This is a genomic window from Bacillus sp. 05T22 (genome assembly GCF_056396765.1).
Genome location: NZ_JBFTMC010000041.1, coordinates 1 through 54,565 on the forward strand (window position 1 = coordinate 1; position 54,565 = coordinate 54,565).

General features: G+C 35.3%; 53 protein-coding genes and 6 pseudogenes. 11 read left to right on the plus strand and 48 right to left on the minus strand.

Annotated features, from left to right (window positions below; genetic code table 11):
• Window positions 1-75 precede the first annotated feature (75 nt).
• The 5 genes from AC1DIT_RS13890 to AC1DIT_RS13910 all read right to left on the minus strand — a co-directional run bounded on the left by AC1DIT_RS13890 (window position 76) and on the right by AC1DIT_RS13910 (window position 5,277).
• On the minus strand, window positions 76-936 hold the full coding sequence (locus AC1DIT_RS13890) for a branched-chain amino acid ABC transporter permease (protein ID WP_476998239.1): 861 nt from the start codon (window positions 934-936) through the stop codon (window positions 76-78).
• Window positions 937-961: 25 nt separating this feature from the next.
• Complete coding sequence (locus tag AC1DIT_RS13895) at window positions 962-1,666, minus strand: branched-chain amino acid ABC transporter ATP-binding protein (RefSeq protein WP_476998240.1); 705 nt, start codon at window positions 1,664-1,666, stop codon at window positions 962-964.
• Window positions 1,644-2,417, minus strand: coding sequence for an ABC transporter ATP-binding protein (locus AC1DIT_RS13900; RefSeq protein WP_016114501.1), 774 nt, complete (start codon window positions 2,415-2,417; stop codon window positions 1,644-1,646). Before AC1DIT_RS13900 ends, AC1DIT_RS13895 begins: the two co-directional genes overlap by 23 nt.
• A gap of 106 nt (window positions 2,418-2,523) precedes the next feature.
• Entirely contained in the window at window positions 2,524-3,741 is a 1,218-nt protein-coding gene (locus AC1DIT_RS13905) for a substrate-binding domain-containing protein (protein ID WP_016114500.1), read from the minus strand.
• A 312-nt stretch (window positions 3,742-4,053) separates the two neighbouring features.
• Window positions 4,054-5,277, minus strand: coding sequence for a serine hydrolase domain-containing protein (locus AC1DIT_RS13910; protein WP_016114499.1), 1,224 nt, complete (start codon window positions 5,275-5,277; stop codon window positions 4,054-4,056).
• 219 nt (window positions 5,278-5,496) lie between these two features.
• Between AC1DIT_RS13910 and AC1DIT_RS13915 the strand changes: the two genes are divergently transcribed.
• Entirely contained in the window at window positions 5,497-5,739 is a 243-nt protein-coding gene (locus tag AC1DIT_RS13915) for a hypothetical protein (protein ID WP_476998241.1), read from the plus strand.
• 88 nt (window positions 5,740-5,827) lie between these two features.
• Here the strand turns inward: AC1DIT_RS13915 and AC1DIT_RS13920 are convergent, their stop codons facing one another.
• Entirely contained in the window at window positions 5,828-6,754 is a 927-nt protein-coding gene (locus tag AC1DIT_RS13920; protein ID WP_016114497.1) for a CobW family GTP-binding protein, read from the minus strand.
• A 411-nt stretch (window positions 6,755-7,165) separates the two neighbouring features.
• Between AC1DIT_RS13920 and AC1DIT_RS13925 the strand changes: the two genes are divergently transcribed.
• The gene (locus AC1DIT_RS13925; protein ID WP_016131323.1) at window positions 7,166-8,110 is read left to right on the plus strand and encodes an L-lactate dehydrogenase; all 945 of its coding nucleotides are present in this window, start codon (window positions 7,166-7,168) and stop codon (window positions 8,108-8,110) included.
• A gap of 74 nt (window positions 8,111-8,184) precedes the next feature.
• On the opposite strand, the gene AC1DIT_RS13930 is transcribed toward AC1DIT_RS13925, so the two are convergent.
• From AC1DIT_RS13930 to AC1DIT_RS13955, 6 genes are all read right to left on the minus strand, one after another.
• The gene (locus AC1DIT_RS13930; RefSeq protein ID WP_016114495.1) at window positions 8,185-9,219 is read right to left on the minus strand and encodes an AI-2E family transporter; all 1,035 of its coding nucleotides are present in this window, start codon (window positions 9,217-9,219) and stop codon (window positions 8,185-8,187) included.
• Window positions 9,220-9,626: 407 nt separating this feature from the next.
• Complete coding sequence (locus AC1DIT_RS13935) at window positions 9,627-9,755, minus strand: hypothetical protein (RefSeq protein WP_016114494.1); 129 nt, start codon at window positions 9,753-9,755, stop codon at window positions 9,627-9,629.
• 171 nt (window positions 9,756-9,926) lie between these two features.
• Window positions 9,927-10,529 (minus strand): nitroreductase family protein, encoded by a 603-nt coding sequence (locus AC1DIT_RS13940; RefSeq protein WP_016114493.1) that lies wholly within the window; start codon window positions 10,527-10,529, stop codon window positions 9,927-9,929.
• A gap of 75 nt (window positions 10,530-10,604) precedes the next feature.
• The gene (locus tag AC1DIT_RS13945; protein WP_016114492.1) at window positions 10,605-11,255 is read right to left on the minus strand and encodes a DsbA family oxidoreductase; all 651 of its coding nucleotides are present in this window, start codon (window positions 11,253-11,255) and stop codon (window positions 10,605-10,607) included.
• Window positions 11,256-11,357: 102 nt separating this feature from the next.
• Window positions 11,358-11,789 carry an Rrf2 family transcriptional regulator gene (locus tag AC1DIT_RS13950; RefSeq protein ID WP_016114491.1) on the minus strand — a complete coding sequence of 144 codons (432 nt, stop codon included), beginning with the start codon at window positions 11,787-11,789 and terminating at the stop codon, window positions 11,358-11,360.
• A gap of 134 nt (window positions 11,790-11,923) precedes the next feature.
• Window positions 11,924-12,793, minus strand: coding sequence for a LysR family transcriptional regulator (locus AC1DIT_RS13955; RefSeq protein ID WP_016114490.1), 870 nt, complete (start codon window positions 12,791-12,793; stop codon window positions 11,924-11,926).
• A gap of 97 nt (window positions 12,794-12,890) precedes the next feature.
• Here AC1DIT_RS13955 and AC1DIT_RS13960 point away from each other — a divergent pair, with 97 nt between their 5' ends.
• Window positions 12,891-13,793 (plus strand): DMT family transporter, encoded by a 903-nt coding sequence (locus tag AC1DIT_RS13960; RefSeq protein WP_016114489.1) that lies wholly within the window; start codon window positions 12,891-12,893, stop codon window positions 13,791-13,793.
• Window positions 13,794-14,052: 259 nt separating this feature from the next.
• Here the strand turns inward: AC1DIT_RS13960 and AC1DIT_RS13965 are convergent, their stop codons facing one another.
• Window positions 14,053-14,403, minus strand: a complete 351-nt coding sequence (locus tag AC1DIT_RS13965) for a DUF4064 domain-containing protein (RefSeq protein WP_016114488.1) — start codon at window positions 14,401-14,403, stop codon at window positions 14,053-14,055.
• Window positions 14,404-14,483: 80 nt separating this feature from the next.
• Window positions 14,484-14,819, minus strand: a complete 336-nt coding sequence (locus AC1DIT_RS13970) for a DUF4064 domain-containing protein (RefSeq protein ID WP_016114487.1) — start codon at window positions 14,817-14,819, stop codon at window positions 14,484-14,486.
• Window positions 14,820-15,137: 318 nt separating this feature from the next.
• Here AC1DIT_RS13970 and AC1DIT_RS13975 point away from each other — a divergent pair, with 318 nt between their 5' ends.
• The gene (locus AC1DIT_RS13975) at window positions 15,138-15,404 is read left to right on the plus strand and encodes a hypothetical protein (RefSeq protein WP_016114486.1); all 267 of its coding nucleotides are present in this window, start codon (window positions 15,138-15,140) and stop codon (window positions 15,402-15,404) included.
• A gap of 135 nt (window positions 15,405-15,539) precedes the next feature.
• On the opposite strand, the pseudogene AC1DIT_RS13980 reads toward AC1DIT_RS13975, so the two are convergent.
• From AC1DIT_RS13980 to AC1DIT_RS14010, 7 genes and pseudogenes are all read right to left on the minus strand, one after another.
• Window positions 15,540-15,959, minus strand: a pseudogene (locus AC1DIT_RS13980) (VOC family protein).
• 186 nt (window positions 15,960-16,145) lie between these two features.
• Window positions 16,146-17,498, minus strand: coding sequence for a branched-chain amino acid transport system II carrier protein (gene brnQ / locus AC1DIT_RS13985; RefSeq protein WP_016114484.1), 1,353 nt, complete (start codon window positions 17,496-17,498; stop codon window positions 16,146-16,148).
• 348 nt (window positions 17,499-17,846) lie between these two features.
• Window positions 17,847-18,206 (minus strand): zinc ribbon domain-containing protein YjdM, encoded by a 360-nt coding sequence (locus AC1DIT_RS13990; protein WP_016114482.1) that lies wholly within the window; start codon window positions 18,204-18,206, stop codon window positions 17,847-17,849.
• A 127-nt stretch (window positions 18,207-18,333) separates the two neighbouring features.
• Window positions 18,334-18,573: a D-alanine--poly(phosphoribitol) ligase subunit DltC gene (gene dltC, locus AC1DIT_RS13995; protein ID WP_016114481.1), complete on the minus strand. Its 240-nt coding sequence runs from the start codon at window positions 18,571-18,573 to the stop codon at window positions 18,334-18,336.
• A 43-nt stretch (window positions 18,574-18,616) separates the two neighbouring features.
• On the minus strand, window positions 18,617-20,380 hold the full coding sequence (locus AC1DIT_RS14000; RefSeq protein ID WP_016114480.1) for a SulP family inorganic anion transporter: 1,764 nt from the start codon (window positions 20,378-20,380) through the stop codon (window positions 18,617-18,619).
• A 142-nt stretch (window positions 20,381-20,522) separates the two neighbouring features.
• Window positions 20,523-20,963: a hypothetical protein gene (locus tag AC1DIT_RS14005; protein ID WP_003196901.1), complete on the minus strand. Its 441-nt coding sequence runs from the start codon at window positions 20,961-20,963 to the stop codon at window positions 20,523-20,525.
• A gap of 1 nt (window position 20,964) precedes the next feature.
• Window positions 20,965-21,318: an ArsR/SmtB family transcription factor gene (locus tag AC1DIT_RS14010; RefSeq protein ID WP_003196899.1), complete on the minus strand. Its 354-nt coding sequence runs from the start codon at window positions 21,316-21,318 to the stop codon at window positions 20,965-20,967.
• Between the two features lie 365 nt (window positions 21,319-21,683).
• On the opposite strand from AC1DIT_RS14010, the pseudogene AC1DIT_RS14015 reads away from it, so the two are divergent.
• Window positions 21,684-22,043, plus strand: a pseudogene (locus AC1DIT_RS14015) (helix-turn-helix domain-containing protein); the annotation flags it as partial.
• A gap of 410 nt (window positions 22,044-22,453) precedes the next feature.
• Here AC1DIT_RS14015 and AC1DIT_RS14020 read toward each other — a convergent pair.
• Window positions 22,454-24,316, minus strand: coding sequence for a type IA DNA topoisomerase (locus AC1DIT_RS14020; protein WP_476998242.1), 1,863 nt, complete (start codon window positions 24,314-24,316; stop codon window positions 22,454-22,456).
• Window positions 24,317-24,410: 94 nt separating this feature from the next.
• On the minus strand, window positions 24,411-24,782 hold the full coding sequence (locus AC1DIT_RS14025) for a hypothetical protein (RefSeq protein WP_016114466.1): 372 nt from the start codon (window positions 24,780-24,782) through the stop codon (window positions 24,411-24,413).
• Between the two features lie 3 nt (window positions 24,783-24,785).
• Here AC1DIT_RS14025 and AC1DIT_RS14030 point away from each other — a divergent pair.
• Window positions 24,786-24,989 (plus strand): annotated as a pseudogene (locus AC1DIT_RS14030) (transposase); the annotation flags it as partial.
• A pseudogene (locus tag AC1DIT_RS14035) lies at window positions 24,972-25,145 on the plus strand (IS3 family transposase); the annotation flags it as partial. The pseudogenes AC1DIT_RS14030 and AC1DIT_RS14035, both read left to right, overlap by 18 nt.
• A 223-nt stretch (window positions 25,146-25,368) precedes the next feature.
• Here AC1DIT_RS14035 and AC1DIT_RS14040 read toward each other — a convergent pair.
• The 10 genes and pseudogenes from AC1DIT_RS14040 to AC1DIT_RS14085 all read right to left on the minus strand — a co-directional run.
• Window positions 25,369-25,605, minus strand: a pseudogene (locus AC1DIT_RS14040) (protein-tyrosine phosphatase family protein); the annotation flags it as partial.
• Between the two features lie 51 nt (window positions 25,606-25,656).
• Window positions 25,657-26,841, minus strand: coding sequence for an inositol-3-phosphate synthase (locus AC1DIT_RS14045; RefSeq protein WP_016132734.1), 1,185 nt, complete (start codon window positions 26,839-26,841; stop codon window positions 25,657-25,659).
• A 4-nt stretch (window positions 26,842-26,845) separates the two neighbouring features.
• Window positions 26,846-28,168: an alkaline phosphatase family protein gene (locus AC1DIT_RS14050; RefSeq protein ID WP_016114462.1), complete on the minus strand. Its 1,323-nt coding sequence runs from the start codon at window positions 28,166-28,168 to the stop codon at window positions 26,846-26,848.
• Window positions 28,169-28,200: 32 nt separating this feature from the next.
• Entirely contained in the window at window positions 28,201-29,079 is an 879-nt protein-coding gene (eboC, locus tag AC1DIT_RS14055) for a UbiA-like protein EboC (RefSeq protein WP_016114461.1), read from the minus strand.
• Window positions 29,076-29,906, minus strand: a complete 831-nt coding sequence (locus AC1DIT_RS14060; protein ID WP_016114460.1) for a sugar phosphate isomerase/epimerase family protein — start codon at window positions 29,904-29,906, stop codon at window positions 29,076-29,078. The genes eboC and AC1DIT_RS14060 overlap by 4 nt, the downstream gene beginning before the upstream one ends.
• 13 nt (window positions 29,907-29,919) lie before the next feature.
• Entirely contained in the window at window positions 29,920-30,717 is a 798-nt protein-coding gene (locus AC1DIT_RS14065) for a TatD family hydrolase (protein WP_016132733.1), read from the minus strand.
• Window positions 30,718-30,729: 12 nt separating this feature from the next.
• Window positions 30,730-31,581, minus strand: coding sequence for a sugar phosphate isomerase/epimerase family protein (locus tag AC1DIT_RS14070; RefSeq protein WP_016114458.1), 852 nt, complete (start codon window positions 31,579-31,581; stop codon window positions 30,730-30,732).
• A gap of 73 nt (window positions 31,582-31,654) precedes the next feature.
• Window positions 31,655-32,227, minus strand: a complete 573-nt coding sequence (locus AC1DIT_RS14075) for a YybS family protein (protein ID WP_476998244.1) — start codon at window positions 32,225-32,227, stop codon at window positions 31,655-31,657.
• A 291-nt stretch (window positions 32,228-32,518) separates the two neighbouring features.
• A complete protein-coding gene (locus tag AC1DIT_RS14080; protein ID WP_016114456.1) occupies window positions 32,519-33,949 on the minus strand; it encodes a PQQ-dependent sugar dehydrogenase in 1,431 nt (476 codons plus the stop codon).
• Window positions 33,950-34,629: 680 nt separating this feature from the next.
• The gene (locus AC1DIT_RS14085; protein WP_016114455.1) at window positions 34,630-36,393 is read right to left on the minus strand and encodes an alpha-keto acid decarboxylase family protein; all 1,764 of its coding nucleotides are present in this window, start codon (window positions 36,391-36,393) and stop codon (window positions 34,630-34,632) included.
• Between the two features lie 846 nt (window positions 36,394-37,239).
• Here AC1DIT_RS14085 and AC1DIT_RS14090 point away from each other — a divergent pair.
• The gene (locus AC1DIT_RS14090) at window positions 37,240-38,817 is read left to right on the plus strand and encodes an FAD-dependent oxidoreductase (RefSeq protein WP_016114454.1); all 1,578 of its coding nucleotides are present in this window, start codon (window positions 37,240-37,242) and stop codon (window positions 38,815-38,817) included.
• 358 nt (window positions 38,818-39,175) lie between these two features.
• On the opposite strand, the gene AC1DIT_RS14095 is transcribed toward AC1DIT_RS14090, so the two are convergent.
• Both AC1DIT_RS14095 and AC1DIT_RS14100 read right to left on the minus strand, forming a co-directional pair.
• Window positions 39,176-39,427 carry an IS66 family transposase gene (locus AC1DIT_RS14095; protein ID WP_229161597.1) on the minus strand — a complete coding sequence of 84 codons (252 nt, stop codon included), beginning with the start codon at window positions 39,425-39,427 and terminating at the stop codon, window positions 39,176-39,178.
• Window positions 39,425-39,566: pseudogene (locus tag AC1DIT_RS14100) on the minus strand (ABC transporter ATP-binding protein); the annotation flags it as partial. The gene AC1DIT_RS14095 and the pseudogene AC1DIT_RS14100, both read right to left, overlap by 3 nt.
• A 175-nt stretch (window positions 39,567-39,741) precedes the next feature.
• Between AC1DIT_RS14100 and AC1DIT_RS14105 the strand changes: the two are divergent.
• Window positions 39,742-40,149 (plus strand): hypothetical protein, encoded by a 408-nt coding sequence (locus tag AC1DIT_RS14105; RefSeq protein WP_229161595.1) that lies wholly within the window; start codon window positions 39,742-39,744, stop codon window positions 40,147-40,149.
• A 99-nt stretch (window positions 40,150-40,248) separates the two neighbouring features.
• Here AC1DIT_RS14105 and AC1DIT_RS14110 read toward each other — a convergent pair whose 3' ends face one another.
• The 3 genes from AC1DIT_RS14110 to AC1DIT_RS14120 form a co-directional block, all read right to left on the minus strand.
• Window positions 40,249-41,226, minus strand: a complete 978-nt coding sequence (locus AC1DIT_RS14110; protein WP_016114452.1) for an HD domain-containing protein — start codon at window positions 41,224-41,226, stop codon at window positions 40,249-40,251.
• 123 nt (window positions 41,227-41,349) lie between these two features.
• The gene (locus AC1DIT_RS14115) at window positions 41,350-41,490 is read right to left on the minus strand and encodes a hypothetical protein (protein ID WP_154214516.1); all 141 of its coding nucleotides are present in this window, start codon (window positions 41,488-41,490) and stop codon (window positions 41,350-41,352) included.
• A gap of 281 nt (window positions 41,491-41,771) precedes the next feature.
• Window positions 41,772-42,812, minus strand: coding sequence for a YheC/YheD family endospore coat-associated protein (locus tag AC1DIT_RS14120; RefSeq protein WP_016132732.1), 1,041 nt, complete (start codon window positions 42,810-42,812; stop codon window positions 41,772-41,774).
• Between the two features lie 197 nt (window positions 42,813-43,009).
• Here AC1DIT_RS14120 and AC1DIT_RS14125 point away from each other — a divergent pair, with 197 nt between their 5' ends.
• Window positions 43,010-44,242: an ATP-grasp domain-containing protein gene (locus tag AC1DIT_RS14125; RefSeq protein WP_016132731.1), complete on the plus strand. Its 1,233-nt coding sequence runs from the start codon at window positions 43,010-43,012 to the stop codon at window positions 44,240-44,242.
• Window positions 44,243-44,416: 174 nt separating this feature from the next.
• Here AC1DIT_RS14125 and AC1DIT_RS14130 read toward each other — a convergent pair whose 3' ends face one another.
• Both AC1DIT_RS14130 and AC1DIT_RS14135 read right to left on the minus strand, forming a co-directional pair.
• Window positions 44,417-45,265, minus strand: a complete 849-nt coding sequence (locus tag AC1DIT_RS14130) for a YitT family protein (protein WP_016114448.1) — start codon at window positions 45,263-45,265, stop codon at window positions 44,417-44,419.
• A gap of 59 nt (window positions 45,266-45,324) precedes the next feature.
• Window positions 45,325-46,221, minus strand: coding sequence for a LysR family transcriptional regulator (locus AC1DIT_RS14135; protein ID WP_016114447.1), 897 nt, complete (start codon window positions 46,219-46,221; stop codon window positions 45,325-45,327).
• 502 nt (window positions 46,222-46,723) lie between these two features.
• On the opposite strand from AC1DIT_RS14135, the gene AC1DIT_RS14140 reads away from it, so the two are divergent.
• Window positions 46,724-46,954, plus strand: coding sequence for a DUF896 domain-containing protein (locus AC1DIT_RS14140; RefSeq protein ID WP_016114446.1), 231 nt, complete (start codon window positions 46,724-46,726; stop codon window positions 46,952-46,954).
• A gap of 141 nt (window positions 46,955-47,095) precedes the next feature.
• Here the strand turns inward: AC1DIT_RS14140 and AC1DIT_RS14145 are convergent, their stop codons facing one another.
• From AC1DIT_RS14145 to AC1DIT_RS14180, 8 genes are all read right to left on the minus strand, one after another.
• Window positions 47,096-47,698, minus strand: a complete 603-nt coding sequence (locus tag AC1DIT_RS14145; RefSeq protein WP_077295458.1) for a nucleotidyltransferase family protein — start codon at window positions 47,696-47,698, stop codon at window positions 47,096-47,098.
• A gap of 1 nt (window position 47,699) precedes the next feature.
• Window positions 47,700-48,650 carry an XdhC family protein gene (locus tag AC1DIT_RS14150; protein ID WP_476998243.1) on the minus strand — a complete coding sequence of 317 codons (951 nt, stop codon included), beginning with the start codon at window positions 48,648-48,650 and terminating at the stop codon, window positions 47,700-47,702.
• Window positions 48,650-49,117, minus strand: a complete 468-nt coding sequence (locus tag AC1DIT_RS14155) for a (2Fe-2S)-binding protein (RefSeq protein ID WP_016114443.1) — start codon at window positions 49,115-49,117, stop codon at window positions 48,650-48,652. Before AC1DIT_RS14155 ends, AC1DIT_RS14150 begins: the two co-directional genes overlap by 1 nt.
• Window positions 49,117-49,956 carry an FAD binding domain-containing protein gene (locus AC1DIT_RS14160; RefSeq protein WP_016114442.1) on the minus strand — a complete coding sequence of 280 codons (840 nt, stop codon included), beginning with the start codon at window positions 49,954-49,956 and terminating at the stop codon, window positions 49,117-49,119. Before AC1DIT_RS14160 ends, AC1DIT_RS14155 begins: the two co-directional genes overlap by 1 nt.
• Window positions 49,943-52,294: a xanthine dehydrogenase family protein molybdopterin-binding subunit gene (locus AC1DIT_RS14165; protein WP_016114441.1), complete on the minus strand. Its 2,352-nt coding sequence runs from the start codon at window positions 52,292-52,294 to the stop codon at window positions 49,943-49,945. The genes AC1DIT_RS14160 and AC1DIT_RS14165 overlap by 14 nt, the downstream gene beginning before the upstream one ends.
• A gap of 324 nt (window positions 52,295-52,618) precedes the next feature.
• The gene (locus tag AC1DIT_RS14170) at window positions 52,619-53,014 is read right to left on the minus strand and encodes a cytidine deaminase (protein WP_016114440.1); all 396 of its coding nucleotides are present in this window, start codon (window positions 53,012-53,014) and stop codon (window positions 52,619-52,621) included.
• 39 nt (window positions 53,015-53,053) lie between these two features.
• On the minus strand, window positions 53,054-54,355 hold the full coding sequence (locus AC1DIT_RS14175) for a pyrimidine-nucleoside phosphorylase (protein ID WP_016114439.1): 1,302 nt from the start codon (window positions 54,353-54,355) through the stop codon (window positions 53,054-53,056).
• A gap of 48 nt (window positions 54,356-54,403) precedes the next feature.
• The coding region (locus AC1DIT_RS14180; RefSeq protein ID WP_476998245.1) for a nucleoside transporter C-terminal domain-containing protein at window positions 54,404-54,565 on the minus strand (162 nt) is incomplete at its 5' end.

Below are 54,565 nucleotides of genomic sequence, written 5' to 3' on the forward strand. Positions count from 1 at the left end.
GGGAATACACTTAAACAAATCAATACAACTAGTCCAAAATATATCCCGGCCCGATTAAATGTATTATTCACCTTTTCACCCCTTTTCACCAACGAGCCCCGTTGGCTTGACTACCAAGAAAAACAACAACATTAACATATTTATTGCGAGTGATAAATCAGGTAAATAATAAGCCGTAAACGCTCCAGCCAATCCAACAATTAAAGACGCAATCGCTGAACCTTGCACGCTTCCCAATCCTCCGATAATGACAACAATAAAAGCTAAAATTGCATACTGCATACCCATTTCAGCGAAAATAACTCCTGAATATGGGGCAAGGAGAAATCCCCCTAACGCGGCCATTCCAGCCCCTAATAAAAAGACAAATGAAAATATCGCCTTTATGTTAATACCAAGAGCTTGAACCATCTCCTTATCTATTACACCCGCACGAATCATAAGACCAATTTTTGTTTTACGTAGTAACAACATCAGGCCAATATAAATAAGTACCCCAACAATAATAACAAACRATCGATACTTTATTAATATAATTCCATCGAATGTCAAGCTTCCTTGTAACCATGTTGGTAATTTAGCACTAATTGGATTCGGTCCCCAAAATACTTTTATACATTCACTAAGTACAAGCATTCCACCAAGTGTAACGAGAAGCTGACGAACATGATTTCCATAAACAGGACGAATAAGGAATCTTTCTAAAACGAAACCAAGAAACATTCCTATCAAAATCGCACCTATTAATGCAAGTACATAGCTACCCGTCATATTGAATAACCAAACCCCTGTAAAAGCTCCCCATGCAAACAATCCACCATGGGCAAAATTGAGCACACTCATTAAACCAAAAATAAGTGAAAGTCCCGATGCTAATAAGAAAATAAGCATACCTGTTGAGACGCCATTTACAAATAAGTTAACTAACACATCCACGTTCCATACCTCCTCCGTATCAATGTTAAGAAATCCCTAGATACTTATGACATGTTTCCTTATCTTCTTTCAGTTCATTCATTGGACCGTTATGCACGATTTTTCCATTGTCMATAATGTAAAAATAATTACCTATCTGGCTTGCCATCATAAAGTTTTGTTCTACAAGCAAAACAGTCGTTTTCTCTTTCATTTTCAAAATAGCCGACATTAACTTTTCAATCATAATCGGCGCTAATCCTTTACTTGGCTCATCAATTAATAGCAATCCATCACTATTAATGAACGCTCTTGAAATCGCCAGCATTTGCTTTTGTCCTCCGCTCAACAGCCCACTTTTTTTATTCCAATATTGTTTTAAATCTGGAAATAAATCGAGCATCCATTCTACCTTTTCTGCATATTCTATCCCTTTCTTTACTCCAGCGAGAGCAAATGTTTCTTCTACCGTTAAATTATGAAAGATCCCTTGATTTTCTGGCACATAGCCCATTCCTTTTCGCGAAATCAGATGAGTAGATAGACCATTTACTTTCTCATCACAATAATAAATTTCTCCATTAGAAATCCGATTAAACCCCATAATTGAACGTAAAGTCGTTGTTTTTCCAGCCCCATTTCTTCCGAACAATACGGTGATTGTTCCTTTCTCAACCATAAAAGAAACACCTTGCAAAATATGAAACTGATCCAAATACGTTTCTATATTATCCACTTTTAATAGTGTCACCGTATAATCCCCCTAAGTATGCCGTTTGTACACGTTCATCCTTCATAATCTCTTCTGGTAACCCTTCGGCCAATAACTCGCCATGAAATAGTACAATTAAATGATCTGATAAATGTAGAACCATATCCATTTTGTGTTCAATAAGTACAATTGTATTCTCACGATTTTTCTTTATATTCTCTATCACTTGAAGAATAGCTGGGACTTCCTCAACAGAGATACCCGCTGTTGGTTCATCAAGTAGCAATACATCTGTTCTGAGCGCTAGCAGCATGGCCAGTTCTAATTTTCTCTTTTCCCCATGTGCTAAATCTTTCGCTAGCACTTCTTCTTTTTCGTGAAGCAATACTGTCTTCAAAAGACGTCTCGCCTCCCCCATCTGCTGCTTGAATCGTGAGAAGTTTGGAAAAAAACTATAATAATCTTGAACAAACGACTGTACACTTAAGCGTACATTTTCAATCACTGTTAATTCCGGAAAAATATTTGTAAGCTGGAAAGAGCGCCCCATACCAAGGCGGGTTCGCACTGGAATCGATAACTTTGTAATGTCACGTTCTTTAAAATAAATCTCACCTTTTGTTGGAGAAATCTGTCCACTTAACAAGTTAAATAGAGTTGTCTTCCCTGCTCCGTTGGGTCCAATAATAGAAATAAGTTTTCCTTTTGGTATCATCAAATTTACGTCTTTAATGACATGATGTTCTCCAAATGAGACACAAAGATTTCTAGTCTCTAACAAGTTCCTCACTCTATACCCTCCTCAAAAAATTCATATTTTCAGGGTGAAAAAGAGAAGTTGATGTAAAGAGAGATAACCTCCTCTCTTTACATCTTTTAATTCCGGGATATTCAATCTATTTATTTTGAATTGGTGGCTCTGTTTCTTTCATTGTTAATTCTCGCTCTAGAACAGGTACTGGATAATCAACACCCTCTTGTTTTTGTAACATTATAGAATAAAGCGCTTGCAAAGCTTGATGGTCTTTCTCTCTAAATTTCATTTTTCCTTTTGGTGTCTCAAATTCCATTCCTTCCATTTTCTTAATAAGCACATCAACATCTGTATCGCCTTTTGTTTTCTTTAACCCTTCAACGATGGAAATTGCCGCTGACATTCCTCCAGCTGTAAACAAATCTGGAACTGTTCCATTGAAACGTTTCTTATGTTCTCCCACTAGCCAATCGTTCACTTTATTTTTCGGAAGTGTATGATAATACACTGAAAATCCTTGCATGCCTACTAATGCATCCATCGTCTTTAATGCTGGTATATCCGGTGCCCCCGTTGAAATCTTAATCCCTTGCGCTTCTACATTCATATCTTTTAATTGCTTCCATGGTGAATTCGCACCAGCCCAAACAACAAATAAATAATCTGGTTTTGAACTAATGATGTTTTGAATATTTGCAGTAAAATCAGTAGAATTCGTATCAGCATATTGTTCATTTACAATATTTGCCCCTAGCTTCTTCGCTCCCGCTTTAAATGCAGCAATTCCTTCACGACCAAAGGCGTTATCTGGAGCAAATGTTGCAATCTTTACATCTTTCTTAGCGATGGATGCAGCACCAGCAATTGCATCTTGAGATGAATTTCTGCCTGTTCTAAAAATATATTTATTCCAGTTCTTCCCCGTAATACTATCTGCAACCGCAGGTTCAACAATCATTATTTTTTCATATTCTTCCGCTAGTGGTAACACTGCTAATGTATCACTTGAACTCGAAGATCCAACAAGAAAATCAACCTTGTCTTCCTCTAATAGTTTCGTAGCTTTTTTAACTGCTACATCCGCTTTTGTTTCCGTATCTTCTACAACAAACTTAATCTTCTTCCCTTCTACTTTCCCTGTTCCGCCTGTTGCGTAATCTAGCCCTAGTTCAAATCCGTTTACCGTTTGTTTCCCATATGATTCAAGCGGTCCTGTTAACGAAGCAAGAACACCTACCTTAATGGTCTTCTCATCATCTGTACTTGCTTTCTCCCCTGAACATCCTGCTGTTACTAACAATGAACCAAGAATACATCCCGTAAACACCATTTTTAGCCACTTACGTTTTTTTGCTGACATTGTGATCCTCCCCATACTTTACTTTCTGATAGAATCAAATACACCAAAGTAACCATCCGTAATCATGACTTTTTGTTTTTAACAATGTGAACTATGTTGTCAATAGAAATTTCTCGAAGTACCTCTACATTCGCCAGACATTTCCAAATCCCTTCCAATACATTTGTAAATATTCATACGATTATATGAATTATACATATCATTCCTTGAGCAAATACATTTAAATAACTGTGCTCTTCCTCTAATATATTAGCCCACAAAAAAAGACTAACTTCCAAAATGAATTAGTCTTTTCCACCAAGCACACTACTCTTAAGACTCTTTACGTAAAAAGTCTACTATTGCACGATAAACAGCATACATTTCGTAGTGATGTTTTTCAAAACTAGGATCAGCACTTGTTCTCACAATAACAAGGTTTTCTGGTTGGTTTATATAAATATTCTGACCCCAAATTCCTATAGCAAGAAATTCTCCGACTATATAATCTGGTCCAGGAGTCCACCATTGATACTGATAATTATCAGTGAAATGAGATTGATTATCTTTCAGTAGATTATACCTTTCAGGTATTGTTGATTCTCGAATCCACTCTTGAGAAATAATCTGTTTCCCCTTCCAATTTCCATTCTGTAAGTAGAGTAATCCAAATCTAGCAAAATCTCTCAACGTAGCATTCAAGAAAGAATAAGGTATCATGCTCCCATCACTACCTATATTCCAAAATGCATGGGACTCCATTCCAAGCGGTCCCCATATTTTCTCTTGTAAATATTGTGCTAAGTTCCGTCCAGTTGCTTTTGCAATCAGCATGCCTAACACTTGCGCATCTATACTTTTATAAGAAAATTCCCTAGAAAATTCTTTATACTTAAATTGATTTATATACTCATTCACACTCTTACTTGCAGTCAATGACGCTTGCATCAGCATATAAAAATCTGATGACAAATTATGATAATCTTCATTAAAATAAATACCAGAACACATCTGTAGACATTCCTTAATAGAAACATTCTTATATCCCGAGTTCTTTAACTCTGGCAAATAAGCAATGATTGGATCCTTTACTGATTTAATATCCCCTTCATCAATTGCTATACCTACTAAAGCAGATAAAAAAGATTTTGCTACAGACCATGAAGTATTAAGAGATTTACACGTATTTCCATGAAAGTATCGCTCATTTACAACTTTATGATCTTTCATAATGAAAAGGCCTGTCGCCATCGTGTTTTTAAGAAACTCATCAAGAGTTGATTGTTTTCCATTATAGCTGTACGTAACATTCATATCCTTCAAATCATAATCAAATCGAGAAATATGTCCTTTACGTTTCACCTTTTGGGCTGGGTATACTTTAGAAAGATTACGGAAGTTTTCAATTGTTTTTTTCTTATCAAATAGTATATGAAAATCCACAAAACGCTTCTTATTTGTAGTATTCTTATTCCTTAAATTTAGTAAATCGTTTAAACCAACGGCTATTGAAGCTGGAATCATAATAGTTCTTTTAAAACTATACTTCTTATTCATCTTATTCTCCTTGGATCAAAACATATTACTTTCAACCTTCTTAACCTATACTTAAAAAAACTCATATTCACCCTAATAATGTCAATTATGAACAACACAGAAAGATTACTCCCTAGCTAATTCTAATATAATTATAATCCACTTCAAAAACCCAAAGTATGCAGTGCGATTTATAGTTCATGTATGAATCTATTCATAAAGCTCTTAGCTGCTTTAGAATTGGCTCGGTACGGTATTGGCGTGGTTGCAGTAGCACTTCGAGCGTCATTATCGATACACCCATTATTCAATGGCTATAACGATTCATGGTTAATTGATATAATAAAAGCAACAGTAATAGGAAATAAATTAACTCAACCTGAGCAGATCGTAGATAYTGTTTATCTTATTTCATGGGAAGTAGTAAATGTAATTAATGATAGAGTTGTTATGGTGGATGAAGGTTACGCTTCCTTTAAATAATATTAACTTTCCAATCACTATCATTTTTATACATGCAAAAGCAGCGTAGAATCTATAATTCTACGCTGTTTTTCTACATCAACACAAATTATGAAATCGAGTTACTCTCTAAACCACCTAATCCTTCTGCCAATTGTTTCTTATCTAAATTCTCACCAATCATCACAAGATTTGTGGGAAATCCGAAGTCCTGCTCCAGTAAAGTTGGTACACCAAATGAATATTGTAATAAGTGTGGATATTTATCCCCATGAAATTTCACAAATCCTTTTACACGATAAATCTCCTGTGGTAAATTTGAAAGCCATTCGTATAATTGATCTTGATCGATTGATTTTGTAAATTGATATGTCATCGTTTGTATATGTAAATGCTGCTTCATATGTAATGTTTCATGTTCTTCATTTTCTGTAAGTTCCACATCTTCTATATCCTCTAAAGATATATTACAATACTGTGTTTCATACAATTTCGCATGTTTATTAATTGCTGCTACTTCTTCTAAAACTTTTTTCTTCTCCTCATCTTTTAATAAATCTGATTTATTAATGAGGATATGACTTCCGTATTTGATTTGTTCATTTAAAAGTTGTTGAATATTTTTACTTAGTGTATCACGATTTAACCATCTCATCGCATCTAATACAACAACGATGGATTTCACGTCAAGATAAGGAGCTAAAATAGGTGACAGGCATGCATCTAATACTTCAATTGGGTGAGCAACTCCTGTTGTTTCTATATAAATTACATCTGGTCTCTCTTGTTGATATAAAGAATGTAACTGAATCTCAAGTTCATCTTTTAACGTGCAACAAATACAACCTTTTAAAAGTTCTCTTAAAATATTCTCTTTCCCTATAATATCTGTATCTACCGAGTATTCTCCTATTTCATTCATTAAAACAGCAACTTTTCGAGTTTTCTTCTTTTCTGCTAGTAGTAAATTTTGTAGCAATGTGGATTTCCCACTTCCTAAAAAACCACCTAGTATATGAATTTCTACTTTACTCATATGACCGACCATCCATTTCTATGCTTTTAATATACTTTAAAGCGTAATTATTACGATTTATATTTATTATTTTATTAAAATAAATGCAATTTGTAAACAAAACACTCCGATTGTTTTGTATTCCTATATATATTTCGGATCTTCTGTCTTCATAAGCCCATTATGAATAATATAAATTATCTGTTCCATTGTTAATGGATTCGGCATCCGAAGTTTCTTCTTTTAATAAGGATTACATTCAAGAAAAGATGCCCCTGTTTCATTCCCTATGATTCACAACTATATAAACGGATTTATTTTCAAATACTTGAATATCTTTTGTGAAATGGAATAAACTAGGTTAGAATCTGTAGAAGTAAGACCTGTTTTTTCTTACATATCAAAATTACTGAAATAGTGAGGAATTGTCATATGAAAAAAGGTATTAACCGTGTTGTATTAGTAGGAACCGGCGCAGTAGGATGCAGCTATGCCTACTGCATGATTAACCAAGGTGTTGCAGAAGAATTTGTYCTCGTTGATGTAAACGAAGCAAAAGCAGAAGGAGAAGCTATGGACTTGAGTCATGCAGTTCCCTTTGCTCCAGCACCAACAAGAGTTTGGAAAGGTAGCTATGAAGATTGTAAAGATGCGGATCTTGTTGTAATTACTGCTGGTTTACCACAAAAACCAGGTGAAACACGCTTAGACTTAGTTGAAAAAAACACTAAAATCTTTAAACAAATTGTTCGTAGCATTATGGATAGCGGATTTGATGGCATCTTCTTAATCGCTACAAACCCTGTAGATATTTTAACTTACGTAACTTGGAAAGAATCTGGATTACCAAAAGAACGTGTAATTGGCTCTGGTACAACTCTAGATTCTGCTCGTTTCCGCTATATGCTAGGAGAATATTTCAATATTGACTCTCACAATATTCATGCTTACATCATCGGTGAACATGGTGATACAGAACTTCCAGTTTGGAGCCACGTATCAATCGGAATTCAAAAACTACAAACGATTCTTGAAAAAGATAATGACCTTAATCAAAAAGGTTTAGATGAAATCTTTATAAATGTTCGCGATGCTGCTTATCACATCATTGAACGAAAAGGTGCAACATACTACGGAATCGGTATGTCCCTTTTACGTGTAACAAAAGCAATCCTAAATGATGAAAATAGCGTATTAACTGTATCTGCATATCTTGAAGGTCAATATGGACAAAAAGATGTTTATATCGGTGTTCCCGCAGTCTTGAATCGTCAAGGTGTTCGTGAAATTTTAGAAGTTGAATTAAGTGAAGATGAAGAATTAAAGTTCGATCACTCTGTTCAAGTACTAAAAGAAACAATGGCTCCTATACTGTAAAATACATGCTACTTATGCCCTTACAAAAAAAGCAATCCAAAATACTTGGATTGCTTTTTGCATAGCTTAAAAATTCATTCCGTATTTAGATCCGATTTCTCTCCATCGTGCACTTCAAGCACATCAAGTAAAAAGATAAAGATTGGAATTCCAATAATGAGYCCCCATATTCCTAAAAAATGCTCTGAAAAGATAAGAACCATAAACGTATAAAAAATGGGTAAATTCGTTTTTGCGGACATAAGTTTCGGATTTAAGAAGTAACTTTCAATTGCATGAATAACTGCAATAAAAATTAATATGTATACGACATATGCAATTCCACCAATATTATACGCAATGATACAAAGTGGAAATAGTGAAATAATAACACCTGCAACAGGAATTAAACCAAGCAAGAATATCATAACCGCTAATACAAGTAGCTGCGGGAAACCTAAAAATACTAGTGCAATGACAGAAAGAATACAGTTTACAACGGCAATTAAAAACTGTGCCTCAATGACTTTTCCAAATGAACGCGCAAATTTCTGACCAAAATATGCAATTTCCTTATAAAAAATACTAAGTTTACTATCCTCAAATTTTGAAGTAAAAACAATGATACGCTCTTTTTCTAATAAGAAAAATAAACTTAAAATAAGGGAAAGTAAAATTTGCAAACTTAACTTTCCAATATTCGCCAAAGATTGATAAATAACATCCACACCTTGTTCAATATATTTTGATACTTCCATCTGATTAATTACAGAAAACACATATCTTATCATTTCGTTATCAGGGGGATTTTTAAAAAACAATTTGAACTGGTAAATCAATTGTGAAATTTGTATCGTTAATACAGGTAAATATTTATATAACGTAGTAACAATAAACGTAACTACAACAATGTATAAAAAGGCGATAATCACTTTCCTATTTATCCGTACAAAACGACTAAGTTTTTCAGAAATAAATCTTTGAAAGCGATCCATTAGAAACGTAAGGATAAAGGTAATCAATATTAAATTAATCATACTTTTTAGCCCGTATAATATAAGGGCTAAAATGACTAATATAAGAAGCCTCTGAACCCCTCTACTTTGAAAGAAATTTTTCATTTGAATCATTAAGTCTCACTCTCCCCCTTCGACGGATGGAAATTCCATATATTCATGAAAGTACTAACCGTTTATTCGTTACTATATTAAGACATTTTATGAACTTCTAAAGACAATCTTTCTCACTAATTTGAAAGTATCCTCTTTTTCTTTTTAATTGTCTTATTTTCTTAATCCATTTCGAGGGGGATAACTATATCAATATGAACAGTACGTCACAAAATCCAGTCGTTTTTCATTTGTTCGTGTTACTACTCATATACACATCCTATTCAAAATACAGGACTAACTAGGCTATAAAATATAGCTTTCATGGACAATCATCTCCCTCGCTTTTCTCTAAAGTTTGAAGTGACGAGACTTACTGCTTACGAATAGCCGATTAACGTATTTATTTGTAGCTACTATGTCTTTCCTTATTTCTGCTTCATCCGCTTCGCTAATAATTCCTTTACTTGATTATACGTTAGCCCGGAATTTTTATTTAAGCGTTTTACTTCATCAATATCAGTGCCTACAACTGTATATTTCTTCTTTTTATTCATCACGACACATCCTTTTATAAAATTCTACTAAGTCGAGCACATATTATTTGTTATATTTCTTCCCTAAACTAAGAATTCATACTCGTGAAATCCTAACTGCTAAAATCATTGCATGAAAAAAAGAAGCTATTTGGCTAATAGCTTCTTTTTCTACTATATATATTTTCCATCTTAATAAAATTTCACTACATCTTCAGTAGGTAAGAACGTTCTTTCACCCGGTTGTTCATTCGGTTCACCAAATGGCATTTGTGCTACTAAGCTCCATTCTGCTGGAATATCCCATGTTTCTTTCACTTCAGCATCCACAATTGGATTGTAATGTTGTAATGACGCTCCGATTCCTTCTGCAGACAATGACATCCAAACCGCATATTGTAACATCGCACTTCCTTGGTGAGACCAATATGGGAACTGCTCTTTATATAAAGGTGCATTTTCTTGCATTTGTTTTACAGTTGCTTGATTTTCAAAGAATAATACTGTTCCTATCCCGTCACGGAAACCTTTTAGTCTTTCTACAGTTGCTTCAAAATTTTCTGCTGGCACGCGTGTTTTAAGTGTTTCTTTTACGATATCCCAGAACTTTTCATGCTCTGCATCCATTAATACAACCATACGACCACTTTGCATATTGAAAGATGATGGTGCATGTAAAGCTGTCTTTAAAACATCTTGGATTCTTTCTTTTGTGATCATAGCATTTTTTGTTACTTTACGGATTGAACGACGGTTTACGATTGCTTCTTTTAAATTTGTTGTAGTTACTGACATGTTAATTCCTCCAAGTATATAAGTTGTATAATTTATATAAACAAATAGATTTGATTCTTCAATTGAAGATAAGTATTAGCAATATCCATCAGTTGTACATTGCATTCCATCAAATGAATTTGTTTTTTCCTTTTGTATTTCTTTATCAATTACTCTTTCTAACATTTCCTTACTAGCAAGTCCTTGAATCACTTCTTCCCCAATCATTACAGTTGGAACAGCCATAATATTTGCTTCATCGTATGCATGTTGGATTGCTTGTTGGTGCTTCTCTTTATATTTACGAGTTACTAAAGCTTCTTTAAATTCAGCTTCAGTAAGACCCACTTCACCTGCTAATTTTGTTAGTACATCTATCTCTTCAATATTTTGTTCCTCCTGAAAAAATGCTGTGAACACTCGATGATGAAAAGCATTTTCCAAGCCATGTTCCTTTGCAAATTGATATCCCTCAAACGCTAAATGCGTATATGGATGAGGAGAAACACGTGGTAAACGCATCTCAACTCCTAATTTTTTCGCAGTAGGAAGAATAAAAGAATCCCAAGAACTTAATTTATCCGGCTCTTGCCACGGATCAATTTTTAAATATGGACTTGGACGTAATTCAAATGGCATCCATTCAATTTCTACATCTTTTTCCTTAGCTACTTCATCCAATGGGCCCTTTGCTAAAAAACAAAATGGACAAATAAAATCAGAGTATACTTTCATTTTTACAGTCATGTTATTACACCTTACTTTCTTTTAATTTTATAAGATGTAACAAATTAAGTTACATCAATGAGAAAAAAATATGCATTCTCTTTTTATCGAGCTTTGCATTTTTCAAGCATTCATTTTCTCTTGTAGCGATTCAAACAAATGCCCCATCGTGATATTTTTTAAAACTTCTTCCATTGCAGATTGCGCTTGAACTAAAATTACTTCTAATACGGCTTGAATATTTGCTCCAATAGGACAATCTGGATTGGGTTGTTCATGAATATGGAATAACTTATCTTCCTCAACTACATTTACTGCATGATACACATCTAATAATGTAATTTCATTGAAATCCTTTAATAATCCAGCCCCACCTGGCCCTCGATTTACATAAACAAACTTAGCCTGTTTTAAGTAAGACATTATTTTTCGAATTACAACCGGATTTGTATTTACACTCTCAGCCATAAATTCCGAAGTACAAATAGAAGATGGATTATTTTTCAAAATTGATAACATATGAATAGCTATAGAAAAGCGGCTACTAATTTTCATCGTGATCACCACCTTGATGTAATCATGATAGTTACAACTCGAAAATAAGTCAATCCTTTTTATAGATTTTATTTGAACATTATTATAGTTAAAAACAAATAAGCATCTCATTATCATATATGAGACGCTCTTTATCATTCTGCGAATAGCCCTTGGAACTCTTCAATAAATAGTTGAACAGCTAGTGAAGATTCCTTGAATGAAGGAACAGCTAAAGCAATTTCTCTCCATACTTGAGGTGCTAATTCTCTCGTTTTCACATTTGGAGGTAAATTCGTTAAAGATAATTCAGCTAATATCGCTAAACCTAACCCCTCTTGGATCATATTTAAAGACGTTGTAACAGTAGACACCGCATACTCAACCCGAAGTGGTACGCCCGCTTGTTTAAACATATCAATAATTGGCGGTTCGTATCCTCCCTTAAATAAAATAATTGGTTCATTTTCTAAATCACTTATTGTAATAGCTTCTTTTTCACAAAGAGGGTGATCATCACGCAGGACAACAACCATTTCTCCCTTCGTTAACGGCACAATCTCCATTTCTTTATTGGGCAAAATAACAATTCCAACATCAATTACACGTGATAATAGCAACTCTTCCACTTCTTTAAGAGTTCCTTCATAGAGAACCAGCTCTAAATTCGGATATTTTTCACGAAAGATATTAATCATTTTAGGCAAAAAATATGCTGATGCACTTGGAAAACTTCCGATTCGAATTGTACCAACTTCATGCCCTTTCTCCATCGCTACTTCTTGTTCTACTTTCTCAACACCATTTAAAATTTCTCGAAAATGAACTAAAATACGATTTCCTACATCAGTGAGAATCAAACCTTTTCGTTTATCACGTATGATAAGTGTCACACCTAATTCCGATTCTACACTAGAAATAGCATGGCTGACAGCTGGTTGTGTCATGTTCAAAACTCCAGCCGCCTTCGTAAAACTTCCCAGTTCAACTACTTTTATAAAAACTTGAAGTTGTGTAATGGTCATAACAAATTACTTATACTCCTTATAAAAAAGATTCATTTTATTTATCATGTTCAATATCATATCATAGTGAAATGAAATACAACAAGGAGGTACTATTGTGACGCAGCTTTCGCGAACAAAAACGGCCATAATCCTCTCATTTCTCGTTCTTATGTGGGGAATTAATTGGCCTTTATCTAAATTCGCTCTGCATTATACGCCACCCGTATTATTTGCAGGAGTTAGAACATTAATAGGTGGATTGATTCTACTTATTTTCGCATTACCAAAATACAAACAACTAAATCTAAAAGAAACTTGGCATTTATACTTTATTTCAGCTCTACTCAACATTATTTTATTTTACGGACTACAAACCGTAGGGCTTCAGTATATGCCCGCTGGACTCTTTTCCGCTATTGTATTTCTTCAGCCTGTCTTACTTGGAATTTTCTCTTGGATTTGGCTGGAAGAAGCAATGTATGGCTTGAAAATTTTTGGTCTTATTCTTGGATTTACGGGTGTTGCCGTTATTAGCTCTAGTAGCTTAACTGGACATATTTCTGTCATCGGCATCTTACTTGCTTTAGGATGTGCAATTGGATGGGCGCTTGGTACAGTGTTTATCAAAAAAACTGGAAACCGTGTAAACGCAATTTGGATGGTGACACTTCAACTTATTATCGGAGGATTTTGCTTAATTGGCTTTGGTTCAAAATTTGAAAGCTGGTCCAGCATCGCTTGGAGCATACCATTTGTAATCGTACTACTATTCATCTCAATCTTTGTTATCGCAATGGGCTGGCTTGCTTATTTTACACTTGTCGGAGCTGGAGAAGCAAGTAAAGTTGGTGCCTATACATTTCTTATTCCACTTATCGCAATTATTATAAGTTCTATTTTCCTACATGAGGCGATTACAATTAGCTTATTTGTTGGCCTTCTATTTATTGTCGTAAGCATTTGTTTTGTAAATATAAAACCGAAATCGCTCATCATGAAACTGGATAGGCTACACTGAACTAGACAAAAAAACTAAGGCCAAGTAGATTACAACTAATATATTTGAGCCCTGTTCAGTACAGGCAGGAACACCTWAAAAAAATTGTCTAGTYTCGTGTTGACATACCACACGTATTTTATAGCAAAAGAAGAGGATTCATTTTGAGTAAAGTTTAATCAAAATGAATCCTCTTGTTGTACCTTCATACAACAAAAAAACACCCTATTATTTGTGTGATAAGGAAGTTTTTTATTAGATTTAGTAGCCGGTTGTAATTTTAATTATATTCCTGTTTTAATGTTCTAAATGCAAATGCACCTGAAATGATTTGTAAAACCACTGGAAGAAATAATATAAATAATCCTAAAAACAATGAAATTATACTTAATACAATCATACAAATACCATAAGTTTTATTATTTATTTTATTAACACAACAAGCTAATACTAATAGGCCTATTTGAATAATTAAGGCGATGCTAGAAGTAATGATAATATATTCTTCAATACCTCCAGAACTAGTGTGAGAACTAGTGTAGGAAATACTACCAATTACAATAAATAAAGAAAGTAAGAGTCCTAAGATTCCTCCGATTAAGCCGATTACAAATTCTACAGTGCGTTTCAAATTACAATACCATCCTTCAAAAATATTATTTAAATTAATCCTTATATATATTTACCATTATTTCGTAATAACTAAATGTCTTAATGAGATTCTTGCTTTAAAGATCGAAATGCAAATCCACCAGAAATAATTTGAAGAATTATTGGAATAAGTAAAAGGAGTAATGACATAACCAATGTTACTAATGGGAGTAATATCATACAAAGTCCATAGGCTATATTGTTAACCTTATTTACTGAACATGCTAAAACTAACAGCCCTATTTGAATAATTAATAAAATAGAATAATAAGTTAAAAGTTTATAATCAATATAACCATCCATAGCAGTTATAGCTATCATCAATATAATAAAAGAACCTATAACTCCAAAAATACCACCAATTAAACCTAGTATAAATTCAGGTGTTCTTTTCAATTCTAATACCTCCCTAACTATTAATATATTATGTATTTAATGTCCATTTATCTATATTATCAAATATAATTTGGAAAAACTATGCATAAATGTATTTGGTTTAATAAATAATTGTGCACTGAGGAGACAAAGAACGAGTTAAAAGATATGTTAGAGGACTCTCTAAACAGAAAACTTTAACAAAATATAGATTTGATATGTAAGGGAACTTCGGCTCTATTTTTATTTCCCTCCGACAGGATATGACAAAATAGCGTTATTACATTTGCTATGATGAGGTGTGAAATCTTACGTTTTATATATTCGGAGGGAACAAATATGTTTAAGAAAATGAGTACAATCGCTTTAGGAAGCGCTTTAGCATTTAGTTTAGCTGCTTGTGACGATTCCACAAATAAAGCTACTACAAACACAAATGACAAACCAAAACAAGAAGAACCGAAAAAAGGAGAGAAAAAGAAAATTACTGCTGCTGATGTAGATGCAATCAAAACTGGAGATTCTTCAACTGGTGAAGGCGGAGATACATACGAAGATTTAGTTACGAAATTCGGTGAACCTAATACAAAAGGGTACAGTTCATAACACCTTTTTGTTTTTTAATCAATATTATTCAACCTACTCTATCTAATCGACGCGTTACTACAGTATGTGTTGTCGCGATTGTCCAGGCTTCTAAACTTGCTGCCGTGACACCTTTTATCACACTTCATATACAAATTATTGTTCCTCTGGGTAATCACAATATTCGATAATTGTCCCCTCTGTATCTGCTGGATTGAGGTAAATTAATCTTCTACCATGCTTGTTTATACGGAGTGTATGCTCCAACGTTCGAATTCCTTGTTGTTTTAATTCTTCTAAAGCTTGATCCAAATTATCTACACGATAAGCAATGTGATGTACACCTTTTCCTTTTTACTTTATAAACCTTGCAATTGGCGAAGTTGTATTATTCGTCGGCGCAAGTAACTCAATTCTATCTCCGTTCACTTCAAGAATAGCCACTTCACTCTCAACACCTATCGCTTCACTTATGTAACGATCTATTAATGTTCCTGATAAGACTTTTTCATAAAAACGTATACTACTATCTATATCACGAACAGCAATACCAATATGATCAATTCTTTTATTCATTTCGTTTCTCCTAGTTTCATTTTACTTCTTTTATAAAAGATATCTAATCAAATTGCCATCTATGAATGATCCAGATCTCTATATTTATTATACATCTAAATTATTATAAAAACTCTCGCTATTCATCTCCTATAATAATAAAAAAGTTATAGAAACGAATTCTATAACTTTTTTTGGTACATATAACTACTTATTTACTCTCGCTACGTTAGAATGCATTTCACTTTTCATTCGTAAATAACTAATCCCATATCCAATAAGTCCACCAATAATAGCTGGGAAAATCCATCCGAGCCCTACTTCATGCATCGGAAGAATTTGAGCGAACAGCTGATTAACTACTTGAATATTTACTCCAGCTGCACCAAGTCCATCAAATAAACTTATAATAAATGTTACAAGTAAGCTTGCTTGATAAACTTCTGATCTCCCTTTAAATAATGGATGTAAAAACGTTAAGAAGATTAATACAATTGCTAATGGATATATAGCTGTTAATACAGGAACAGAAATAGCAATTAATTGTGTTAATCCTACATTCGCAACAATTGCACTAAACACAGATAACATAATCGCGATTTTTTTGTAAGACACTTTTGGAAATAGTTTATGGAAAAATGAAGAGCATGCTGAGACAAGCCCTACACTAGTCGTTAAACAAGCTACTGTAATCATTAGTCCTAACAGTATTCCGCCATATGAACCAAAGTAGTAATTTGAAACCTTCGCTAACACTGTTCCTCCATTATCTAAATGTCCAAGCTTCGCTACACTTGAAGCTCCCATATAAGAAAGCGCTGTATAAATAATCGCTAATGTCGTTGCTGCAATAATTGTTGCTTTTGCACAAACGACCATAATTTGTTTTTTCGTCTTTGCACCTTTTTCTTTAATAGCATTAATGATAATAATGCCAAATACGAAAGATGCAAGCGTGTCCATTGTTAAGTATCCTTCTTGAAAACCTTTAAAGAATGCGTGAGATGTATAATTTTCAACAGGTGCTTGCATATCCCCTATTGGGTGAATAAAAGCAACGATTACTAAAATTCCAATGAACGTTAATTTGATTGGCGTCAAGATTTTTCCGACAATATCGACAATTTTCGCAGGATTGAGCGAAAAAAAACATGTAATACTAAAGAATATAATTGTAAAAATGATTAAAGGCATTGAACCAAAATTCTCTGTTAGAAAAGGTTTAACACCAATTTCAAAAGAAACATTACCCGTTCTCGGTATAGCAAACAAAGGACCAATTGCTAAATACAAAACTGTTGTAAACACAACTCCGAAAACAGGATGAACACGACTTGCCAGCGATTGTAAATCCTCTTTACCTGAAATTCCAAATGCTAATACACCAAGTAACGGTAGTCCAACTCCAGTCACTAAAAATCCTGCATTCGCTGACCAAACATTTGTTCCCGCTGATTGTCCAAGCATCGCAGGGAAAATTAAATTTCCTGCCCCAAAAAAGAGAGCAAACAACATTAATCCAATAACTACTATGAACGAAAATGGTACTTTGTTCGTCATCATAAAACCTCCATTAAAAATAACGTATCTCATTTCCAAATTTAACTAATTGAAGATTCTGAATATTTAACTTAAAAGTTAGATATTCTTTTCATTTATTATAGCCCCAAGGATAATATATTGCAATACTACTTTCGAACTTTTCTTTCATTTTTAGATATACAAATATTAATAGAGACTCAATTTTCCTATTATTATATAATTCCACATCAATATTTAAGAAGGTGTTGCGTATCATCACAACACCTTCCCTCTATCGTTATATAAACAGTTCTTTACTAATAAATAGCAAAATCAACATGTTTTCCAAGTAGTAAAGATTTTTTATCTTTTATTACAAAGCAACACTTATATCTTTTTAACAAATTCAGATTTTAATTTCATTGCTCCAAAACCATCAATTTTACAATCAATATCATGATCTCCATCAACTAAGCGGATACTCTTTACTTTTGTACCGATTTTTATAACTGATGAAGTTCCTTTTACTTTAAGATCTTTGATGACTGTTACAGAATCACCATCGTTTAGTACATTTCCATTTGCATCTTTGATTACCTTTGTATCTTTGATTACCTTTGTATCTTCACTATTTTCAGTTTCTGATTCTAAAGTCCACTCATGAGCACATTCTGGGCAAACGAAAAGATTCCCATCTTCATAAGTGTATTCTGAATTACATTTGGGACAATTTGGTAAATTAGACATATTTTATTTCCTCCACTTGTTATCATTCTAATATATATGAATTATTTTCAATTTCCTTTTTACGACTTCATAAGAAAAACACTTACGAAGTTAAACTGTTTCTTATCCATTTCTCAAACTTCTATTTTTATCGAATTTCTTTCAATTTCTTAATAATCATGTTTGGTGTCGCCCATTCATCGCGATCAAAATCAGAGATAGACACTTCAATGTTTAAACGTTCATGAAATTCTACTAATAAAGATACCGTACCAAAAGAATCTAAAATCCCTTCTTCAAATAATTGCACATCTGGGTTATCTTTTACGATATCATTTTCACATACTTCTTCTAAAATGTTTAATACTTGATCTTGAAATTCAGACATTATTTATTCTCCTTTATATCCATGATTTATAATACATTTCTTCTTAAAAATCTAGTGCATTAGCTTTATTATTTATTGTATTCCCTTCCTGGGATTGCTGAGAAAGCCCGGTACATTCACGAAAAGCGAAATGCTTACACCCTATACATTTTTTCGTATTTAAATGCTCTAGAGCGTAGTTAATCGCTTCTCCTGTATGATCAAAAAAGTTTTCTTCTCCAATCTCAGCGTATAATCCATTCTTGTCTAGAGTTGTTTTTAATTCTGATTGAACTCCCGAAATGAGAAGTACGCCACCTTGTTTTTTAAAATGCTGGACAATATTCCTAAAGTATGATTCTCCTGTTGTATCAATAAAAGGAACTTTTCCCATACGTAAAATTAAAACTTTAGGTTTATAATGAATGGTTGCTAAAATGTTTTGTTCAAACGTCTGAGCAGCGCCAAAAAATAATGGGCCTTCTATTGTATAAATACTAATTTGCGGACAATCATGAGCTTTACTTACCACATGTGGTAGCAATTTTTCGTTCTTTTTTGTGTGATCAGGAAGCACTTTAGATATAACGAGCATATTGCTCATACGTTTTGTAAACAAAATAATAGCTAAAATAAGACCGATTTCTACAGCAGTTGTCAAACTAGTAAATACAGTGAGTAAAAAAGTTACAAGTAATACAAGGGAATCCCCTGTCTTCATTTTCAGTATGTGAACAAAGTGTTTTTGCTCACTCATATTCCAAGCTACTACCATTAAAATGGGAGCCATACTAGCAAGAGGAATATGCGAAGCATATGGAGCTAACAATAGAAGCGTAAATAACACAAATCCCCCATGAATCACACCTGACATCGGAGATACGGCTCCACTTTTGATATTGGTTGCTGTGCGGGCAATCGCTCCAGTTGCAGGAATTCCTCCAAATAACGGTGTAACAATATTAGCAATACCCTGACCAAACAGTTCTTTATTACTGTTGTGTTTACTATTTGTCATACCATCTGCTACGACAGCAGATAAAAGGGATTCAATACCACCCAGCATTGCAATAACAAATGCTGGACCAATTAACTGTTGTATCCGCTCTAATGTAACTTCTGGTATACCAAAATGAGGAAGTGTATTTGGAATCGTACCATATGCTGTGCCAATAGTAGGTATATGCCCTGAGAAAAATACAGCAGCAATTATAGTTGAAATAACAACACCTACTAATGAACCAGGTACTTTTGGAAAAATCTTTGGTGTTATCAATATAACAAAAAGGCAAATCAAAGCAGTTATAATACTATAAAAATTGATGGTATCAATATGGATAAAGATTTCATTTAGATTTGCTATAAATGCCTCATGCTTTTTTATACCTGTTAGACCTAAAAAACTAGCAATTTGTCCCGTAAAGATACTAACAGCAATACCTGATGTAAAACCAATTGTTACAGGGCGCGGGATAAATTTAATTAAAGATCCTAGTTTAAAAATTCCCATAAGGCATAAGATAATTCCGGCTAATAAACCGGCCAGTAGTAAATTTTCATACCCATAGGTAATTACAATCCCTAAAAGAATTGGAACAAAAGCACCTGTAGGCCCTCCAATTTGATACTTTGAACCACCAAATAACGAAACGAGTATCCCGGCAATACATGTTGTATAAATTCCATACTCCGGCTTAACACCAGAAGCTATAGCAAAAGACATAGCAAGTGGAATCGCGACAACTCCGACAATCATTCCAGAAAGAAGATCCTTTTGAAAATGTCCTAATGAATATCCTTCAAACCTTCCTGTAAATAACCCTTTCATTACAAAACCTTCTTTTCTATTTTTAATAAATCTTGCTTCTTTTCTTCTGAAAGAATATTTTCTTGTGATAAATTTGAATCCTAAATGTATGTTTCATACTTTTGTACAAGAGTTCTTTATCTCGTTACAAGAAAATATCAGTCTAGTATTGGCTATACGTTTTGCTTAAATGTCGTTCTAATTTCCCTATGTCTCCACCTTCTTGCATGTAGGATTTTAACCTTTCTGCTAAAAGTAATCCATCTCGATTATTTAATTTTTTCATATCTATAAACGATGTAACCTTTACTATATCTGGGGTAATATCTCTACGAAACATTTGCCCTGGAACTTCATTCCAGAAACGATTCCACTCGTCCAATATTCCGATTTGATCAAATAAAAAACATTGCATCCCACATAGCCAAGCTGTGCAAGCCGTATTTCTCTTTTGACATCCTACTCCTTCTTGCAAATGTTGGCATAAAAAACAACAAGAATTCCCACTTTCAATACAAACTTTACAAACGTGATGAGCTCCTATTGAGCGAAATAGTTCCATTCCGTATTGAATAATATCCTCTTTCTTAACTTCAATACTCAATCTAATCCTCCTTACTCATCACTTCACGTTCTGTTTCATCCAACTCTTCTAACATTGAAATTGTATCGATTAAATGGTTGTTAAAAATTTTCTTAGCAACTACCAGTAAATCCACAATCATAGGATCTCGCAAGGAATATAAAACTCGTTTTCCATCTTTCGTACCAACAACAATGTTCTTTGAGCGTAGTACACTAAGTTGTTGAGAAACAGCTGAACCTTCTTTATTAAGAATCGTTTGCATTTCATTTACGCTTTTTTCGCCCTCTGATAATAATTCAAGAATACCTATTCGCAAAGGATGTGATAAGGCTTTAAAAAAATCAGCTTTAAATTGTTGCATTTCATTTCCCATTCAAACGCCTCCGTTATTTATCCTTAATTTGAAAAACCATCATATACATCTTCAAATGTTTGAATATGTATATGATACTTCTAAAACTTACAAGTTTCAATATAAATTTCGAAACTTTAAAAACCTAACTGTTTTTTGTACCAGAACAAAGTTCCTTATTTTAACAGTACTCCAACAGAAGTCCCCTTCCTCAAGCACGTGTAGGGCATAGCCCAGGTGATAGGGAGGAGATGAACGTTGGTCGTGCATAGCACGAAGTTTCTATTTCCTTTTTATGTAACTTTGTGTATACTAGCAGAAAAAGGAACGTATATTCTGTTTTGTGTTAGGAATCTGAAAAACTATATCGAAAAAAGGGGGAGGGGATGACAATGTTGCTAAGCCAAAAATACGAGATTTTCGCAACCAAAGAACAAAAAGAAACGTTAGATCGTTGGCTACAATATTGTCGTCAAACTTATAACTCTGCTCTTTTAGATAAACAAAGAAAATATAAGGAAAACAAACAATTGTATACACGTTCTGATATGCAAAAGCGACAAGTAATCGATAAGAAGAGGTATCCTTTTCTCAAAGAAGTGCCATCACAGCCCTTACAAGAAGTATTTTTACGATTGGAAAAGGCATATGATGGCTTTTTTCGTGGGGATGTGGGCTATCCAAAATTGAAAAAGTATAAAGATTATAATAGTCTCACTTTCCCTCAATTTGGATTCAAACCGAATGTAACTTAATTTTAAATACACGGTTATTTATTAAGCTAAAGGATTTCTTATAAAAAATCCTCCCGCTTTTTTATAATCAAAGTTTGAATTAGCAACCTTTGATGAAACATATCTTTGTACAACAAAAAGAAAGCATAAATCTGCATTTTATGCAAAGTTATACTTCATATCACACGTTGTTTTATATTAGAATCAACGTGCAATGCTATTTTATTATCTTTTAAATGGCTTTATTATTTGTTAAACACCTTTTTAATTCGTGAACATTAATTCCCAAAATAAAACCTTTGTATAGTTATTCTTATTCTGAATGGCTTATATTGTCTTGACGCAAGATATACGAAAAAAGCACTCCATCTTGTTACAGAACCTTTTTACACAGTAAAGGACTTTTTTATTTGTTAACACTCTCACTTCTCAAATACAAAATTGATTTTATTCTCTTTCCACTCTAATTTCGCATCAAAAGTTTTATCATTCTTCTTAAAACTTTTAATTAAATCTGTTTGTTCACCTTTTAATAACTTAGTCATATTCTTTTGCGAAATTGTTTTCCCTAATATTTTTTTCGAAATCGTGAAATCACATTGTGTTGTATTATAGTTCGAGCACCCATAAAAAGTTGATTTATCGATTATATCACCATCACACTTTTTACATTCCCCTACTTTTTTACCTGTTGTAAACTTCGATCCTTTACGTTCAATTGATTCAACATGTAATCCAGTAAAATCCCACTTCTCTGACATTTCAATTGCATCTTCAATAATTTTCGCTGATAGCTTTTTCGTTTGTTCCATAAAGGTTGCTGGAGAAGCTATGCCTTCCCCAATTTCAGCAAGACGCTGCTCCCACTTCGCAGTCATTTCTGGAGAAGCTAAAATTTTATCACCAATTGCGGTAATTAATACTTTTCCTTTATCTGTTGCATACACTTGATTTTTCTTCACATCAATATACTTACGATCTTTCAGCATTGTAATGATGCCTGCACGGGTTGCCTCAGTGCCTAACCCTTCTGTCTTTTTTAATACTTTCTCTAGCTCTTCATTTTCTAAATATTTCCCAGCTGTCTTCATTAGCGTAATAAGCTGCCCTTCTGTATAACGCTTTGGTGGCTGTGTTTTTCCTTCTTTCACTTTCACCGTTACAGCTTTTCCTTGCTCACCTTCTGCTACGATTGGAAGAATGGTTTCATCGTCCTTATCATCTTGGAAAATAACTTTGCGCCATCCTTCTTGAATTTGTTGTTTCCCTTTTGAAATAAATTCAGCACGGCTATCAACAAGTGTTGTAATTGTTGTATAGTCAAAGATCGCAACTTCATAATGAGCYGCAATGAGACGCCTTACAATCATATCGTAAATTTTCTTTTCATCGCCAGATAGTTTATTTGGATTTGTCACTTGTTCTGTTGGAATAATTGCATAGTGATCTGTAACCTTTTTCTCATTCACATATCGCTTATTATTCATAATGGACTCAATCGGCGCCGGTAATAACTCTTTATATTCCTCAAACTGGCTTAATTTTTGTAAGATGTCAGGAAACGTTGCTGCTTCTCCTTGTGTTACATAGTTAGAATCAAACACTTCCCAAAACGGCTCTGATTTAAAGTTTTCTATTTCTTTTTCACGTTTCACAATTAAAGCTAATGTCGGTGTTTGTACACGACCAGCCGAAAACACATCATTCATTCCTTTTTTCTTTAGCAAAATACTAAAGACACGCGATGCATTCATCCCAACCACCCAGTCGGCACATGATCGTGTGTATGCTTCATAGTACGTATTGATTGTATCTGCTTCATCAAGTAAATTTTTAAATCCTTGGTAAATCGCTTGCTTCGTTAAGGAGGAGATCCATAGACGTTTCATCGGTTTTTGCACGTTACAAAGATTGATAATATTTCGTACAATTAATTCCCCTTCACGCCCCGCATCACCTGCATGAATAATTTCCGTCACTTGCGGATTATGTAACAGCTGTTTCACAACATTAAATTGCTTATACTTTGATTTTGTAACTTCAAATTGAAAACGTTCCGGAATCATTGGTAATGTATCGAGTGACCACTTTTTCCACTCAGTGTGATAATATTCCGGATTACATAACTGCGTCAAATGACCAATTGCCCATGTACAGTAAGCTCCATTTGGAAATAACTCATTTGCTTCTACTTCTAAATAGCCGTCTTTTCGGCGATATTTAAATTGAGAAACAAGGGCCAAACCTTGATCTGGTTTCTCGGCGAGTATTAATACGTATCCCATTTATAGGTCACTCTCCTTTATTCCTTATAAAATAAGGTATTAACACTTCTCGATTTTTTTTAAAAGTCAAAAAAATATTCAAAACGAAGATTTTTCACCAATCATAATCATCTTTTTGAATATTTATACTATTTTCAGATTTTAATTGTATAATGTTATCTCGATCTTCTTTTGGATTACTCATATCTACATTTTCACTAAACTTTTCAATATACATAATAGGATTACCAAAAGTTTCTGTCAAAGCATAATTTATTGCTTCACACTTTGTTTCCCCTGTATTTATTACTTTTTTTAATTCTTTTTCTGATCCAACAAGCATATAAAAAAATCCATCTAATAACGTGTTTAATTTTTCATTTTCATTCTCCAAGTTTTTTATTATATCATTTTTCTGATCCAATTGCCTTGAAATATCTGCTAAATTACTTTGTAAAACCCCTATTTTCTCTACCAACCTATCCACTAGATGGCTGTTGAATTATATCATTCACACCGATCTGTTAAAGAGTTAAGCAGCGAGTATGGTGTATCAGAAGTAACAATTTATAAATGAATTAAAAAATATTCTCCTATCACAACGATTGATGAGGAAGAAATGACTCCAGAAGACCTGAAACGAATGCAAAAAGAAATGCTTCGTCTGAAAGAGGAGAATGAGATTTTAAAGAAAGAAGAAGTGTATGGTACACAATATGTCACATTTGAACAAGCAAATCTAGCACTATTTCAATATATTGAGGGATTTTATAACCGCAAGCGAATCCATAGTAGCATTGGTTATAAAACTCCCCAAGCAATAGAAGATCTAGCTAAAAATGTAGCTTAGATTTAACTTTTTTGTGTCCAAAATATTGACTCAAATCCATTTAGAGAGAGGACAAAGCAGACCGACAATAAATACGCTATTTTCCTTAGCTAGAACTCTAAAAGTTAGACCAACTCAATTAATTAAAGAAGTTGAAGAATATGTAAATTATCAATAAAAAGAGCAAATCTTTAGGAGATTTGCCCTTTTTGTTGATACAGATACTCATTATTCATGCTTTTTGTTAGTTCTGGTACAGATTGGTTAGCACTTGTTTTAATTTTGGCTTAATACTAGTGACAGGACGGATCGTTTTTGCTTGTTGTTCCGCTTCATCTACATTAGAAGCATGCCCGAGCGCCAATGATAAACCAGTTGCAACTGTACCTGTACGATTACGTCCACCTGAACAATGGAAGTATACTATTTTCCCTTGTTCTACAGCCTCTTTGACTGCTCCAATTGCACTTCTTACTGATTGGAAACAGCTCATTTGCTTTGACTTCCAACATAGTCAAGGCCACCAAGGAGATTAAGCATTGTATTCAAAACGTTTCACATACTCCAATAACGTTTGGTATTGCTGATCAAGGGCATATTCATCTGTTCCAATTGGGGATTTAAAGAAGAGTGATAAGTGTTCCATTATTCCTGTCTTCCCCTTCTGAAGTGCATGATCCATAAACCGGGAAAGGTCAATTATAAGGGGAGCAGCTAAAATAGAATCAATTCCTAGCCAATTGATTTTCATTGTCATCCTCTCTCCTAACCACCCTTCAAAGTCAACCGTATCCCATGCTTCTTTTCTATCTCCTCGGATAGGAAAATAATCAATTCTAACTTTATGATCAAAATGACTGTAGCCTAATATACGTTCTAATCCAATGGACTTTGAATCAATCTTTGTTGAAGAATGCCTTGGATGATCCAAAATTTCACCATCTTGATTCCCTAGGATATTCGTGCTGTACCATCCGACAATATTCAACCCTCGCTGTTTGAACATTTTCCCTAAAACATGTTTATATAAAGTCTGTCCTGTCCTTCCATCTTTCCCTGCTATCGGAACACCCAGAGTTTCTGCAAGCTTCTGCAGCACCGGTATCTCAGCCGTCACACTCGGCGTAAAGTTCACATAAGCACATTTTGCCTTCATTGCCGCATAAGCATAAAGCATACCTGGTCGAATATCCGGTGAATTTCCCCTTAATCCGGTCTCAAATGCTTCTAATGATTGATATAATGAATGAGTTTTTGTTTTTTCTTCTGTTGAAGCGGTGTTTATCACAACAATTCTCTCAAGATCATATTTTTTCCTAAATGCCTCGATGTCTTCTTGGATCTTATCCACTGCACTCTCTAAAGTCTCAGGCTCTCCTTTCAATCTATATACTCCTTTGACAAAATCATTCACATTAGCCAGTGGCGCTTGCCAAACAGGAACATCATTGAGAATTATTTCAATCTTCTGCAAAATAGGCTCTTGAATGATACCATGTCTTTTTACTGCTTCTATCAATGAATCTTTTTGTATATCCCATCCACCAAAAGCAATCTGATCAAGCGGAGTTAGCTGCAGCGTCTCAAATTCCCTCTCTGAAGAAATAACTCCCCTTAACGGAGCAAGATTTTGATTGACTGCAAAAAGTCCGGAAATCGTTGTTGTTGCAACCGCACCCAGTATCCCCACGAATAACACACCCGTTTGATATGTCACTTTTTCACCTCTTCTTTTTTCTTGAAAGTTGTAACAATAAGTCATGGACTTCGGTCGCTTCTAATGTTTCTGGAAGTTCAAAATCTTTCCCTGTTACTACAAGTGATACATAATCCCCTTCGTCCTTTGGCGGCAAACCGTGAGATCCTTTGATTCGATCCGGCTCTAGTGGGATTTGGAATGTTTTTGGATTTACAAACAGCTCAACTGGATCATAACCGGGCTTCCTATGAATATCCACAGTGTATGCAAATTCTGGTGCCTGTTCGCTATTCAACCACCAGTAGTACACAAACCAGCTGTCGGGTTCTGCAATTACAACTAACTGACCTGAAAGCTCATGATCAATCTTATGAGCTCGCTTTTCCTCCTCTCCCCATACCTCGGCTATACCTGGGATTTTTTCGAGAATTTCCTTAACTGCCTCTATATCATGTGGGTCTTGAATATACACATGTGCCAATTGATGGTCTGCCAAAGCAAAGGCCCTCGACATCTCTAAATCGAGAAAATCCATATTTTCAACATGCTTGATTGCCACATATCCCTCTTTGTTCAACGTTTGATTGATAAGGATAGGTCGGTTAACTGACTTGAAGTTATATTCTGATAAGATAACAAGACGTGTGTGATCCCTCAATCCGCGCTCTTCCAGTTGCCCAATAAAGTTTCCAATCAAATCATCAATTTCTTTAATCGCTTTTCTTGCTGCTTCACTATTCGGTCCAAACCTTTGCGCGTTATAATCTATATTGGGTAAATATACAAGCGATAATCTTGGTTTGTAGTCTTCTAATACATCTATTGCTGCATGTAAGATCCATTCACTGGACTTGACAGAGGAGAGTGGGCCCCAGAAACTTTTTAGGTCAAATTCCCCATATTTCTCCCTCAATTTTCCGTATAAGTCCCTCGGCTTCGAATCACACCACAAGATCATTTTTTTATCGAGATGGATAGGGGCAGGTGTAACTACATAGTCTGCTGTGCTCAGCTTGCTGAACTGCCAAAATAGCACTGCTGTTTCAGCTGTCGGGTCTTCTTTCTTCAACTTCTCCCAGATTTTTTCGCCTTGAATTGGAACCATCGTCTGATTCCACATTGTAATTTCTTTAGTATCCAAGTTTGGGAGGCCGTTACAAATAATGCCATGTTCAGCTGGTGGAGTTCCAGTGATATAAGTAGCTTGTATTGAACCGGTTACAGCGGGAAATACTGGTTTAATTCTTGCGTGTTGACCATCCTCTAATAATTCCTGAATATTCGGAGTTAATTCGACGTCATTCAGATGTTCCGCTGTCAAACTGATAATATCTAATACAACCACGTTTTTGTTCTCCAAAGATACCATCCTTTCATCTATGTGACCGGAAAGATACGAGACATGATATAACTCAGAATTAGGAAAGAGGATACAGAAAGAAATGCTGGCCATCCTCCAAATGGAGCAGCAATCGCCCCATCCAATAACGGAAGACCTAGTATACATGTTCCGACAGCCTTTCTAATGTTAGGTGATGTCGGCTTTGCTAGTGCCGGTACAATCCCTGAAAAAGTCCATAACAAAAAAAAGATTACAGCAATAACTGTTGCTCCCCTTGTACCATCGAATTGCAAGAATAGAATAACAATAGCACACGTTAAAACCGCCCCTGCCATAATTCTTACTCGATTCGGATGGCTGCCGTTTCCAACCTCACCCTTGGACATCACAGTAACAGTGAAAATATATATAAATCCTAATCCCGCTATCCACCAAAATTGCGCTAACTTATCTGGTGCCACACTTAATCCTAATAACAAATTGACTCCTCTACAAATTCCCATTGTCAACGGTCCAAATACGTCATGATGCTTTGAATAGCGATTATAAACGAATACCAAAACCATGAGAATGCATGCAATCAAAAAACTTATTTTGGACACAAAGCATACAGATGCAACGCCAGCCATAAGGAGTACAAGACTAAAACGCAGCGCTGAACGAAGTGAGATGCGGCCAGACGCTAAGGGTCTTTCAGGCCGCTCTTTCTTATCTATTTCAAAATCAAAAAAGTCATTTAAAATAATTCCTGCCGCATATATACATGCACTTGCAAATATGAGAAGGATAATCTGAATGAAGTAGCTCTGATCTAAAACTACCCCTGTAATCCAAGTACCTGCCAATATATCTGCCATAGCTGTAAAGGTATTCGGAAATCGTATGAGCTCAAAATAAGTGCGAATCTTTCTCATAGGCTGTTAAGGATGCTTTGCACATAGTCATAAGATTCCGTGGCAGCCTGTATCGCGTGACTTTCATAGGGGTATAATTCAATGGTAACAAAACCATCATAGCCCGTTTTCTTTATAGATTGTAAAACTTCAAGAATAGGAATAGCACCATGCCCTGGAATGAGATGTTCGTGAACACGGTCCTCGGCAATATCCTCCAGATGATAATGCTTTGTATAGGGCAACAACTTATGAACTAATGTAGCCGGATCCTCTCCAACACAAAAGAAATGTCCAATGTCAAAATTTAATCCAATTGCCTCGGAGGGAACAGCTTTCTTGAATTCAATAAATTGATCAGATGTTTCAATCAGCAAGTCCGGCTCCGGTTCAACAAGAATTGTCACACCAGATTTTTCAGCATGGTCAGCTAATTCCTCCATTGCCGAAATAAAAACTTTATTTGCCCATTCCCTTCCTACATTGATGAGTGGTCCCCCTGGTTCGGTAGACAATGTCTTTGCACCGAGTTTTCGAGCCAAGTCAATGCAGTTATGCGTATGTTCTATACGCTGCCTTCGTTCTACTTCATCCGCCTCAACAAAAGACGGGTGCCAATTATCTTTTATTCCATACAACATGAACGCATTCAAATTTGATATAATCATGTTTCGTTGCTTCAACCTGTCTTTAATCATGTCTACCTTCTCATTGGTCACTTCGGGTGGAAAAGCATGAGGGATGTCTAGTAAGATTTCTATTCCTTCATATCCGATTTCAGCTAATAAGTCGATTGTTTTTAACAGGTCAAATCTTTTAAATCCATTACTGCTATATGCGAGTTTCATGGTCTTCCCCCCCTTATGAATCTAGTTTCAATTTTCCAGACTGCTCATAAAAACGGACCGGATTATTCCAGACCAGCTCTTGGATGATATTTTCCGCATGCCCTTTCTTTCTCATCTCAAACGCAGTTTTCACTACATTAAGAGGATTAGACGGGCCCCAGTCCGCTGCCGTATTGATCATGATCTTATTTGTGCTGTAATGTTCGACGATTTCAATTGCCTCGCCAGTTGAAACTTTCGTCGGATAAATTGTCATCCCGCTCCAACCACCATACTCGACGGAAAGATCAATAGTATCTGAATTATTATGATCTATTAATACCCTGTCAGGTTCAAGTCCTTCTTCCTTTAGGATTTCTATCGTTCTTCTTGTTCCCTCCCGCTTATTTTGGTGGGGGGTATGTACCATAACCAACATATGGAGATTCTTAGCCAATTTCAGTTGCCTGCGCATCACGGCTTCTTCCTCTACAGTAATTCTATCAAAACCAATCTCCCCAATCGCGAGACACCGCTTATGTTGCAAGTACTCGGACAGTCCATCGATGACTTGATAGGCAATATCAAGGTTGTTTGCTTCTTTTGGATTCATAGCTAGACAACAATAATGATCGATTCCATATTGCTTAGCACGCTGCGGCTCAAAGGTAAGCAAATGTTGGAAGTAATCAAAATAGGTCTCAGGATATCGGCGTTCGCTTCCAAGCCAAAACGCTGGTTCCACAACAGCGCGTACGCCAGCCAGACTCATATTTTCATAATCATCTGTTGTGCGGGAGTAACAATGGATATGCGGATCAAAATATTTCATAGGTTTCCCCCCTCATAAATGGCTATTCTTAAAGTATGGTGTAAGGAATTCGATAGATTCCTTTGCTGCCATAACCGGATTGTCGCTGTAGGTATATAATTCTACTGTAATGAATCCTGTATATTCGATTTGTTTTACATGATTAAACAATTGATTAAAGTCAATGTTTCCCTTACCAGGTATAAGATGATAGTGCTTGTGATCTGCGATATCTTCTAAATGGATATTCCATATTCGTGACTTTAAATTTGATAATAGAGCAGGAATATCTTCTCCTATTACGTCTGCATGCCCGAGATCGAGGTTTGCTCCTAGCCTATTTGACCCTACTATTTGAATCAGTTCACTCAATTCTTTGCCGTTTTCTATTAGAAGACCAGGTTCGTATTCAATCCCTACGTTGATTTCGCGTCGTTCGGCATAGTCCATAATTTCCATTAATGAGTTTATCAGATGATTAATGGCCTGATCTGGTGGGTTTTCAGAAAGACACCTACCACTTGTAATACTGATGTTTTTTGCATTTACCATTGCAGCTAAATCTATTAACTGCTTCGTATATCCAATTCTCTGATTTCTCACCTCTCCTCTCGCGTTACATAAGGACGGCTCAAATGTAGGTTCTCCAGTAGAATGCAAAAAAAATCCAGCTGCCGTATTTCCGTTTATGTTTGATACCTCGAGATCATATTGTTCTATTCTTTTTTGCACATCATTAACCCAAGGGGCAGTATGTAAAGGTGGAAAAGCATGGGGAACATCCGCTAAAATTTCCACGCCCTTATACCCCAAACGTCCAATCTCTGAAATAGATTCGGGCAATGTGTATCTTGTAAATGCATTTGTACTAAACGCCAGCTTCATCTTGTCTCCTCCTTCTTTTGAAATATATGTGGCATTACAACGCTTATTCGTTTAAAAAGATTTTACTCAACTGTTAAGGCAATGCCTGACACAATCTATTCATGAGTATTCTACAAAGTTCCGCGAAGATCCAGCAGTAAAGAAAACTCAATATACATATTATTGCAATAACCTTTGAATCCATAGTTGTATCAACAGTAGGACCTAGCACTGGAAAACGGAATACATACAKAATCACCATAATACCCGTAAGTAGACATATTGATGAAAAGGAAACAACCACAATTCTCCTCTTCAATTGTAAAAAGGCCACACCTATCGCTATACCTAATAAACCTGTTGTAAAGGGAAAGATAATTAGTTCACTCGGCTGAATAATAAATAATAGGAAAATCGTAAGGGTATAAGAGAGGATTCCTTGGCGGATAGAAAAGCAAGTAGCTAAAAAAATTGGTAATGTCGCTAGAAAACTAATCAGATAGCCTATACCAGGCATAAAGCCCCCCGCTGATTGAAACATAGTGGCAAATGTACTAAGTAAGGCTGTAATAACTAACTTGGTTGCAATATTCATTTTTCTTACATGAACATAGTTTGTATCTGTCTCTATCATCGATTGATACCAATAACGAACAAACCGACTGATTAAAACCACCTCCTAAAAATATCCAATTCATCACTTTCTATACTATTCATTCCCTTGTGTTTTATGCGGTATTACCTGTTAGTAATCAATTGGAATGAGGACTGTTTCTCCATGAATATTTAAAAATAGAAGCTTTTTCTAGGGGGATTACGATGTATCGTACAGATACGATAAAAGAATTTTAAAGCTACAATTAGCCTTATTTTAAATTTTTTCCTTCTTTGTCTTTATCGTCATAAATGTAGTAAATATATGAAAAATACTCCAGCCGTCGAATTTTATAGTTATAAATCATGGAACAATTTCAAAAATAGTACCTTGGTTAAAATCAGTCACTTTCATAGAGCCATAAACCCCTAAATATAATCTGGTTTGATCCAGATTCGTTCCCAAATTAACATAATAAGCTGATTGAGATCCAAAATTATAATCGGTTTCAATAACACTAAAATCATTTAGTTTACAATCCGTACTTGCCTTGGTATAAGCTAAAACTCCTCTAACCGGAGGTCGAGATTCTTCATTCTGGGCAAGATCGGTAAACACAACGCTTCCCGTTAAATTTGGGATTCCATTCCCCATATATGGCTGGACTCCTGTAAGTGCAGTTCCTCCAAACTTATCGGATCGGGGATCTTTATGAAAATAACTAGTTAAAGGCTGAAGACGCCTCACTGAAGTTTTTACTGTTTCATTGTAATAAGCAATTGTTTTCTCATCCAAAGTCGGATTTGCAGAACAGCCCCTTATAAACGAAGTAGGAAAATCACCTTCCCACCCTCGCCAACCAAAGTTAATAAACCCTTCTTGGTCAGGTTTAGATCTCATTAAAGAAGCTTGAATAAGCTGAGTAACCGGTATTGGTTTATAATGAACGAATGAAAAAATCGACTCTACCAAATCCTGTCCGACATTTCCCACATATTTGATATACTGATTATAAAACCTTTGAAATGAAATGCCTGTTATATTGCGAACCCCTTTGGCAATTACCGTAAGCGTTTCCTGAATAGGTAAGGGAAGTTCATTAAAACGCGTGACTACGGGTGGATTATTGATAAATGTATTCTTAACTACATCAATTTCAATTATTTTACCAGCTATCTCCATATCATCCTGACTTAAATTAAATGGATCATAGCCTGATCCACCATCTCCAGTTGTTAAAACAAGTTTTCCGGTTTCAGGTGAAAAGTTTAAGCTATTGACACCATTATGATTAAAAAATGGTCTTCTTATGTTAAGTAATGTCCGTCTTTTTTGAGGTTGAGCATTCGATTGTAAAATCCATTCTTCAACTGTATCAATATGATCATATTGAGTTTCTCTATTTATCCATCTTAGGTTTAAAGTTCTGGGATCACACGGGTTAGGCTTAAAAGATTCAGGAAAAGCCCCTGGACCTTGTGTTCCAGCTACTGAATAATGAAGATAAAACAAACCGTTATCATAAAATTCCGGATGAAACGCTAGCCCTAGCAATCCCCGTTCATCATATCCAATACCAGAAACACCTTGTTCAGAATTACCTAATTTTATGATTCGCGGGCGAATATCTAAAAAAGTCCTTATAACTCCGTTTCCTATGTAAAAGATTTCTCCTACCTGGGTTGCAATAAATAATCTTTCAATTGAGTCACCCGGAAGTATAGTTGTTTTCAAAACAGTGGGTAAATTTATCTTACTTACAATGGGTCGTAAACTCACCTTTACTTTTATCAACTAACTTCCCACCCCTTTTTATTGTTTTCTATTATAAGAATATGATTAGAACGGTTCTATTAGTATCAAATTAGGGCCAGGGAATTTACTTAATAATATTGTGAATTAATCATTTAAGGTAACGGGGTTTATCTTGAATAAGATCTTCCATAATCGGGTGCTTTAATTGAGAAAGAATCACAAAAATCATCAAAATTTTTTATAAAAGAATGACTCAATTGAATATAAAAAAAGCGTATTTTGATCAAGTTTTTTCAAAACACGCTTTTTCTATGTGCTCTTTTATCAAGGTTTATTAAGTATATTTAATCAAACTTTATTCCAAAGCTACACTTGTTAAAAGTGGGGGAATCGTCTTGAAAATAAGCTTACCGTTGTAAATCCGCATTTTCCTGACGGCCCCCACATCCATCAACTTAAGATTTTAAAATGCACTAAAACGAAATTTTTTCTACATTTATTTATAAAAATTAAGCTCACTTTTTTCGCTTTAGGGTAAAACCAATTTTTTAACTTAATGGAGATGTTTAGTGACCCTTAAGTTAAAAAACATCATTTTGATGTTTTTTTGTCTATCTGAGAGTACAAGAACGGATTGCTTAGCAAATTTTAGGGAGCTAATAGAAGGAGATGACTTAAAAATGCTAAGTTTCTACATAACTATTTTTTAAGGGTCCCTTTTAAAGATTAGATTCATCTTTTAGGAACATTCTTGTTATTCGAGACTTTTTCTGGCTGCGCTGCATTTCCTGCTTCTCCATATAACTGCGCATCCGTCGCATATATTTAGGTGCGTCCATTGGATTCCCTGCAATCATTTCAATGATACAGAGTCTTTCGGTACTTTCCGTTTCAGCTTGGATTATAGCTTGATCAAGCTCTCCATAGGTTCGGACCGTAACGGTAAACGCGTTGCCTCCAAAAGCTTCGGCCAGCCTGGTGTAAGACCATTGAGGAATTTGGTTATACTTTTGACCCTCTGTTTTGACATTCAAATATTTTTCAATCGTATAACCATCGTTGTTCAAGACGAAGATTATAGGCTTGCAGCCGTAATAGAGCATGGAACTGATTTCCTGGGCTGTTAGCTGCAGGGCGCCGTCGCCTGTAAACAGCAACACTCGGCGTTCCGGCGCAGCCATAATAGCACCGAACGCCGAGGGGGTTGCGTAACCGATGGACTGCCATCCTCCTTGCCCAATATATGTTACATTGCCCGGCAGTCTCACCTCCGCCATTCCATTATAGAACGTCCCGGTCTCTGCGATCACAACATCGCCCTCTTTCAGCATGCGCTGAAAACGTGGATAATAGCCGGCCGCCATTAAAGGCCCGTCAGCATTAGTTGTGAATTGATCGTAAGGGAATGACAATTTTTCTGCCAAACCTTGGCCCATGTAACCCACCTTCTGCACGGCAAGTAGCATGTCGGCTGCAAGAACATTCGGATATTCTGCCTCAGCGGTTTTAACCATGTCTGGTTGAATATTGACAGTTACCATCGGGTTCAGCTTTGCGGTAAAATTCGCGGTGTTGGTGTCCGCCCATACCATACCGATCGCAATGATACAATCTGCATTTTCCACCGTACTTTGGACTTCAGAACCTCCGAAAGAGCCTAGGTACATTCCGATATAATTTGGATGGGTTTCGTCGAATGCCCCCTTCCCGAACATCATCGTTACAACAGGCACGTTCATGGCGTCGGCCAGCTGCCGAGCTGCTGTCTGAAGGCCGAAACGCATGGTTTTCACATCCACAAGGATAACCGGTCGGTGGGCACGCTCCAGCAGCCGATGGACATGATTCACCGCAGCCTGAAGGGTTTTTAGGTTGGACGTTGGATATGGCGGTACCGGCTCTTCCCGGACCTTAATCGGCTTGGTCACTAAATCATCGGCCACAACCAGGTATACCGGCTTTTTCTTTTCCTTAGCAATGCGAATCGCAGCCTGAATTTCAATCTTGGCGTTTTCCGGCGTAAGCACCGCGGTATAAGCCGTAATCTGCTCATACACCTTGCGAAAGACATCAAAATTCCCATCCATTAGGGTGTGGTGCATCAGCTTGTGCTCTTTTTGATCCTTCTCAGGAGGCGCACCCACAATGTGAATTATTGGCACATGCTCGCTGTTGGCTCCCGCTATCGCATTGCAGGCGCTGAGCTCCCCGACCCCGAAGGTCGTAATAAGAGCGGACATTCCTTTGATTCTTGCATAGCCATCTGCGGCATAGCCCGAGTTTAGTTCGTTCCGCCCTTCTATAAAACGGATGCCGTTATAACACTCCAAAGTATCAAGAAGTGTAAAATTATAGTCCCCTGCGACGCCGAAAATTTCGGTAATGCCCTCCAGTTTCAGGCAATCGAACAAATACTGGCCAACCGTTTTTTGAGCAGTTCCGCCTTGCAAACCAAAGCTGTCCGTATTTATCATGTTGTCCATCGTTTGCTCACTCCTTATCCATTTCTTGGGCTTGTTCTGTTTTATAGTACCCTTTTTGATAATTCCCTTTAATTAAACAGGTTATCCGTTGTACTGAGCTAAAGTAAGGCGTTAAAAAAATGCTACTATAGTAAGGCATTGGACGTAGTTTTAAGGAAGTGTTTAACACTAGCACAAATGTGTTATGAAAAAGTAACCGATGTAAAAACGTTCAAATTAGAGATGTATTTCTTATAACAAAAAACAATGTCCATCACAGGGAAAAAACACACTCCGAATTATTTACTTTAAAATTTTAAAAATGCATTGTTGCAGCTTGCGCACGTACTACTTTTTATATTTTCATTTAGCTTTTAATGAATTAATGTGGACTTGTAATCTTTCTTAAACTAAAGCCTCCGTTAGCTTAATAAGTGTCAATCTTCTTCGCATCTTAAAAATCCTAAAATTGTATCATTTCCATTTTTAAGGAGTGTTTATAATTTGTAACTACTCAGCCRCCCCCTAAAAATGAAAGATAACTAGAGACATCCACTAAAAACCAAATTAATTTTCTGTTTAGTTACGATAAAAGCACATCTAAATTGATAAATCACTCAAAAGGCCGATAAAGAATCAATCACAAGTAGCCCAGACCGATAAATTCTGCAAACCTACTGATAAAATCGACGAAGTGACCGATAAATCCCCAAACTAAACTATAAAATCTGTAAAGATATACCTGAGTAGTTACTTTTATATTGTTATTGTAAACGGTATCATAATTTGCTGTTTTCAAAACTCAAAGTTTACACTTACAATAAACGGAAATAATAAACCTATAAAACATTGGATGGAGGATTTATAGTGACCAACAACGATAATTACAATGGAAAATTACCCCTTAACGCCGAATCTTATTGGACAAACACTATTCATTTACCAGAATACCCCTGCCTGGAGAAGGACATGCAAGTCGATGTCATTATTGTAGGGGGCGGAATTACAGGCATTACTTCTGCCTATCTTTTGGTGAATGAAGGTCTGAAGGTCGCTATTATAGAAGCAGACAAATTACTGAACGGGACAACAGGACATACCTCAGCTAAAATCACTGCCCAGCACGATTTAATTTATGATGAACTGATCCGATATACCGGGAAAACCATGGCAAGATTGTATTACGAGGCGAACATCGATGCTTTAAAATTTATTCAAGAAACGATTAACAAACATCATATTGATTGTGATTTCACTCATCAAGATGCCTATGTATATGCCACAACAGAGGAATATGCACTCAAACTAGAAATAGAAGCAGAGGCCTATGAAGAACTTCGTATTGAAGGCAAACTTGTAAACAAACTTCCTTTCGATTTAGAAATACATAATGCGCTTGTTATGAAAAATCAGGCACAATTCCATCCACTCAAATATTTAGCTCATCTTACACAAATAATTACAGAAAAAGGCGGATACATCTTTGAAAATACGACAGCGATAAATATTGAGACTGGCGGACAGCCTGTGGTTCTTACTCGTGGAGGAGCTCGGGTTACAGGAAATTACGTTCTGTCCTGTTCTCATTTCCCTTTTTATGAAGGTGCAGGACTTTACTCTACAAGAATGCATGCAGACCGTTCCTATATTATTGCTGCTAAACCAAAGAAAGACTATCCAGGTGGCATGTATATTAGTGTAGATGAACCGAAACGATCTCTCCGTTGTGCAACAATTAATGGGGAAGAAATGATCCTTATCTCTGGAGAAAGTCATAAAACAGGACAAGGAGGAGAGACATTAAAACATTACGAGGCCTTGGAAGTATTCGGACAACAAGTTTTCGGACTCGAAAATATTGCATACCGGTGGTCAGCTCAAGATTTAATTACACTAGACAAGATTCCTTACATCGGTGAAATCACCTCTGGTCAAAAGAATGTATTAATTGCTACCGGATACAGAAAATGGGGTATGACAAACGGAACTGCAGCTGCGCTTTTATTCCGAGATATTATATTTGGAGAAAAGAACAAGTACCGGGAATTGTATACCCCTTCCCGCTTCCATATGAATCCAAGTCTGAAGAACTTCTTAGTTGAAAATACCAATGTTGTCGGTCACTTAATTAAAGGGAAATTAGAGATTCCTCAGAAATGTATCAATGATCTATCCAACGATGAAGGGGCTGTTATTGACATCGATGGGCATAGAAAAGGAGCTTATAGAGATGGAGAAGGTAAGCTTCATATTGTAGATACAACTTGTACTCACATCGGATGCGAAGTTGAATGGAACAATGGTGAACGTTCTTGGGATTGCCCGTGCCACGGTTCTCGATTCTCGTATACAGGAGAAGTACTTGAGGGGCCTGCTGAAAAACCATTACAAAAGTACGATTATAAAATGATAGATAATCTTACCTCAGAAGACTCTGGTTATTAACTGAAATTATGTAAGCAAAAACAGCCAAAACAATGTTTAGCTGTTTTTGCTTTCTTTTTTAATTTCCTTAACTATTAACGAATACAACATTAAACTTCCCAGTTACTGTACTTAGACAAAATATATGCGTTGATTCTTATTTAGAACTTCTGCGGAAATTGCTTAATGATTCCTTCTGTTAATGTATCAGCCAACTTAATAATATGATCCTCACCTTTGTCAAAAGCAAGGATCTCAGCATCCCAGTCCTTTTTAAGTCTCGCTACAACTTGATCTATACGTATTTATAAATGCATATATAATAATTTTATTAATCCCTCATTAGGGGTCTGTGTACATGCCCATCAACTTAAGAATTTTATAACGCCCCCAAAACAAAAAATTGTACATTTTCACCTGGAGATGCCAATTTTCTCGTTTTGGGGGTATTTGCTTTTCTTAGCTTGATTGTGATGTGGCGGTACCCCAACAAGAAATCGATCATTTTTTGTGCCCATTTTTGGTTGGTTTGTTCCAACACACCTTTTAGTTCACGAAGAAAATGAACATTACATAGGACATGTTCACATTTTGTATAGGTGAAATATGGTTTCCAACAATCATGAACGATAGTAGTTGTTTTACCCGCACCATTCTGACCAATGAATCCATAAATCTGTCTCCGCTATACATTTATTATTAAGATTATCAGCTGATTTCTGATTACCATATACCTTCGTTAAATTAATAGTTTTTATTATTGTACTCATGTGAAAATACCAACTTTCTTGTGTTCTTATACTATTACTATGGGGAAAATCTTTTAAAAGAGACTTAACTCTTTCTTAATTAAGAAATGGAAGAATAGATATATTTAAAAATAATAAGAAGATATAAAAAAGCATATAACAGTTTTAATTTCTCTATCTTAACTCGCGTAAGAAAATTCCAAACGCTCCGGATATGGGAAATTCACTCAAACCTTTCTACGGTCAAAATGCAGTAACAAAATATGGTAATTTAATAAAAGATCACTTAGTAATCGCTGCAGATCTTGTTAAAGCGGCTAAAGCGGGCAATCAAAATGCTGCATCAACTGCAGAGAAAAAATGGTATACGAATGCGGATGAAATTGTTGAATTCTTAAATAGTATAAACCCTTATATACCTAAAGAAGAGTTTAGAAAAATGTTTTATGAACATCTTGCCTTGACTAAATCTGAAGCTGTATCAATCCTAAGTAAAGATTATCAATCAAGCGTACACTTATATGACAGAATTGAAAAGGAAGCCTTAGAAAGTGAAACTTTAATCAGTGGGGGTTTTCTTCATCCCCCACTGATTATTAGTTGAACGAATCGGGCCTTTACGGACAGTTCATCTCCCACCTAACTTCTTTGCTTTCGCTGAATTTTGAGGTGGGAGTGTTACTGTCCGTTAATGCGGGATAAATTAATTAGAAATTACCTTTACATACATTCCTCTTATAGATTTTTCATAAGCTATATTACTCATATTTCTTACTTCTTCTGATAAAATAGACGCTTTAACTAAGCCTTTTCTAATAAAAAGTGAAGGGTCAATAAGACGAACTTTCTTTTTACGATATAAATCGTAATCATTTCTATCCTCTTTTACTTCTACATTTGGATGAAGTTGCCTTAATAAAGCATGTACTTCTTTATCTTTAGATAATTTCATTTTATAAATCACTTCATGATCTTCGGCAAGAAAATCATCAGGATGAATAATTTTTTTATCTAAAGATAACTTTAGAGCCCTAGCTAAAATATCATTTCCATAAATATTTAAAGGATTCATGAAAAAATCTATAACTTCTTGATAATAAGTTTTAACAAACCATTCAGCTATTTCAATGTTTTGAAGAATCATTTTCCCCTCAACAACTATTAAATCACTTAAGAAATCTTGAACCTCTTTTAAAGAAATATATCCATATTCATACATATCTCGTAATGTATAATCTACTCTATCAGCAGATAGGTCAGGTGCTGACTGCTCAAGCAATGTCCACTTTGAATCATCAAATAAAATTTCTTCATAATTGTAATCATATTTCTCAAGAATCCCTGGAATTTCTGAGTTTTCGATTACAGTACTGTATATTTTTTCATGATAATCCTCATCCTTATTATCAAAGACAAAATCAATTACATGAGAAAATGCAGTATGCGATATATCATGTAACAAACCTGCAATTTGTTCTTCTATTGAACCACCGAGTTTTTTTATTAAAAGCATTACACCAACTGAATGATCAAAGCGAGTTACATTCCATTTCTCATTAATCAAGTAACTCGCTCCAGCTTGGTGAACACCTTTTAATCTCTGAACAGGCTTACTTAAAATTAATTCTTCTAATACTTTATCAACTTCAAATTCTCCATATATTATATCCGATATAATCACTCAACAAGCCCCCTTAATTCAAATAAAACTCGGCTCTAGTATATAGATAAATTCCCCTTCTATCAAGAGAAGCATTATCACTTTAATTGAGCCTTCCAATTACTATACATCTCTTCTGATATTCTATTTCTTGTTAACTAAATAACTAACTCCACCGATTATTAATTCTGCCAAACCTGCAACAAATGAAGCAATTGTTAGTGCGTATACCCGTATATTCATTTCGACTGCAAATTCTTTTTCTCGCCATTTCCACTCAGACATACAAATACTATAATTAATCCTAATAAGACAGCATAGAAAATACACAATTCTCCAAATTGATGCTGAATATCCTGACGAATAAATAGTGTATATCGTTGATCATTGTCTTGAATAGGGACTCCAAAATTGTTCAATATCATATTATCAAAAAAGCCAGTAGCAAATAAACGATTGGGATATGTTGCAATCCCATTGTATAGATTGCCATGTAGTACATTCTCAATCATCTCTTCACTAATATTGATTTTTTAAAAAGCATCACCCTATCGTTTCCCTTGTTTTTATCCTCTATTTTGTTTGTATTTATTGGCCAAATATCTAGCATAGTGAATCGTGTTTCTAACTACATCTAATTCGAGATTAAATATACTAGGTGCACCTGGTCTCCAATTCACTTCAAACAGCCACAATTTTTGGTCCGCATCAATTCCAACATCAATTCCTAATTCATCAAATGATACACTGTCATATAAAGAATCAAAATGGTTAACAAAGCTTACCGCAAACCGCTCCAAATACCTTTGAATATTGTACCAGTTGTCATCAAACTCTGTTTTCAAAAAAATTTCTAGATACGTGCTATAACCACCACTACCCATATTTGATACAATGCTTCCCAATGGACCTATCCTTGGAAAAATTGAAGTAATGACCCATTTTCCTTCTCCGTTTCTTTGGACATGCAGCCGGAAATCATAAACATGACCAGATTTCATTTGACATGAAATAAATTGTTGAACTAGGTAAGCTTGTTTTTGTATTTTATGAGATATAAAGTCTATTAATTGTTTTTCATTAATGGATGAGACTTGCCCTGCCTCATTCATTTTGTAATGCTCTTGCCCTTGTTTTTCAATAAAAACGATGCCTCCGCCTTGATGTCCAGACATTGGTTTGATAATAACTTTTTTATAGCGCTTAATCACGTCAAAAAACTTCCTAGCATCAGTTAATTTATAAAAAGGAATAAGATATTGTTCAAACTCTTTTGCTTTTTTAATTCTGTTATATACACTTAATTTATCTCCAATCGAATGACTTGTGAACGGAATCCTATCGTATAGATAATCAAAGATTTTCTCAGTTTTATCACTAACAGGAGCGCTTGCATTATAAATGACATCGGGAAAAGGAAATTCTTTTTCAATCCACTCGCCGTTTTCATAGATTTTCCCTAAAATCGTTTGATTTTCTATATTTACTTTCCCTGGGGTAAAGTAAAAGAAGTTGACACCTTCAGCTTTTGCTACAGCGGCACAAGCATATGCTTTCCTTACGTTTCTTGGATCTTCTCGATGATGAAGCATACCAATTATAGTCATATTGGTTCCCTCCCCCTCTTTCTAAAGTTCTTTTTCAACATACAGATCAAATTCAACTTATATATATTCATATTTTTCCGTATTTAACCAATTTTCAAAAAATCAAGAACAATCTTTGTCCCATTTTTATATTCTATTTATATAGATAACAGAGCTTATTTTTATAAAAGCGATTAAAGATAGGGTGGGGTAAGATTATGAATACTATTGTTTTTATTGAAACAAATAAATCTGGATCGAGTAGGGAAGCAATTAAAGTAGCAGAGAAACTTAATTTCTTTACGATTTTGTTAACAGAAAAAAAAAGATTTCTTGAAGAACGAAGTGAATTTCCAGATGTACATCAGATGATTTTTACTGATATAAACGATTATGATAATTTAAGTACAATAATCCAAAATCTAGAAAAAACAGGAAAAAATATAAAAGGAATTTTTAGTTTTATGGATTCTTTTGTTTATGTCGCTGCATGTTTGTCCGAGAAGTTCTGTAAAAGTATGGTATCTACTGAATCAATTTATCATATGGAAAATAAAATATTGACCCGTAAAGTGCTTCAGAATTTACCGATCTCGCTCAATTATTTAATTTACAAACCAACAGAATCCTTATCATCTTTTCTTAAAACTAAAAAGATGACTTTTCCTCTTGTCGTTAAATCTCCTGAATCAGCAGGGTCAAAAGATGTATTATTAGCAAAGGATAGAAATCAGTTAATTTCATCTATGCAAACCCTTTTAAACAAACGGCCTAATGAAGAAATTCTACTTGAGGAATATGTAGATGGACCGCAGTACTTAGTTGAAGTTTTAGTTCACAATAAAAAGCTTCATATTATTGCAGTAATTGAACAAGAAATTACATTTGGTGAACGTTTTATCGTCACTGGTTATTCTTTGTTAGGACGCTTAGACCCGAGACTATATTATAGTCTTCTCAACGCTACTCATTCTATTATACAAGCTTTTGATATGAAAAATGGTGCTTGTCACCTAGAGCTCCGTAGAATACATGGTATTTGGAAGTTAATTGAGATAAATCCGAGAATATCAGGCGGAGCTATGAATCGTATGATTGAAGTTGGACATGGAATCAACTTAGTACAGGAAACGATTCAGTTAATGTTAGGAAATAAACCTTCGCTGAATAAAAAACATTATAAATATGTGTATACGCACTACTTAACAGTCGATTCTAGAGGGAGATTAATTCGAGTTACAGGAAAAAAACGCAGTTCTAAATATCCAGGTGTGGAAGAAATATATATAAAACCTAAAAAGGGAACTATCCTAAAACCACCTAAATCAATGGGAGATCGATGCGGCTACATTTTAGCAGCATCATTTTCTAAACAAGAAGCTAAAAGAATAGCTTTAGAAGCAGCTAAAGAAATTTCTTTTGACATTGAACCAATGAATACAACAGCATAGATTATGCTGCATTCAAACGATACTCAAAATACAAGCGAAACCCTTATATATTAAAGTGTTTCGCTTTTTTTATCGTATTTGTTATGACGTTGTTTCTTAAAACTATAAACTAATGATTATTTTTTACTTACTTAAACAAAAAAGCTGGTCCTCAAAATTTGAAGACCAACTTTTTTAACTCGCTTTAAAGCCGCCACCTAATACATCACGTACATCGTGAATGACAACGAATGCATTTTCATCTTTTTGGCTCACGACTTTCTTTAATTGAATGAGCTCTTGTTTATTGATGACAACATATAATACTTCTTTGTTATTTCCTGTGTAACCACCTTTCCCCTCTAGTACTGTTACACCACGTATCATATTCTTCATAATAGACTCTCTAATCATGTCTGGATAGTTTGAAATAATTGTTACAGCGGTCTTTGTATTCAATCCTTCTACAATAAAATCAATAACCTTCGCCCCTATAAAGACTGCTACAAGCGTATACATAGCCTTTTCTTGCCCAATAATAAATACTGAACCTGCAATAACGACGATATCAATAATCAATACACCTTTTCCAACGCTCCAGCCCAAATATTGATTTGCTAATTGAGCTATGATTGCAGATCCACCTGATGTACCACCTGCACGGAACATAAACCCTAAACCAACGCCAACGAAAACACCAGCAAAAAGAGCTGCTAATAATGTATCATGATTTACTGGAGTCGCAATATCTTCTGTGATATATAAAAAGAAAGATGAAGAGACAATACCAAGTATTGTATACACCATTGTCTTTTTATCAAAAAACTTATACCCAATTGCAAGTAATACTGCATTTATTAAAAGGTTCACAGTACCTGGTGACCATTCAAACAAATAATATGTAATAACTGTAAGTCCAATAACGCCACCTTCAGATAGTCGATTTGGAATAGCAAAAAAGTTAATTCCAATGGCAAACAATAATGATCCAATTACGACAAGTGCTACTTCTTTTACTCTCTCATTCATTACTCTTTCATTCATTACTTCTCCCCCTATCTACCCCAATGTATATTTTTCCAGCCTACTTTCAGATCAGAGAATCAAGTAAATCCTTTCCATTTTTCTCCATGTCTCTCTATCATTTCAATTAATTTCTTCATTGTAGGAGTTAACCATTTACTCTTATGATATGCCAATTCAGTTGTAACGAAATCTTCGCTATACGTCCATGGTAGTACGCTTAGCTTGCCTTGCTCGATTTCTTCCTTTACCGTTATAAACGGTAAATAAGATATCCCTAGCCCACACATAACGGTTTGCTTAATCGCTTCAATACTCCAAAAATGAATATGAGAACAATTAATACCATCTTCTTTAATCCGTCTTTCTAACAAATCTCGGTAACTCCCTGGCTCTGTAAGCAACAACATTTCTCCTTCTAAATCAGCAGGACTAACGCTCACCTTTTTTGTTAGTGGATGTTTGGGCGGAGCAATAAGCACAATCTTCTCTTGAACAAGAGAATGAGTAACAATGTCTGTACCCAGTTGTTCCGGATGTGTAAATAAAGCAAAATCAAATTTTCCTGATTTTAGCTCATTGTGTAATTCTTGACTCTCTGATGGTTGTAAAATGATATGTACTTGCGGATACTTCCTTTTAAATTCATATAAAACAGCAGGTAATCGATAAATCATTAAAGACTCATTCGCTCCAATGCGTATTGTCCCTGAAAATTTCCCGTTCATTTGAGATGATTCCAATGCTTCATTTGATAATTCCAATATTTTATGCGCATAAGAAAGCATATGCTCCCCTACATCAGTTAAAATTACCTTTTTTCCAAGACGATCAAATAATCGATTTCCAATCTCTTCTTCTAATGATCGAATATGATTAGTAATTGTCGATTGCGTATACCCAAGTTGTTCTCCAGCCCGTGTAAAGCCACCGCTTTCCGCTACAATAATAAAAGTTTTCAAATGGCGCAGCTCCATACTTACTCCTCCTGTTGCACGATCATATAATTTCTTGATGTTTTTCTTATTATAACCCTATCTCCATAATAATGAGAAAATGAATATGTAAGTTACATAGTTTTCTTCTTACGCGAAAATGCAGCCCATTGTTTAACGAGATATCAAAAATAATCATTCTCATGAAATTAGATGGTTTTAGGAACAATCTCACATATTTTCAAATTAAGTGATTCTCTAAAAAATCATTTATTCTCTATCCTAACTACTCATTAAGTAGCCGTTCCTTTGCACTCACCTAATCGCTATTATATATTTAGAACCCAAATAAATAAAATGAATTATTTTAATAGAAATCATTTATAAAAATGATGGATGAATCTAATGTACTATAGTTAACCACCCTTCTTGGCGAAAAGGATGGCTTTTTCATTTACAACTATTGACATAATCAAAAAGAAACATTAAAATGACTATAAATTAGTAAGTCGCTAATTTATAGTCATTAAAAGGAGTGAGCAAAATGAAAAATATATTATTTCGTATTAATGAATTAGCGAAAAAAGAAAAAACTTCCGGACTAAAAGAAACTGAAAAACAGGAGCAACAAATGTTAAGACAAAGCTATATGAAAGAATTTCGCGGGAGYTTAGATTCCATTTTATTAAATACAACAATTATAGATCCTAATGAAGAAAATGTTACTCCACTTGCTTTACAGCATGCACAAAGTCGTATGAACCTTAAAAAATGAGATCCAAAATCGATTCAAACGACCAATTTCACAAAATAGTATCAACATAAAAAGAGCCCAATTTCTAAATCGAGAAATTCTGGCTCTTTTTATAGTATAGACATTGTTCTATACCTACTACATTGTAATTTAAATATCATATCAATCCGCATATTCTTGTTTCACCTGTTGATACTTTTCCCATGTATCGATATCGAAAAATATTTTGTCATTTTGAGACAACAATGAAATTCCATTTATCGTAGGCTTCATAAAAATCGCGCGTGCTCCTTCATCCCTTTTCAATGCTTGAAAAAGTGGAAATACTTTCTTTGTAAATAAAACAGGAGGTTGCCTTATTCCCCTATAACTCGCTGCTACAAAATGAATGTTTTTATTTTGCTCATAGCAACCTATTATCTTATTAATAAATTCAGCTGTCACAAATGGTTGATCAGCCAGAAGGACCATCACTCCATCTACATTCATTCGTTTCGCCTTCTCAATGCCGCATTGAAGAGAGTACGACTGTCCTCTACAAGCATTTGGACAAGAAAGAATGTGCACATTTTCACGGTGCATTCTTTTTAACATCCAAGCAGGCTCATTCGTAACAACAATAATATGTGAGAGCCTTGAAGAAATTGCTGCTTGTAACGCTAAATTCCCAAGTGGCTCCCCTTGTAATGGAAGGTGCAGCTTGTGTATTCCGGGTCCCATCCTCCGACTGTTTCCAGCAGCTAAATATATCCCTGCAATCTTTATTTTACTTCCCCCTTAATTCTTGGATGATTTCAGCTATTATACTAATCGCTATTTCAGTTGGCCCTTTTCCCCCAATTGCAAGCCCTACCGGAGAATGAACATTTTTAGGTATCGCCTTTCCTTCTAACAGACGAGCAGTGCGGTGACGTGGACCTAAAATACCGATATAGCGAACACATTGTTCCAATAAAAGTTCAACCAACTGCTGATCGCGTTGAAAGTGATGAGTCATAATCACAACAAAATCTTCTTCTCTTAATAGAAGTTGTGGTACAATCTCTTTTGGAAAACCATTCATACAAACATCTGCACTCGGAAAATGTGAAGAATTACATAACGATTCACGCCAATCACAAACTGTTACAAAAAAGTTTACTTCTTTTGCAAACCGAACAAGCGGTGTTGCATCCTCTCCCGCTCCAAAARTAAAAAGTCTTGGCCTTGGTGTAAAGTGTTGATAAAACCATTTACCGTGTAAACCATGTAAGGAAAGAGTTGGAAACAAATCCTCTTCATTCCCAAACGTATCACCATTCTCACTAATAAATAATGTTTGTATTAAAGAAATATTTTTTATCATCCGAACTGAAATACCCTTCTTAAGATATTCATATAGTGTTTGCAAAAAAACTTTGTACTCCTCATCTATATACTCGACTAATATATGAATGATACCATTACATCCCATTCCCCAAGATAAATCATCTTCTGCCCTCGTATTAAATTGATGAATAGACCATGTTTGATTCTCCATTACTTCGGCTGCATAAATAGAAACCTCTTCTTCTAAACAACCTGCACTTAACATTCCGACTTTTGTTCCATCTTCACAAAAAAGCATGATAGTTCCTTCTTTACAATATGCAGAACCTTCCACATGGATAATAGTTGCTAAGGCACACCGTTGTTCACACGATAGTAGTGCTTCTAGTACAGTATGAACAGAAGTCATTATTGATTCTCCCGTTGCTTTTGCAAGATAGATTTCACAGCTTCTTCAATCTCTTGATAACTTGTGCACCGACAAATATTAGAACTTAACCATTCTTCAATAACTAAATCATCCACATCCATTTTTTGTGTAACAAGCGCATGACAATTTATAATAAACCCAGGCGTACAATACCCACACTGAAAAGCCCATTTGTCTTCAAAAGCTTTCTGAATAGGAGTTTCTTGTAAACCTTCCACTGTTATAATCTGCTTACCAATTGCTTCTACTGCTAATATAATACAAGACTTAATAGGTATCCCTTCAACAAGAACGGTACAAGCACCGCAATCACCATTTTCACATCCTGGCTTGGCTCCTGTTAGACCAAGTCGATGTCGTAATGTATATAATAGCGTATCCCCCATTCTAACAACGACCTCTCTGTCCTCGCCGTTCACATGAAGACTTAATTGCCCCTTTCCCATTATCCCCTCACCTCTTCAAACTTTATTAATACATCATAAAGCACATGTTTCAAAACAAACTTACGATACTCACGCGAACCTCGTATATCATCCAATATAAGTGCAGGAATATGAAAAAGGGCGTGCTCAATTCTCTTCTTGACTGGTATACTTCCATCGTTTAACACCGATTCTACCGCGAGCGACCGAAATGGAAATGCGCACAATCCACTAAATGCGATTCGAATGGTATCATCACTTTTGAGTGCAGCAACCGTTACAAGTGGGTAATCGATTTTCTCTAATTGCCTTTTTTTTACACTGTAATAAGGAGATTCTATATATTTTTGATTGGTGATAATTTGTATAAGAAACTCACCTTTTTGCAATTGTAACTTCTCAATAAACGCTTGCTGTGACTTGATATACTTTATACCTTCTTTTCCTGCAATAACAAATGTGCTATCAGCTAGTAAAAAAGGGAGCACTGCTTCTCTATAAATAATTTTCCCTGCAATATTACCACCAAGCGTAATTTTATTTCTTGCTGTGTGATCTGCAGCTCTTCCGGCAGTTTCTCCAAGAAGAGGGAATACTTTTTCCTCTTGAACTTTTGTTAATGTTAATGTAGCTCCAAGAATAAGCTTTTGGTCATTCCATTCACAAATGTTACATTCGGGAATATCTTTCAAATCAATGACCGCATTCGTAATCATTTGCTGCAGACGCCCCATTGTAATAATTTCAGTGCCTCCCCCATAATAAATGGGCCTTTTCCCCTCTTTATCCAGCTGATGAAATAATCGGATTGCTTCTTCGATACAATTCGGACGATAATATTCAAAGTCAAATGGTATCATATACACCATTCTCCTCCGCTTGTTTTACTTTCCAAATCAATTCAGGATTAATAGGTAATTGACGAAGTGAAATACTAGCTGCAATAGATAACGCATTCGCTAAAGCAGCGGGCATACCGATAATTCCATGCTCACCAAGCCCTCTTGATCCAAATGCAGCTTGATCATGCGGTACTTCCACAAATTCAGCGATATATTTTGGATGTTGCCCATAATGCATCACTTTATAAGAACGAAACTGATTATTAAGAACTCTCCCATACAAGTCATAGTGAAATGTTTCTCTCGTCGCAAAACTTAATCCCATACTCATAGCCCCTATAATTTGTGTTTCTGCTCCCTTTCTATTTAAAATCCTTCCTGCATCTACAACCGTTACTGCTTTAATTAATTTATACGTATATAATTGTGGATCAAGTTCAACCTCTATTGCCTGTGCTCCCACTCCCCACTCTGGTCCTTGTTGTCCTTTTCCTGTTTCATAGTCAATCTTTGTTATTCCTTCAAAGATATATGTACCTCTTCCGATTATTTGCGCCCCTGCTACATTCCCACTCGAATCAACATATCCAAAAACAATTTTTGAAAATGGTACGTAAATATCTGGATTTGTTTTTACATATACAGTCTTGTTTGCAATTGTTAATTCACCTGCTGATATTCCAAGTACATTAGCCGTCGTATCTAGTAACTGCTTCATTACATCTTCCGTCGCTTTTACAACTGCATTTCCAACAAGGTGTGTCGTCCGACTGGCAGCTGTTTTCCAATGTTTTGGCGCTATTTGTGTATTGACTTCCATCATAATAGATACATCTTTAACATTCATATTCATTTTTTCTGCAACCATTTGTGTTAAAGTTGTTTTCGTTCCTTGTCCAATTTCCACTGCACCACAATTGACATTTACACTCCCATCACCATTAAAGGTTATAGTCGCACCCGCTCCAGCATTATTTGGTGTAGTCGAATTTTTCCAAAAGCAACTAATTCCTTTTGCCCGTATCCTCCCATTTGGTAAAACAATACGATTCCCTTCTTCCCAACTAATAAGCGATTTTAACTTTTGTAAACACGCCCGAATATCCCCAGTATTACTTTTTGTGACTAATACTTGTGTTGGTGTTGTATCTCCTCGCTCAATTCTATTTTTCATACGAAACTCAAGCGGACATATATTTACTTTATTTGCCAATATATCTATCATTCTTTCAATTACAAATGTATACTCGGCATGACTAAATCCACGAAACGATGTCGCATATGGATGATTCGTGTACATACAAAGCGAATCACACGATACATGCTGAATTGAGTATGGACCTGTACAGTCTAATCCGGCCGCTTTACTCATGGTCACTGCCCGATCAGCATATGCACCGCCATCAAATAAATATAAAATCTCGGCAGCTTGCAATTTCCCATTCTTTGTACATCCAAGCTTTACTTTTGCTTGTAAACCAATATGAACAGGCGATGTTACAAAATCTTCTTCTCTACTATTCCGAAGGGTAACACGCCTCCCCCCCACTGCTTTAGAAGCAAGATATACTAAATACTCAAGTTGTACCGTTGTTTTTCCACCATACGCCCCTCCAACTAAAGGCACATGTACAATTATTTTTTCTTCAGCAATTTGAAACGCCTTACTAAGCAATCTTTTAATTTCAAAAGGGGCTTGCGAAGTAGAATGAATAATAACCTCTCCATTTGGCTTAATTTCTGCTTTCGCACATCGCGTCTCTATTGCAGTATGATCAGATTGCCGAAAAGAAAACGTTTCCTCTACAACAACTTCACTATTTGCAAACCTTTCTCGAATATCTCCCTTACGAATTTTTGTTCTATTTGCAATGTTTGTATGTGCTTCTGGGTATACTTCTTCTTCTAATTCATATTGCTCTACGTTTTCATGTACGAGTATATCTCTTTCTAAATAGGCTTGTAGCGGGGCATGAACCACAGGGAGTTTCTTATATGTAACACGTATTTGCGCTGATGCATGTTTAGCAATCGCTTCGCTATCCGCTACGATAAGTGCAATAGGCTCACCAAAATACCGAACTTTTTCATAGGCTAACGGGGGACGATCTACAATACTAGAACCGACAAGAATAGGATAATCTGCTCCTGTTATCACAGCATGAACACCAGGGATTTCCTCAGCTCTCCTTATATCAATACTTTCAATAACAGCATGCGCATACACACTCGTTAAGAGTTTTGCGTATAAAGTACCTATCTCAATCTCGTCATCTACATATTTTGCTCTTCCCGTTACTTTGTCCGCACCTTCTTTTCGTTTAATACTTTTTCCAATGATGTGATACGGTTTCATTTTAGACCTCCCTCCCTTCCTTCTACTCTTCTACCAACCTATTCGTGGCCCCCCTCGTTTAGTACGAAACTCTTTATAGATGTACAATACATTAAGGCGAACTTCCCCTAACCTTGTGGACAGTTTACGAGGTTGAACTAGATAAGAAGCAGACAGAAAGAGTAATCCTGCAAAACGTTCGATCACCCCAGCAAATTCTCATTCAAATAGAAAAATGTCTTTCATGAACAGAATTCCAATGGTTAATAAAAATATATTCTTCACAAAAAAAGAAGCTCTCCCAACATATTTTTAGGACAGCTTCTTTCGTATATTCATTTGAAATTAGATTAAATCCTCTATCGAAAAAGCACCTGGCAACAATTGTTCAACCGTTACTTCTTTTTCATCGCCTTTTTGATTTGTTAATAAAACTGGCATTTTAGGCTTACAAAACTCAGCAATGACTTGTCTACAAGCTCCGCATGGTGAAATAGGCCCATCTGTTTTACCTGTAATTACTAAATAACTAAAATCACGTTCCCCTTCTGATACTGCTTTAAATATAGCTGTTCTCTCAGCACAATTACATAAACCGTAAGAAGCATTCTCTATATTACAACCTGTATAGATTTTACCTTCTTTCGTAACTAGCGCTGCGCCAACTGGGAATTTAGAATACGGAATATAAGCTTTTTCTAACATTTTTGTCGCTTCTTCAATATATCTTTTTTTATCCATATTATTTCCTCCTCAAAGTAAATTCCATTCTACGAATCATTAATCAGTTATAATTGTATGAATTAAGTTAGGAGTTTCAGCTTTTTCTGATACAGAAATGTTTTCATAAATTTTAGCTTTTACATCTTCCACGTTTTCACGATTCGCGTAAATCGTAACAAGTGGTTCCCCTTCTTTTACAGCTTCACCAACTTTTTTACGTAGCATTAAACCAACTGCTAAATCAATTTCATCTTCTTTTGTTGCACGACCTGCCCCTAGAAGCATGGCAGCAATACCTATTTCATCTGCCACAATGTTAGAGACTACACCTGAAGTTTTAGCAGGTACATCAATTACATATTTAGCTTGTGGTAACTTTTCTGGATGATCTACAATTGAGCTATCTCCACCTTGATTACTCAAGAACTCCTTAAACTTCTCAATTGCTTTTCCATTTTTCATAACTTCTTTTAGCATTTCACGTGCTTCTTCTAACGTATTCGCTTTTTTCCCAAGTACAACCATTTGACTACCTAATACAAGTACTAATTCCGTTAAATCTTCTGGACCTTCCCCTTTTAATGTATCAATCGCTTCTTGTACTTCAAGAGCATTACCAATTGCAAAACCAAGAGGTTGTGACATGTCTGAAATAACAGCCATCGTTTGACGTCCAACATTATTTCCGATTCGTACCATTGCGTGTGCTAATTCTTTCGCATCCTCTTCTGTTTTCATGAATGCACCAGCACCTGTCTTAACATCAAGAACAATTGCATCAGCACCAGCTGCAATTTTTTTACTCATAATCGAACTTGCGATTAACGGAATTGAATTTACTGTTCCCGTAACATCACGTAGTGCATATATTTTTTTATCAGCAGGTGTTAAATTTCCTGTTTGTCCAATAACCGCAACCTTATCACGATTCACTAATTCAATGAACTGCTCTTTCGTAATTTCAACATGGAAGCCTTCTACCGCTTCTAATTTATCGATCGTACCACCTGTATGACCTAAACCACGACCAGACATTTTTGCAACTGGTACATCTAAAGCAGCTACTAATGGTCCTAACACTAATGTTGTTGTATCACCAACACCGCCAGTTGAATGTTTATCTACTTTAACTCCTTCAATCTCAGATAAATCAATTGTTTCTCCAGAATGCACCATAGCCATCGTTAAATCGGCACGTTCACGGTCAGACATGTCTTTGAAAAAGATAGCCATTGCCAGTGCACTTACTTGGTAATCAGGTATTGATCCATCTGTATACCCTTTGATAAAGAATTGAATCTCCTCTGTTGTTAATTCTTTACCATCACGTTTTTTCGCAATAATATCTACCATTCTCATCTGAATCACCAATCCTTTTTATTTTTTATTCGTCTAGCTCTTAAATTCTTAATATATTAAACCAACTATTGTTGCTGATAAAAAGCTTACTAAAGTTGCACCAAAGAGTAATTTCAAACCAAATCTTGCTACTACATTCCCTTGTTTTTCATTCAAACTTTTAACAGCACCGGCGATAATTCCGATTGAAGAGAAGTTTGCGAATGAAAC

Coding starts and splice junctions, on each gene's coding strand:
- AC1DIT_RS13940 (WP_016114493.1), bottom strand. CDS start 10,529: ATGTCAGTAACTACAACAAATTTAAAAGAAGCAATCGTAAACCGTCGT.
- AC1DIT_RS13990 (WP_016114482.1), bottom strand. CDS start 18,206: ATGTCTAATTTACCAAATTGTCCCAAATGTAATTCAGAATACACTTAT.
- AC1DIT_RS14170 (WP_016114440.1), bottom strand. CDS start 53,014: ATGGATAAAAAAAGATATATTGAAGAAGCGACAAAAATGTTAGAAAAA.
- AC1DIT_RS14065 (WP_016132733.1), bottom strand. CDS start 30,717: ATGAAATATTTTGATCCGCATATCCATTGTTACTCCCGCACAACAGAT.
- brnQ (WP_016114484.1), bottom strand. CDS start 17,498: ATGACGAACAAAGTACCATTTTCGTTCATAGTAGTTATTGGATTAATG.
- AC1DIT_RS14130 (WP_016114448.1), bottom strand. CDS start 45,265: ATGAATGAAAGAGTAATGAATGAGAGAGTAAAAGAAGTAGCACTTGTC.
- AC1DIT_RS14085 (WP_016114455.1), bottom strand. CDS start 36,393: ATGGACAACATGATAAATACGGACAGCTTTGGTTTGCAAGGCGGAACT.
- AC1DIT_RS14060 (WP_016114460.1), bottom strand. CDS start 29,906: ATGAAACTCGCATATAGCAGTAATGGATTTAAAAGATTTGACCTGTTA.
- AC1DIT_RS14125 (WP_016132731.1), top strand. CDS start 43,010: ATGAATACTATTGTTTTTATTGAAACAAATAAATCTGGATCGAGTAGG.
- AC1DIT_RS14120 (WP_016132732.1), bottom strand. CDS start 42,812: ATGACTATAATTGGTATGCTTCATCATCGAGAAGATCCAAGAAACGTA.
- AC1DIT_RS14155 (WP_016114443.1), bottom strand. CDS start 49,117: ATGGGAAAGGGGCAATTAAGTCTTCATGTGAACGGCGAGGACAGAGAG.
- AC1DIT_RS14165 (WP_016114441.1), bottom strand. CDS start 52,294: ATGAAACCGTATCACATCATTGGAAAAAGTATTAAACGAAAAGAAGGT.
- AC1DIT_RS13950 (WP_016114491.1), bottom strand. CDS start 11,789: ATGAAAATTAGTAGCCGCTTTTCTATAGCTATTCATATGTTATCAATT.
- AC1DIT_RS14175 (WP_016114439.1), bottom strand. CDS start 54,355: ATGAGAATGGTAGATATTATTGCGAAAAAACGTGATGGTAAAGAATTA.
- AC1DIT_RS14000 (WP_016114480.1), bottom strand. CDS start 20,380: ATGAAAGGGTTATTTACAGGAAGGTTTGAAGGATATTCATTAGGACAT.
- eboC (WP_016114461.1), bottom strand. CDS start 29,079: ATGAGAAAGATTCGCACTTATTTTGAGCTCATACGATTTCCGAATACC.
- AC1DIT_RS14010 (WP_003196899.1), bottom strand. CDS start 21,318: ATGGGAAATGAAATGCAACAATTTAAAGCTGATTTTTTTAAAGCCTTA.
- AC1DIT_RS13910 (WP_016114499.1), bottom strand. CDS start 5,277: ATGAATAAGAAGTATAGTTTTAAAAGAACTATTATGATTCCAGCTTCA.
- AC1DIT_RS13945 (WP_016114492.1), bottom strand. CDS start 11,255: ATGACTGTAAAAATGAAAGTATACTCTGATTTTATTTGTCCATTTTGT.
- dltC (WP_016114481.1), bottom strand. CDS start 18,573: ATGTCTGAATTTCAAGATCAAGTATTAAACATTTTAGAAGAAGTATGT.
- AC1DIT_RS14070 (WP_016114458.1), bottom strand. CDS start 31,581: ATGAAGCTGGCGTTTAGTACAAATGCATTTACAAGATACACATTGCCC.
- AC1DIT_RS14115 (WP_154214516.1), bottom strand. CDS start 41,490: ATGTCTGAGTGGAAATGGCGAGAAAAAGAATTTGCAGTCGAAATGAAT.
- AC1DIT_RS13975 (WP_016114486.1), top strand. CDS start 15,138: ATGTTTAAGAAAATGAGTACAATCGCTTTAGGAAGCGCTTTAGCATTT.
- AC1DIT_RS14135 (WP_016114447.1), bottom strand. CDS start 46,221: ATGGAGCTGCGCCATTTGAAAACTTTTATTATTGTAGCGGAAAGCGGT.
- AC1DIT_RS13935 (WP_016114494.1), bottom strand. CDS start 9,755: ATGAATAAAAAGAAGAAATATACAGTTGTAGGCACTGATATTGATGAA.
- AC1DIT_RS14160 (WP_016114442.1), bottom strand. CDS start 49,956: ATGATACCATTTGACTTTGAATATTATCGTCCGAATTGTATCGAAGAA.
- AC1DIT_RS13920 (WP_016114497.1), bottom strand. CDS start 6,754: ATGAGTAAAGTAGAAATTCATATACTAGGTGGTTTTTTAGGAAGTGGG.
- AC1DIT_RS13955 (WP_016114490.1), bottom strand. CDS start 12,793: ATGACCATTACACAACTTCAAGTTTTTATAAAAGTAGTTGAACTGGGA.
- AC1DIT_RS13905 (WP_016114500.1), bottom strand. CDS start 3,741: ATGTCAGCAAAAAAACGTAAGTGGCTAAAAATGGTGTTTACGGGATGT.